The sequence below is a fragment of the Bacillus sp. SRI_025 genome (assembly GCF_057592095.1).
Genome location: NZ_JBYEGB010000001.1, coordinates 632,834 through 690,504, shown reverse-complemented (window position 1 = coordinate 690,504; position 57,671 = coordinate 632,834). Strand labels below are relative to the sequence as shown.

The 57,671-nt window shown below is 41.9% G+C and carries 59 protein-coding genes and 1 riboswitch (2 of these 60 running past the window's edge); of the genes, 41 read left to right on the top strand and 18 right to left on the bottom strand.

Annotated features, from left to right (window positions below):
- The 6 genes from AC20OE_RS03560 to AC20OE_RS03535 form a co-directional block, all read left to right on the top strand.
- Window positions 1-1,011: the 3' portion of a BglG family transcription antiterminator gene (locus tag AC20OE_RS03560; RefSeq protein WP_144489838.1), read on the top strand. 933 nt of this gene lie to the left of the window's left edge; only the last 1,011 of its 1,944 coding nucleotides appear in the window; the start codon falls outside the window, past its left edge; its stop codon occupies window positions 1,009-1,011.
- Window positions 1,012-1,133: 122 nt separating this feature from the next.
- Window positions 1,134-1,439: a PTS sugar transporter subunit IIB gene (locus tag AC20OE_RS03555; RefSeq protein WP_003214824.1), complete on the top strand. Its 306-nt coding sequence runs from the start codon at window positions 1,134-1,136 to the stop codon at window positions 1,437-1,439.
- Window positions 1,440-1,453: 14 nt separating this feature from the next.
- On the top strand, window positions 1,454-2,803 hold the full coding sequence (gene celB, locus AC20OE_RS03550) for a PTS cellobiose transporter subunit IIC (RefSeq protein WP_024423868.1): 1,350 nt from the start codon (window positions 1,454-1,456) through the stop codon (window positions 2,801-2,803).
- 27 nt (window positions 2,804-2,830) lie between these two features.
- Window positions 2,831-3,157 carry a PTS lactose/cellobiose transporter subunit IIA gene (locus tag AC20OE_RS03545; RefSeq protein WP_487268401.1) on the top strand — a complete coding sequence of 109 codons (327 nt, stop codon included), beginning with the start codon at window positions 2,831-2,833 and terminating at the stop codon, window positions 3,155-3,157.
- On the top strand, window positions 3,154-4,482 hold the full coding sequence (locus AC20OE_RS03540) for a 6-phospho-beta-glucosidase (RefSeq protein WP_487268399.1): 1,329 nt from the start codon (window positions 3,154-3,156) through the stop codon (window positions 4,480-4,482). Before AC20OE_RS03545 ends, AC20OE_RS03540 begins: the two co-directional genes overlap by 4 nt.
- A 122-nt stretch (window positions 4,483-4,604) precedes the next feature.
- The gene (locus AC20OE_RS03535) at window positions 4,605-5,003 is read left to right on the top strand and encodes a hypothetical protein (protein WP_338593453.1); all 399 of its coding nucleotides are present in this window, start codon (window positions 4,605-4,607) and stop codon (window positions 5,001-5,003) included.
- 19 nt (window positions 5,004-5,022) lie between these two features.
- On the opposite strand, the gene AC20OE_RS03530 is transcribed toward AC20OE_RS03535, so the two are convergent.
- Together AC20OE_RS03530 and AC20OE_RS03525 are read right to left on the bottom strand one after the other, a co-directional pair.
- The gene (locus tag AC20OE_RS03530; protein ID WP_487268397.1) at window positions 5,023-5,217 is read right to left on the bottom strand and encodes a hypothetical protein; all 195 of its coding nucleotides are present in this window, start codon (window positions 5,215-5,217) and stop codon (window positions 5,023-5,025) included.
- Window positions 5,218-5,312: 95 nt separating this feature from the next.
- Window positions 5,313-6,404, bottom strand: coding sequence for a branched-chain amino acid aminotransferase (locus tag AC20OE_RS03525; RefSeq protein WP_039182437.1), 1,092 nt, complete (start codon window positions 6,402-6,404; stop codon window positions 5,313-5,315).
- A 368-nt stretch (window positions 6,405-6,772) separates the two neighbouring features.
- Between AC20OE_RS03525 and AC20OE_RS03520 the strand changes: the two genes are divergently transcribed.
- The 5 genes from AC20OE_RS03520 (at window position 6,773) to ywaC (ending at window position 12,999) form a co-directional block, all read left to right on the top strand.
- A complete protein-coding gene (locus AC20OE_RS03520; RefSeq protein WP_487268395.1) occupies window positions 6,773-8,200 on the top strand; it encodes a right-handed parallel beta-helix repeat-containing protein in 1,428 nt (475 codons plus the stop codon).
- Between the two features lie 97 nt (window positions 8,201-8,297).
- A riboswitch (SAM riboswitch) is annotated at window positions 8,298-8,407 on the top strand.
- Between the two features lie 171 nt (window positions 8,408-8,578).
- Complete coding sequence (locus tag AC20OE_RS03515; protein ID WP_041087658.1) at window positions 8,579-9,697, top strand: sugar ABC transporter substrate-binding protein; 1,119 nt, start codon at window positions 8,579-8,581, stop codon at window positions 9,695-9,697.
- Between the two features lie 69 nt (window positions 9,698-9,766).
- Window positions 9,767-11,263, top strand: coding sequence for a sugar ABC transporter ATP-binding protein (locus AC20OE_RS03510; RefSeq protein ID WP_099663797.1), 1,497 nt, complete (start codon window positions 9,767-9,769; stop codon window positions 11,261-11,263).
- Window positions 11,260-12,273, top strand: a complete 1,014-nt coding sequence (locus AC20OE_RS03505; protein WP_487268392.1) for an ABC transporter permease — start codon at window positions 11,260-11,262, stop codon at window positions 12,271-12,273. Before AC20OE_RS03510 ends, AC20OE_RS03505 begins: the two co-directional genes overlap by 4 nt.
- A gap of 93 nt (window positions 12,274-12,366) precedes the next feature.
- Entirely contained in the window at window positions 12,367-12,999 is a 633-nt protein-coding gene (gene ywaC / locus AC20OE_RS03500; protein WP_039182427.1) for a GTP pyrophosphokinase YwaC, read from the top strand.
- Between the two features lie 44 nt (window positions 13,000-13,043).
- Here the strand turns inward: ywaC and AC20OE_RS03495 are convergent, their stop codons facing one another.
- Window positions 13,044-13,184, bottom strand: a complete 141-nt coding sequence (locus tag AC20OE_RS03495; RefSeq protein WP_180272453.1) for a hypothetical protein — start codon at window positions 13,182-13,184, stop codon at window positions 13,044-13,046.
- A gap of 19 nt (window positions 13,185-13,203) precedes the next feature.
- A complete protein-coding gene (locus AC20OE_RS03490) occupies window positions 13,204-14,289 on the bottom strand; it encodes a Rap family tetratricopeptide repeat protein (protein WP_039182425.1) in 1,086 nt (361 codons plus the stop codon).
- Between the two features lie 519 nt (window positions 14,290-14,808).
- On the opposite strand from AC20OE_RS03490, the gene AC20OE_RS03485 reads away from it, so the two are divergent.
- The 3 genes from AC20OE_RS03485 to AC20OE_RS03475 all read left to right on the top strand — a co-directional run bounded on the left by AC20OE_RS03485 (window position 14,809) and on the right by AC20OE_RS03475 (window position 17,013).
- Window positions 14,809-15,573: a transporter substrate-binding domain-containing protein gene (locus AC20OE_RS03485; protein ID WP_024423857.1), complete on the top strand. Its 765-nt coding sequence runs from the start codon at window positions 14,809-14,811 to the stop codon at window positions 15,571-15,573.
- A 70-nt stretch (window positions 15,574-15,643) separates the two neighbouring features.
- Window positions 15,644-16,288, top strand: a complete 645-nt coding sequence (locus tag AC20OE_RS03480; RefSeq protein ID WP_059377231.1) for an amino acid ABC transporter permease — start codon at window positions 15,644-15,646, stop codon at window positions 16,286-16,288.
- Window positions 16,285-17,013: an amino acid ABC transporter ATP-binding protein gene (locus AC20OE_RS03475; RefSeq protein ID WP_039182423.1), complete on the top strand. Its 729-nt coding sequence runs from the start codon at window positions 16,285-16,287 to the stop codon at window positions 17,011-17,013. Before AC20OE_RS03480 ends, AC20OE_RS03475 begins: the two co-directional genes overlap by 4 nt.
- An 87-nt stretch (window positions 17,014-17,100) precedes the next feature.
- Here AC20OE_RS03475 and glxA read toward each other — a convergent pair whose 3' ends face one another.
- On the bottom strand, window positions 17,101-17,484 hold the full coding sequence (gene glxA / locus AC20OE_RS03470; RefSeq protein ID WP_039182421.1) for a glyoxalase GlxA: 384 nt from the start codon (window positions 17,482-17,484) through the stop codon (window positions 17,101-17,103).
- 118 nt (window positions 17,485-17,602) lie between these two features.
- Here glxA and AC20OE_RS03465 point away from each other — a divergent pair, with 118 nt between their 5' ends.
- Window positions 17,603-18,784 carry a class I SAM-dependent rRNA methyltransferase gene (locus AC20OE_RS03465; RefSeq protein ID WP_059377228.1) on the top strand — a complete coding sequence of 394 codons (1,182 nt, stop codon included), beginning with the start codon at window positions 17,603-17,605 and terminating at the stop codon, window positions 18,782-18,784.
- Between the two features lie 237 nt (window positions 18,785-19,021).
- Here AC20OE_RS03465 and AC20OE_RS03460 read toward each other — a convergent pair whose 3' ends face one another.
- Window positions 19,022-19,702 (bottom strand): CidB/LrgB family autolysis modulator, encoded by a 681-nt coding sequence (locus tag AC20OE_RS03460; RefSeq protein ID WP_212043584.1) that lies wholly within the window; start codon window positions 19,700-19,702, stop codon window positions 19,022-19,024.
- Window positions 19,696-20,079: a CidA/LrgA family holin-like protein gene (locus AC20OE_RS03455; protein WP_080967207.1), complete on the bottom strand. Its 384-nt coding sequence runs from the start codon at window positions 20,077-20,079 to the stop codon at window positions 19,696-19,698. Before AC20OE_RS03455 ends, AC20OE_RS03460 begins: the two co-directional genes overlap by 7 nt.
- A 165-nt stretch (window positions 20,080-20,244) precedes the next feature.
- Here AC20OE_RS03455 and cidR point away from each other — a divergent pair, with 165 nt between their 5' ends.
- The 4 genes from cidR (at window position 20,245) to AC20OE_RS03435 (ending at window position 23,136) form a co-directional block, all read left to right on the top strand.
- Window positions 20,245-21,132 (top strand): cidABC operon transcriptional activator CidR, encoded by an 888-nt coding sequence (cidR, locus tag AC20OE_RS03450; RefSeq protein WP_039182411.1) that lies wholly within the window; start codon window positions 20,245-20,247, stop codon window positions 21,130-21,132.
- 16 nt (window positions 21,133-21,148) lie between these two features.
- Complete coding sequence (gene thiM, locus AC20OE_RS03445) at window positions 21,149-21,973, top strand: hydroxyethylthiazole kinase (RefSeq protein WP_487268386.1); 825 nt, start codon at window positions 21,149-21,151, stop codon at window positions 21,971-21,973.
- Window positions 21,960-22,628: a thiamine phosphate synthase gene (gene thiE / locus AC20OE_RS03440; RefSeq protein ID WP_487268384.1), complete on the top strand. Its 669-nt coding sequence runs from the start codon at window positions 21,960-21,962 to the stop codon at window positions 22,626-22,628. Before thiM ends, thiE begins: the two co-directional genes overlap by 14 nt.
- 133 nt (window positions 22,629-22,761) lie before the next feature.
- On the top strand, window positions 22,762-23,136 hold the full coding sequence (locus AC20OE_RS03435) for a nuclear transport factor 2 family protein (protein ID WP_487268382.1): 375 nt from the start codon (window positions 22,762-22,764) through the stop codon (window positions 23,134-23,136).
- 25 nt (window positions 23,137-23,161) lie between these two features.
- On the opposite strand, the gene AC20OE_RS03430 is transcribed toward AC20OE_RS03435, so the two are convergent.
- The 6 genes from AC20OE_RS03430 to AC20OE_RS03405 all read right to left on the bottom strand — a co-directional run bounded on the left by AC20OE_RS03430 (window position 23,162) and on the right by AC20OE_RS03405 (window position 27,572).
- On the bottom strand, window positions 23,162-23,500 hold the full coding sequence (locus AC20OE_RS03430) for a DUF4288 domain-containing protein (protein ID WP_327842035.1): 339 nt from the start codon (window positions 23,498-23,500) through the stop codon (window positions 23,162-23,164).
- Window positions 23,501-23,820: 320 nt separating this feature from the next.
- Window positions 23,821-25,362 (bottom strand): solute symporter family protein, encoded by a 1,542-nt coding sequence (locus tag AC20OE_RS03425; protein WP_024423846.1) that lies wholly within the window; start codon window positions 25,360-25,362, stop codon window positions 23,821-23,823.
- Window positions 25,359-25,673, bottom strand: a complete 315-nt coding sequence (locus tag AC20OE_RS03420) for a DUF485 domain-containing protein (protein ID WP_024423845.1) — start codon at window positions 25,671-25,673, stop codon at window positions 25,359-25,361. The genes AC20OE_RS03425 and AC20OE_RS03420 overlap by 4 nt, the downstream gene beginning before the upstream one ends.
- A gap of 107 nt (window positions 25,674-25,780) precedes the next feature.
- The gene (locus AC20OE_RS03415) at window positions 25,781-26,449 is read right to left on the bottom strand and encodes a glycosyltransferase family protein (RefSeq protein ID WP_059377220.1); all 669 of its coding nucleotides are present in this window, start codon (window positions 26,447-26,449) and stop codon (window positions 25,781-25,783) included.
- Entirely contained in the window at window positions 26,442-27,131 is a 690-nt protein-coding gene (locus AC20OE_RS03410) for a class I SAM-dependent methyltransferase (RefSeq protein ID WP_099663795.1), read from the bottom strand. Before AC20OE_RS03410 ends, AC20OE_RS03415 begins: the two co-directional genes overlap by 8 nt.
- A 300-nt stretch (window positions 27,132-27,431) precedes the next feature.
- Window positions 27,432-27,572, bottom strand: a complete 141-nt coding sequence (locus tag AC20OE_RS03405; RefSeq protein ID WP_008345506.1) for an anti-repressor SinI family protein — start codon at window positions 27,570-27,572, stop codon at window positions 27,432-27,434.
- A gap of 407 nt (window positions 27,573-27,979) precedes the next feature.
- Here AC20OE_RS03405 and AC20OE_RS03400 point away from each other — a divergent pair, with 407 nt between their 5' ends.
- Together AC20OE_RS03400 and AC20OE_RS03395 are read left to right on the top strand one after the other, a co-directional pair.
- Window positions 27,980-28,411, top strand: a complete 432-nt coding sequence (locus tag AC20OE_RS03400) for a GtrA family protein (RefSeq protein ID WP_039182392.1) — start codon at window positions 27,980-27,982, stop codon at window positions 28,409-28,411.
- Window positions 28,412-28,438: 27 nt separating this feature from the next.
- Window positions 28,439-28,696: a hypothetical protein gene (locus tag AC20OE_RS03395; protein ID WP_039182389.1), complete on the top strand. Its 258-nt coding sequence runs from the start codon at window positions 28,439-28,441 to the stop codon at window positions 28,694-28,696.
- 34 nt (window positions 28,697-28,730) lie between these two features.
- On the opposite strand, the gene AC20OE_RS03390 is transcribed toward AC20OE_RS03395, so the two are convergent.
- A complete protein-coding gene (locus AC20OE_RS03390) occupies window positions 28,731-29,576 on the bottom strand; it encodes an AraC family transcriptional regulator (protein WP_059377217.1) in 846 nt (281 codons plus the stop codon).
- A gap of 181 nt (window positions 29,577-29,757) precedes the next feature.
- Here AC20OE_RS03390 and AC20OE_RS03385 point away from each other — a divergent pair, with 181 nt between their 5' ends.
- The 8 genes from AC20OE_RS03385 (at window position 29,758) to qoxD (ending at window position 39,032) form a co-directional block, all read left to right on the top strand.
- Complete coding sequence (locus AC20OE_RS03385) at window positions 29,758-30,939, top strand: galactokinase (protein ID WP_059377294.1); 1,182 nt, start codon at window positions 29,758-29,760, stop codon at window positions 30,937-30,939.
- A complete protein-coding gene (gene galE, locus AC20OE_RS03380; RefSeq protein ID WP_058838477.1) occupies window positions 30,939-31,931 on the top strand; it encodes a UDP-glucose 4-epimerase GalE in 993 nt (330 codons plus the stop codon). Before AC20OE_RS03385 ends, galE begins: the two co-directional genes overlap by 1 nt.
- 35 nt (window positions 31,932-31,966) lie before the next feature.
- Window positions 31,967-33,478: a UDP-glucose--hexose-1-phosphate uridylyltransferase gene (gene galT / locus AC20OE_RS03375; RefSeq protein ID WP_487268376.1), complete on the top strand. Its 1,512-nt coding sequence runs from the start codon at window positions 31,967-31,969 to the stop codon at window positions 33,476-33,478.
- A gap of 12 nt (window positions 33,479-33,490) precedes the next feature.
- Window positions 33,491-34,573: a M24 family metallopeptidase gene (locus tag AC20OE_RS03370; RefSeq protein WP_487268374.1), complete on the top strand. Its 1,083-nt coding sequence runs from the start codon at window positions 33,491-33,493 to the stop codon at window positions 34,571-34,573.
- A gap of 517 nt (window positions 34,574-35,090) precedes the next feature.
- Complete coding sequence (qoxA, locus tag AC20OE_RS03365) at window positions 35,091-36,047, top strand: cytochrome aa3 quinol oxidase subunit II (protein ID WP_099663814.1); 957 nt, start codon at window positions 35,091-35,093, stop codon at window positions 36,045-36,047.
- 27 nt (window positions 36,048-36,074) lie between these two features.
- Window positions 36,075-38,033 (top strand): cytochrome aa3 quinol oxidase subunit I, encoded by a 1,959-nt coding sequence (gene qoxB, locus AC20OE_RS03360; protein WP_007497822.1) that lies wholly within the window; start codon window positions 36,075-36,077, stop codon window positions 38,031-38,033.
- Window positions 38,033-38,650 carry a cytochrome aa3 quinol oxidase subunit III gene (qoxC, locus tag AC20OE_RS03355; protein WP_039182371.1) on the top strand — a complete coding sequence of 206 codons (618 nt, stop codon included), beginning with the start codon at window positions 38,033-38,035 and terminating at the stop codon, window positions 38,648-38,650. The genes qoxB and qoxC overlap by 1 nt, the downstream gene beginning before the upstream one ends.
- Window position 38,651: 1 nt before the next feature.
- Complete coding sequence (gene qoxD / locus AC20OE_RS03350) at window positions 38,652-39,032, top strand: cytochrome aa3 quinol oxidase subunit IV (RefSeq protein ID WP_007497818.1); 381 nt, start codon at window positions 38,652-38,654, stop codon at window positions 39,030-39,032.
- 77 nt (window positions 39,033-39,109) lie between these two features.
- Here the strand turns inward: qoxD and AC20OE_RS03345 are convergent, their stop codons facing one another.
- Window positions 39,110-39,373, bottom strand: a complete 264-nt coding sequence (locus AC20OE_RS03345) for a spore morphogenesis/germination protein YwcE (protein WP_008345491.1) — start codon at window positions 39,371-39,373, stop codon at window positions 39,110-39,112.
- A gap of 475 nt (window positions 39,374-39,848) precedes the next feature.
- On the opposite strand from AC20OE_RS03345, the gene AC20OE_RS03340 reads away from it, so the two are divergent.
- The 3 genes from AC20OE_RS03340 to AC20OE_RS03330 all read left to right on the top strand — a co-directional run bounded on the left by AC20OE_RS03340 (window position 39,849) and on the right by AC20OE_RS03330 (window position 42,982).
- Complete coding sequence (locus AC20OE_RS03340; RefSeq protein ID WP_059377207.1) at window positions 39,849-41,063, top strand: FtsW/RodA/SpoVE family cell cycle protein; 1,215 nt, start codon at window positions 39,849-39,851, stop codon at window positions 41,061-41,063.
- A 111-nt stretch (window positions 41,064-41,174) separates the two neighbouring features.
- Window positions 41,175-41,924, top strand: coding sequence for an oxygen-insensitive NADPH nitroreductase (nfsA, locus tag AC20OE_RS03335; RefSeq protein WP_058838481.1), 750 nt, complete (start codon window positions 41,175-41,177; stop codon window positions 41,922-41,924).
- 53 nt (window positions 41,925-41,977) lie between these two features.
- Window positions 41,978-42,982 (top strand): LLM class flavin-dependent oxidoreductase, encoded by a 1,005-nt coding sequence (locus AC20OE_RS03330; RefSeq protein ID WP_487268368.1) that lies wholly within the window; start codon window positions 41,978-41,980, stop codon window positions 42,980-42,982.
- Window positions 42,983-43,302: 320 nt separating this feature from the next.
- Here AC20OE_RS03330 and AC20OE_RS03325 read toward each other — a convergent pair whose 3' ends face one another.
- Window positions 43,303-45,729, bottom strand: coding sequence for a S8 family peptidase (locus AC20OE_RS03325; protein ID WP_058838483.1), 2,427 nt, complete (start codon window positions 45,727-45,729; stop codon window positions 43,303-43,305).
- Between the two features lie 500 nt (window positions 45,730-46,229).
- Here AC20OE_RS03325 and AC20OE_RS03320 point away from each other — a divergent pair, with 500 nt between their 5' ends.
- The 8 genes from AC20OE_RS03320 (at window position 46,230) to AC20OE_RS03285 (ending at window position 55,536) form a co-directional block, all read left to right on the top strand.
- On the top strand, window positions 46,230-46,508 hold the full coding sequence (locus tag AC20OE_RS03320) for a hypothetical protein (RefSeq protein ID WP_064498918.1): 279 nt from the start codon (window positions 46,230-46,232) through the stop codon (window positions 46,506-46,508).
- A 52-nt stretch (window positions 46,509-46,560) separates the two neighbouring features.
- Window positions 46,561-47,394, top strand: coding sequence for a PRD domain-containing protein (locus tag AC20OE_RS03315; RefSeq protein ID WP_039182354.1), 834 nt, complete (start codon window positions 46,561-46,563; stop codon window positions 47,392-47,394).
- 255 nt (window positions 47,395-47,649) lie between these two features.
- On the top strand, window positions 47,650-49,038 hold the full coding sequence (locus AC20OE_RS03310; RefSeq protein WP_039182351.1) for a sucrose-specific PTS transporter subunit IIBC: 1,389 nt from the start codon (window positions 47,650-47,652) through the stop codon (window positions 49,036-49,038).
- Between the two features lie 19 nt (window positions 49,039-49,057).
- Window positions 49,058-50,515, top strand: coding sequence for a glycoside hydrolase family 32 protein (locus AC20OE_RS03305; RefSeq protein WP_039182348.1), 1,458 nt, complete (start codon window positions 49,058-49,060; stop codon window positions 50,513-50,515).
- Between the two features lie 728 nt (window positions 50,516-51,243).
- A complete protein-coding gene (locus AC20OE_RS03300) occupies window positions 51,244-52,332 on the top strand; it encodes an amidohydrolase family protein (protein ID WP_099663792.1) in 1,089 nt (362 codons plus the stop codon).
- 163 nt (window positions 52,333-52,495) lie between these two features.
- A complete protein-coding gene (locus tag AC20OE_RS03295) occupies window positions 52,496-53,836 on the top strand; it encodes an MFS transporter (RefSeq protein WP_099663791.1) in 1,341 nt (446 codons plus the stop codon).
- A 217-nt stretch (window positions 53,837-54,053) separates the two neighbouring features.
- Entirely contained in the window at window positions 54,054-54,308 is a 255-nt protein-coding gene (locus AC20OE_RS03290; RefSeq protein WP_024423823.1) for a hypothetical protein, read from the top strand.
- A 154-nt stretch (window positions 54,309-54,462) separates the two neighbouring features.
- Window positions 54,463-55,536, top strand: coding sequence for a chitobiase/beta-hexosaminidase C-terminal domain-containing protein (locus AC20OE_RS03285; protein WP_268464903.1), 1,074 nt, complete (start codon window positions 54,463-54,465; stop codon window positions 55,534-55,536).
- A gap of 49 nt (window positions 55,537-55,585) precedes the next feature.
- Here AC20OE_RS03285 and AC20OE_RS03280 read toward each other — a convergent pair whose 3' ends face one another.
- Window positions 55,586-56,395, bottom strand: coding sequence for a bifunctional hydroxymethylpyrimidine kinase/phosphomethylpyrimidine kinase (locus AC20OE_RS03280; protein WP_059377859.1), 810 nt, complete (start codon window positions 56,393-56,395; stop codon window positions 55,586-55,588).
- Window positions 56,396-56,520: 125 nt separating this feature from the next.
- Entirely contained in the window at window positions 56,521-56,835 is a 315-nt protein-coding gene (locus AC20OE_RS03275) for a YflT domain-containing protein (protein ID WP_059377862.1), read from the bottom strand.
- 128 nt (window positions 56,836-56,963) lie between these two features.
- Between AC20OE_RS03275 and AC20OE_RS03270 the strand changes: the two genes are divergently transcribed.
- A protein-coding gene (locus AC20OE_RS03270) for a glycosyltransferase family 2 protein (RefSeq protein WP_059377864.1) crosses the window boundary here: on the top strand, window positions 56,964-57,671 show its 5' portion. 120 nt of this gene lie beyond the right edge of the window; 708 of the gene's 828 nt are visible here — the first part of the coding sequence; it begins with the start codon at window positions 56,964-56,966; the stop codon falls past the right edge of the window.

The following is a 57,671-nucleotide window of genomic DNA, read 5'->3' as shown; positions in this document are numbered from 1 at the left end:
GCCATTGATCAAAAATTGCAGCTTGATTTAGCCGGCGATACGGAACTAATGATTGGATTGAGTCTGCACTTAAAGCCTGCCATCAACCGATGTAAATATGGAATGAACTTAAGAAATCCGATGCTTGATGAAATAAAAGCGGGGTATCCACTTGCCTTTGAAGCGGGGATTATCGCCAGCAGGGTCCTTGAAGAAGAGGAGGGGCTGAGTATTCATGAGAATGAAATCGGATATATGGCGCTTCATTTTGGTGCGGCTTTAGAGCGGAGGAAAATGGAGATCCCGCCGAAGCGGTGTCTCATTGTCTGTGCGTCTGGTGCAGGGAGTGCAAGGCTGCTGCAGGATCGTTTGCGTTCACAATTTGGATCAAAACTGACCATTTTAGGAACAGCAGAGCTATATTCGCTTCCACATGTCTCTTTACATGCACTGGATTTAATTATTACAACCATTCCAATTCATATGGAATTACCGGTTCCAGTCATTCAAGTGAACACCATTTTGGGAGGCGGCGATTTTTTAAAAATTGAAGAAGCCCTGACGAGTGAAACAAGGGTGACATTGGCCTCGCAATATATGAAAAAGGAATTGGTTTTTACAAAACGCGCCTTTCACACAAAAGAAGAGGTCATCACCTTTTTAACGCAAAAAGTCATCGATATGGGATTAGCGCCAGCTGAGCTCACACCATCTGTCATGGAAAGAGAAAAGGCTGCTCCTACCTCTTTTGGACATTATACGGCGATTCCGCACCCGATGACACCGCTGACAGATGAGACGTTTTGGGCGATATGTACATTAGAAAAACCAATCATTTGGGGAGAGAAAAAGGTTCAATTTGTCTGCTTGCTTTGTGTCGAAAAAGAGAATGCCAAAGATTTAAAAGGCATGTACCGCCTGCTGGGGGAGCTTGTGCATAATGTGAAATTCATTCAGCACCTGATCGCCTGTGATACATTTGAAGACATGCTTGATATCATGTATAAAAAGGCTCCTTCGTACAAGAACTAACTGTGTGATATTAACTTTTTCCGCTTCCTAAAGGAAAAAGTATGGGTGTTTATGAAAGCGGTTTCATAATATGATGAATGTGTAAAGAATAGCTTCACACTTTGAAAAGGGGGCGTTTACACATGAACATCTTATTGGTTTGCGCAGCAGGTATGTCCACAAGCTTACTTGTCACAAAAATGGAGAAAAGCGCACAAGAACAAGGAAAAGATTATCGTATTTGGGCAGTATCTGGAGATTCTGCGAAAAATCATATTGATCAAGCCGATGTGCTTTTATTAGGACCTCAGGTTCGATATTTATTACCGCAAATGAAAAAGCTCGGAGAAGAAAAAGGAATACCAGTAGACGTAATTAATACCGTGCATTATGGCGTATGTAATGGCGCCGAGGTTTTAAAATCTGCTGAACAGCTAGTGAACGGATAAAGGGGGCGGAGGGGATGAATGGATTCAACCGATTTCTAGAAGAGAAGGTCATGCCGTTTGCAGGGAAGATTGCCGCTCAAAGACATTTACAAGCATTGCGTGACGGAATTGTTTTAACGATGCCTCTCATTATTGTCGGTTCACTGTTTCTCATTTTAGCCAACCTTCCGATCCCAGGATACAGCGATTTTATGGCAAGTATCTTCGGAGCAGAATGGGCCACGAAACTATCCTATCCTGTTAATGCAACCTTTGACATTATGGCACTTGTTGCGACCTTCGGGATTGCTTACAGGCTAGCTGAAAAGTATGCCGTTGATGCACTATCATCTGGTGCGATCGCTGTTGCGGCTTTCCTGTTGGCTACTCCATATCAAGTACCTTTCACACCTGAAGGCTCAACAGAAGCTATCCTAGTGGGCGGGGGAATTCCTGTCACACTGATGGGCAGTAAAGGCTTATTCGTTGCCATGATTATTGCCATGCTTTCAACCGAAATTTACCGCTTTATTGTACAGCGGAACATCGTTATCAAAATGCCTGATGGTGTACCGCCAGCAGTCAGTAAATCGTTTATTGCACTTATTCCAGGTTTTGTGGTCATCACGCTGATCTGGGTCGCTAGACTTGTGATTGAGATGACACCTTTTGAGAGTATTCATAATATCATCACGGTCTTAATTGGTACACCGCTTTCCATTCTTGGTGGCAGCTTAGGCGGCAGTATCGTTGCGATGGGTGTGCAAATGCTCCTATGGGCATGTGGTATTCACGGAGCAACCATTGTCGGGGGCGTCATGGGGCCAATTTGGCTCGGTGCAATGGATGAGAACCGTCTTGCATTTCAAGCAGGAGAAGTGCTGCCGAATATTTTCACAGCGCAGTTCTTTGAAATCTTCATCAACGTCGGCGGAAGCGGTGCAACGCTAGCTTTGGTGCTGACCATGATCTTACGTGCTAGAAGTAAACAAATGAAACAGCTTGGCCGCCTTGCCATTGGGCCAGCCATCTTTAACATCAACGAGCCGATCATTTTTGGAATGCCGATTGTGATGAACCCAATGCTTCTCATTCCGTTTATCCTTACGCCAATCATGATGATCATCACCACATATATCGGAATGAGCACAGGCCTTGTGGCAAAACCGGCAGGGATTGCTGTCCCATGGACTATGCCGCCAATCATTTCAGGCTATCTCGCCACAGGAGGTAAAATCTCTGGTGCTGTCATGCAGCTGATTAACCTTGCGTTGTCATTTGCTCTATACTACCCATTCTTTAGAATGTGGGATAAGCAGAAATTGAAAGAAGAAAGTGAGCTAGAAACAAAAGCATCAACTGATGAAAATGTCGTCAGCATGTAATAGAGGGAACAAAGGGGGGTGCGGCCGATGGAAATGGAACAAATTGTGTTTCAACTCATCCTGCACGGCGGAAATGGCAGAAGCTCAGCGATGGAAGCCATTACGTGTGCAAAGCAAGGTAATTTTGATGAGGCGAAGCAAAAAATGCAGGAAGCACAAGACGCGTTAAATGAGGCGCATCACGCACAGACAGAGCTGATCCAAGGAGAAATCAGGGGCGAAAAGACGGATATTAGCCTCCTCATGATTCATGCGCAGGATCATCTCATGAACGCAATGACCGTTAAGGAGCTCGCAGCAGAAATCATTGAGCTCTATGAAAAAATGAAGCAACTCGGAGGTGTCAATTCATGAAAGAAGGAATCAAAATTGTCACAATAGGCGGTGGATCGAGCTATACGCCTGAGCTCGTCGAAGGGTTTATTAAACGATATCATGAATTGCCTGTAAAGGAATTATGGCTTGTGGATATTGAAGCGGGTCAGGAAAAGTTAAACATCGTGGGCGCTCTGGCGAAACGTATGGTCGAAAAAGCAGGTCTGCCGATTGAGGTACACCTGACTCTTGACCGCCGGGAAGCCTTGAAGGACGCAGATTTTGTGACGACACAATTTCGTGTAGGACTGCTGGAAGCACGGGCAAAGGATGAGAGAATACCGCTTAAATACGGCGTCATCGGTCAGGAAACGAACGGACCAGGCGGTTTATTTAAAGGCCTTCGGACCATCCCAGTCATTTTAGACATTGTAAAGGATATGGAAGAGCTTTGCCCAGACGCATGGCTTGTGAACTTTACGAATCCAGCCGGCATGGTCACAGAAGCTGTTTTACGCTACACGAATCTCAAAAAAGTCGTCGGCCTATGCAATGTGCCGATTGGGATCAAAATGGGAATCGCTAAGGCGCTTGAAGTGGATGTAGAACGCATCGAGGTACAGTTTGCCGGTCTCAATCACATGGTCTATGGATTAGACGTATATTTAGACGGGGTCAGCATTATGGATCAAGTGCTTGATGAACTAGGAAATCCAAACAGCCAGTGGTCTATGAAAAACATTGAAGCGAAAAACTGGGAGCCTTCTTTTGTGAAAGGATTAGGGGTCATCCCATGTCCGTATCACCGCTATTACTATAAAACGAAAGATATGCTGGAAGAAGAACAAAAGGCGGCTCAAGAAAAAGGAACACGAGCGGAGGTTGTACAGCAGGTCGAGCGGGAACTATTTGAGCTCTATAAAGATCCTGATTTGTCGATTAAACCACCGCAGCTCGAAAAAAGAGGCGGAGCCTATTACAGCGATGCGGCTTGTAACTTAATCAGCTCCATCTATAATGATAAGCATGACATTCAACCAGTTAATACAGTGAACAGAGGGGCGATTGCCAGCATTCCGGCTGAATCAGCGGTTGAAGTAAACTGTATCATTACGAAGGACGGACCAAAGCCAATCGCGACAGGTGATCTGCCTCTAGCTGTCAGAGGGCTCGTTCAACAAATCAAATCATTCGAGCGTGTGGCAGCCGAAGCAGCTGTGACTGGAGATTACGAGACGGCTCTTGTTGCGATGACAATCAACCCGCTCGTCCCATCTGACGAGATTGCAAAGCAAATTTTAGATGAAATGCTTGAAGCGCATCGTGAATATTTACCGCAATTCTTCAAATCAGTCAATGCTTAACACATAAAAAATGGCCCCTTTTATGGGGTCATTTTTTATGATTTCTTCATATGGAAACTGGAGAAAGAAGTGTATGATAGAAAAAACAGCATGTATGGCTTCAAAGAAAGGACTGTTGGAATATGGTTGCAATTGGTTTAATGCTTTACGGGTTTGTCGTACAGCCTGTAATAAGTTATGGCACAGTGATCTTGTTTTTGTATGGCCTTATTGCTTCATTTGTTGGCCTCATTCGGCATAAGGACTATGTGTGGATCTATGTTCTCCGTCTGCTTGTTTCTTTCACCATTCCAGTGACCAACCTATTGATGTATTTCGCAACGATTGGAGGAGATGCAAGAAAGTTTGATTTCCAGCCGATGCCGCTTGTTTACTATCTTGTCTTTATCCTAGAAATCATGATCATCTTTTTGCCAGAGATTTTTTTACTGATCGAAAGAAAGCGGAGCATCAAGGGGAAACAGTGGATATACGTCGGGGCAATTGTTGCGGTATCGGTCTTGTTTTGGTGCACGATTTGATGGGAAGCAGACGAGTCAACTAAGTCTTTTTCGCCTTTTGTTTCTGTAACTTCCTTCGTCTAACCTTTACAAAAGAGATGGAAAGAGCAAGGATAGAAATCCCAAGCGCCTTAAATAGAAATCGGGTGAGGAACGGTGAATCGTCGAAACCAGTAGCGACGATCATCGATCCGATACAGATCCCAATGAACGCTAATAGATAAGTAAAAAACATACCATCCCTCCTTAATTTATTACCATTATAAGGTATATCGGAGAGGTTAATAAACAAAAAAGAACCCTTCGTGAATGAAAGGTTCTTTTACATGCTTATGCTTGCTTGACGACCGAGTCAACTTCAACTGTCCAGCCGAAGATATCTGGCTGTGTTCCTTTTTGGATGCCAGTAATGGCTTCATACAATTTCTTGGATACTTCGCCTGTTTGACCATTTTGGATCACATATGGCTGATCATGATAAATTAATTCCCCGACAGGAGAGATCACGGCTGCCGTTCCAGTCCCAAAGATTTCTTCAAGCTCGCCAGATTGATGTGCTTCAATTAACTCATCAATTGAAATTTTGCGCTCTGTGACTGGAATTCCCCAATGCTTTAACAGCTCAAGTACAGAGTTACGTGTGATGCCTTCTAAAATGCTGCCGTTCAATTCAGGCGTCACGATTTCTCCGTTGATTTTAAAGAAGATATTCATGCTGCCGACTTCTTCAATGTATTTTTTCTCGACCCCATCAAGCCAAAGAACTTGTGAAAATCCCTTCGTTTCAGCCACTTGCTGTGCTTTAAGGCTTGAGGCATAGTTTCCAGCTGTTTTGGCATTTCCTGTTCCACCCTTAACGGCACGGACAAACTCATTTTCAACGGCAATTTTGACCGGATGAATGCCTTCTTTATAGTATGATCCCACTGGAGATAAGATTATGATCAGCTTATACGTGCTAGACGGTGCAACGCCTAAATACGGCTCAGTGGAAATAATGAATGGACGAATATACAAGGAAGTGCCCTCTGCATCAGGTACCCAATCCTTATCAATGCGAATGAGTTCATTTAAGCCCTCTAATACTGTTTCCGAATCAATTTGCGGAATACACAGGCGGTCATTGGATCTGTTTAAGCGTTCCATGTTCTTTTCCGGACGGAATAAGAGAATTTTTTGATCCTCAGAAACATAAGCCTTTAATCCTTCAAAAACAGATTGACCATAATGGTAGACCATCGAAGCTGGATCCATTGGAATAGCCTGATAAGGAATAATTCTTGGATCATACCAGCCTTTATCAATTGAATAATCCATCACAAACATGTGATCTGTGAAGATTTTTCCGAATTCAAGTTGATCAGATTGAGGTTTTGGTTTTTTTGTTGAACTAAGTTCAACGCGGATGGGTTGTTTTGGCATTGTAAATCTCCTTGCTGTTTGATTATTTGAAAATTCTAATAATATGAAATAATTATGATTCTATTCTATACCTTCACAAAATATTAGCAATAGGTTTTCTGGAATTCAGACAAGAAAAATCTGTTAAAGCGCTTTCCTTCTCTCTGCTGTCAGTTTGGCTCATCTCCCCCCTTTTTAAAAAAGAAATAAAATCCAAATACGTTATTAACTGATTAATCTGACAATTTAAAAACGAATGATTTTCCTGTAAGATATTCTTTCAACCATACACCTTTTGACTAGTACATTGCAAGGGACATTGTCATATTTTAATCCTCTTTTTTTTAACCGATAAAGGAAGAAGAGAAGGGAAAGGAGCAAACAACAAGATGAAACGAGCGATACCAAGCATTTTACTCATTGTATTCATGTCCATGATCAGTTTTGGCTGTCAGGCGATGACAGAGGAAGCTGGTGCTAAGCAAAGCACAGCTTATTACGTAGCGGTAAACGGAAACGATAAAAACCCGGGAACAAAGCAAAAACCTTTCCGCACACTGAAAAAAGCAGCAAGTATGGCGAAGGCTGGGACAACCATTTATATGAGAGGCGGTACATACAAAGAGAAATTGATTGTCCGCCATTCCGGAACAAAGAAAGCACCCGTTGTCTTTCAAGCTTACGGAAAAGAAAAACCTGTGATTAGCGGGGCATCCCTTAAAGGAAATCAAGCCGATGGCGGTCTTGTCACGGTCGATCAAAAGAGCTACATCACCCTCAAAGGCCTGACTGTAGGACATCTTAAGACGAATAAAGAAGATTTAACACCAGTTGGTATTTTCATCAAAGGAAGCGGTAAAGGCGTTAAATTGCTCAATAACCGAGTGTATGACATTCAGACGAAACATGAAAATGGAAATGCACATGGAATTGCTGTCTATGGGACAAAAGCTCCTGCAGCAATAGAAGACATTGAAATCAAAGGAAATACCGTTGAAAAATTAAAACTGGGCTTCAGTGAAGCGCTTGTGCTAAATGGAAACGTCAAAAAGTTCCGTGTGACACATAACACGGTCCGGCACACTGATAATATTGGCATTGATTTAATTGGTTTCGAGAACGTAGCACCCTCTAAAAAGTATGATCAAGTTAGAAATGGAGTCGTCTCTAGAAACATGGTATATGAGATTACGAGTGCAGGGAACCCAGCCTATGGAAGCGACATCTCCGCTGGCGGAATTTATGTTGATGGCGGAAAAGACATTGTGATCGATCATAACATCTCACATCACAATGACCTGGGGATTGAAGTCACAAGCGAACATAAAGGAAAAATGGCAGATCGCATCCGCATCGAACACAATCAAGTATATTTAAACCGTTATACAGGCATATCTATTGGCGGCTATGATACGAAGCGTGGCGGTACAACCAATACGACGATTTCACATAATATTTTGTACAAAAATGACACAGCCGGCTTAGAAGGCGGCCAATTGCTAATGCAGTATCAAGCAGTGAACAATCGAATCACGAATAATATCATGACGGCTAGCGCCTCGCATTACTTAGTCGTGAATCTTTATCAAGTGAACCAAAAGAATACCTTCCAGAAGAACGTTTATGATGATCGCAAAGGTGCGAAAGCATCACAGTGGATTTGGCGCGGGAAATGGATGGAAGGCTACAAAACCTATCTCTCTAATAGCGGTCAAGATAAAGGATCAGCCCATCTCAACCCACAATTTGTGAATGAGAAAAAATATGATTTCCGTCTGAAGAAATCATCACCTGCTAAGAAAATTATCGGAAGCTGATGATATTTTAGAAATTTTCAAAAAAGTCATTGACATTGATGTGACATCACATTAAAGTAAAGAAGACATTTCAACGAAAACAAATTTCATAACGGATCTCTTATCAAGAGAGGCAGAGGGACTGGCCCTATGACGCCCAGCAACCGTTTCTATTATAGAAATTGGTGCTAATTCCTGCAAAGCTGTTACAGCTTTGACAGATAAGAGAGGAAGACTTCCCGATACATGTTTCATGCAACGGTGATCAAGCCTCTCTTTCCAAGAGAGGCTTTTTTTCGTCTCTTTTTCGAATCAAATGCCTGTTTGACAGGCGTATTTCCACTTTTTTACCTAGTTTTCCGATGTGAAAAATTTAAAACAACTTGAGGAGGAACAGCAATGAAGCGTAAGCATTTTACATCATTTCTTGTCTTATTAACGGCATTAACCGTCCTATTATCTGGCTGCGGCACTGGATCAAGTGCAGGCTCAAAGGCAAATGCAAACGAAAAAGTCTCTTTTGACAATGTACCGAAGCGATTTGCAAAGGGACAGGGAGCAAAAATTAAAGTCATCCGCAAAATTGGAGGAGACGATCATACAGCTCAATTTTTAGCTGGAACGAAGGCAGAAGGTGAAGCACTCGGCTTTACGGTAGATGTCTACACCGCCAATGGTGATACAGCGAAATTCCATGATGCCATCTCTCAGGCGCTGGAAGAAAATTATGATGGCTTTATCATCTCTCACGGGGACGACGAGGCGACAGTCGCTGATGTGAAAAAGATCACAGCGAAAGGCATTCCGGTTGTAGCGTTTGATTCGAATCCTAAGCTAAAGGACATCAAAGGGGTTACAGTGACGTCTCAAGATGACGAACAATTAGCGAAAAAATCATTAGACGCGCTCGTGTCTGATTTTAAAGGAAAAGCAAATATTGCGTACCTGTGGGTAGATGGATTCCCGCCAATGGTGAGACGAAATAAGGTCTATCAAGAAACGCTTAAACAACATTCAGGGATCAAGGAGCTTGACCGCTTTGGTGTAGCCTCTTCTGATACGTCTGTTCAAACGCAAAATGCAGTAGCAGCCATGCTGAATAAGTATCCAAAGGGCAAACTGGACGCTATTTTTGCCACATGGGATGCCTTTGCCATTGGGGCAGCAAGAGCGTTAAAGGAAGCAGGAAGAACAGAAGTGAAGATTTATGGGATTGATGTGTCAAATGCTGATCTTCAAGAAATGACAGCGAAGGACAGTCCATGGAAGTACACAGCAGCGGTTGATCCGAAGCTCATCGGCGCAGTCGACGTGAGGATTCTTGCGAAGAAAATAGCTGGTGAGAAAACACCATCTTCCTATGACCTTGAGGCCTCTCTCATCTCGCAAAAGCAGCTTCAACAAGCAGGAAAAGCCATTAACATGGTCAATCTTGCAGACGAAGTGAAGGGATTCGGTTCATCGACTGCTTTTGAGGAAGATTGGATGAAGACTTTGAAGAAGCATTATACAAAATAAGCGACGTGCACTCTCTTTCCATAGAGGGTGTTTCGTTTTTCAGATGATATCAAGAGAAGGAGGACACCTATGACAGCGCCGCTTGTTCGTATGAAAAATATTTCAATTGAATTCCCAGGGGTCAAAGCTTTAGATCAAGTGAATTTCACATTAAAAAAAGGGACGGTCCATGCACTAATTGGAGCAAATGGTGCTGGGAAGTCCACGTTAATGAAGGTTCTTTCTGGCGCTCATTCCCACTTCGACGGAACCATCCACATCAATGGCCAGGCGGCAACTATTCAAACCCCAAAGGATGCATCCTCATATGGTGTGCAGACGGTCCATCAAGAAGTGGATACGGCTCTTGTTCCCTACTTAAGTGTTGGCGAGAATATGATGATGCATGAGATTGAGAAAAAAACATTTGTCAGCTGGAAAGAGCTGCATCGCAAGGCGGCTCAGCTATTAAAAGAAATGGACATCGACATCTCCACAAAACGACTTGTCAGCGATCTGACCCTTGCTGAAAAACAGATGGTGCTCATTGCTAAGGCCGTTTCCATTCAATGCAGCATTTTAATCTTAGATGAACCAACAGCTCCGCTTAGTCATGCAGAAACAAGCAAATTATTCTCCATGATTGATCGGCTGAAACAGCATGGGACAGGGATCGTGTTTATCTCTCATCGCATGCCTGAAATTTTCACCATCTGTGATGAACTGACAGTGATGCGAAATGGAACGGATGTCGCAGCTCACCTTGTCAAAGACACAAATCCGCAGCAAGTCATTGAAGAAATGCTAGGTGCGCCATTAGAGGAACAATTCCCGTCTCGCAAACCTTTGAAAGATGCACCTATTGTGCTTCAAGTGAAAGAGCTAAACGATCAACACAAATTAAACAACATTCACTTTTATGTCAAAAAAGGAGAAATTCTCGGGATCGCAGGACTTGTCGGTGCTGGAAAAACAGAATTGTGCAAAGCCCTTTTCGGTGCCTCAGAAAAACAGACGGGGACTGTGCAGCTGCATGGTCAAACCATTCACATCACATCGCCTCATCAAGCTGTGAGAGCTGGAATAGCCCTTGTACCTGAAGAGCGGAGAAAAGAAGGGGTTCTGACCGAAGAGAGCGTGGGGTGGAACTTAACGGCTGCAAGTCTTCATTCATTTTCACGGATATTCAGCTTCTTACATCGTTCGAAGGAAAAGCAGGGTGCAGGCGACATCGTCAAACGACTTGGCGTCAAAACGCCGTCTCTTGAAGCAAAGGTGAAGCACCTATCTGGCGGAAATCAGCAAAAGGTTGCCATCGGAAAATGGCTGCTGGCTGAGGCAGATGTGTATCTCTTTGATGAACCAACTAAAGGTGTAGACGTTGGAGCGAAAAAAGATATTTTCACTTTGATTGCAGAGCTTGCCGCCCGCGGAAAATCTGTCATTTATGCGTCGAGTGAGCTGTCAGAGATTGCAGGTATCGCTGACCGAGTATACGTGTTATATGATGGCAGCATTGCCCGGGAAATGACTGCACCGACGACTGAAGAGGAGCTTTTATATCATTCAACAGGAGGACAATCATGAGCGAACAACAAATTCCAGCCCCTGTGCAGCAAATCAAAAAACAGCGGCCATCCTTTCATCTGTTTGATTTCTTTTATCGATATGGGACGATTTTAACCATTGTTGTGTTGATTGTGGTATTTGCGGCAGCGAATCCAGCGTTTTTGCAATCGGGAAATATCATCAATATTTTACGGTCTATCTCAATAGTGACCATCATTGCGGTGGGTTTAACCATCTCATTGGCAGTAAACGGTTTTGATTTATCAGTTGGATCAGTCGCTACGCTGTCAAATGCCATTGTCATTTCTATGTTCGTATGGTTCTCGCAAAACCCACTGATTGCCATCCTTTCTGCACTAGTGGCTTCTATCATTGTTGGATTGTTAAATGCATGGATGATCGTCAAAATGAAAATTCCAGATATGCTCATGACATTAGCCATGATGTTTATCATTCAAGGGCTGGCTCAAACGTATACGAAAGGGGCGACCATTTCTGAAAATATGGTGCTGCCTGATGGTACGTTTTCAACAGGAACGATCCCTGCCTTTTTCAGCAAAATCGGACAGGTGCCATATATCATTCTCATTATGGCTGCCATTGTTCTATTTGCGCATGTTTTCATGACCTACACAAAGCACGGCCGATTCATGTACATCATCGGTGGGAATAAAGAAGCGGCTCGATTGTCTGGTATTCATGTGAACAAATACAAAATTGCGGCCTATCTGCTTTCTGCGTTATTTGCAGCGATTGGAGGTATCGTGCTGGCATCAAGGGTGATGACAGCAGAAATTAATGCTGGGGCACCATATTTAATGGATGGAGTAGCGGCTGCTTTTATTGGCTTTTCCGTCATGGGAGCAGGTAAGCCAAACGCATTTGGTACTTTTATCGGAGCTGTACTCATCGGAATCTTACAAAATGGGCTTGTGATGATGTCTGTTCCTTATTATGCAATGGATATTGTGAAAGGTTCTGTGCTGGCTCTTGCACTGGCGCTGACATATTACAAACAAAGAGGCTAACTGCGTATTTTTTAAAACCATTCGAGTCCTCTCTCCGTCTAGTAAACGGAAAGCGGTACAGCTGCCGTTTCCCAAAAGGAGATGACAAAGAAAATGAATATGTCAGCAACTCATGTTGAAGATTTGAAAAATGTCATGGAAGACTGGAAAAATGAACTATTAGTATATAAATTTGCATTAGATGAAATGGATACAAAGTTTTCGATTATCAGTCAGGAGTATAATTTAATCCATGGACATAACCCTATAGAGCATACAAAATCACGGATCAAATCCTTTGAAAGCATCGTGAATAAACTAGCAAGAAAAGGATGCGATATCACGACACAATGTGCCAAGGAGCATATCCATGATATCGCAGGTGTCCGCATCATCTGTTCTTTTATTCAAGATATCTATAACATTATGGATGTATTGAGGCAAAGAGAGGATTTAAAGATTCTTGAAGTGAAAGACTACATTCAACATCCGAAACCAAATGGCTACAGAAGCCTTCACTTAATTGTTGAGATTCCTGTCTACTTAACGAATCGTGTGGAGTATGTGAAGGTTGAGATTCAGGTACGGACCATAGCGATGGATTTTTGGGCGAGTCTAGAGCATAAAATCTATTATAAACTGCAAAACGATGTTCCTCATCAACTGACTGATGAACTGAAGGAAGCCGCAGATATTGCCCATTACTTAGATGAAAAAATGCAAAATATCAAACGAGAAATTGATTAACACATAAAAAAGCAGCTGTTTTGATCACAGCTGCTTTTTTCATATTAAGGGTTGGTTCCACGATCCCTCTTTTGAATGATATCTTGAGATTGTGCAGATTTGCTGTCTTTTTGAACGGAAGCACCAATAGAAACACCTGTTATCAAGAGGGTAAAAATCGCACTTGTGATAAGCCATTTCTTCATCATACATCACTCCATATTCTTAACAAGTTTTTAAGGACAACGCCTTGTTTCTAAAATAAGAGGATTCTTCATGAAGTCCAAGATCCATTAAGTAAGCAGCTGCATCCTGACAAATAGCTTCAAGATCAACAAGGAAATTCATCGATTCTAATTGATCACAATAAGACTTGATTTGCTCAATCATGTTGTCTGGCTGAATCATAAGTGTTTCTAAAATGGATAATTTAAGTGAAATGTTTCGTTGTTTTAAATTTTCTGCTTTTTGAAGTGAAAGCTGTACATAATAGTGGAACAAACCTGGCTTTTTCAGCTTAAATAGTGCTTTTGTGTAGGCGTACATGGCAAGTAAATAGCCGCCTGGAGAAGAAGTTTCGAATGTTTCTATCATTAAAGCCTTTTCTAGGAGTGGCACAGCTTCACTGTATTCATTTCTTAGACTTTTAATAAAGGCTGCATTGCAATAGGCGTGTCCAAGTAAATCTGGATCTTCCATCTGTTCTAGTGAATGAATCACTTCTTCGAACAACGATTCTGCCTCATCATATTTCGACTGATCCGCATAATTCAAAGCAAGCATCATTTGACAGCTGATTGATTTTTTCACATAACATGGATCTGCGTCGTAAATAGATGAAGCCTTCTTTAAGTGGTGGATGGAGAGAAGCGTGGACCTGATATTATAGTAAAGACACCCTGTTTTATAATGAAATTCGGCTTTTTCAATGTCATCATGCACGAGATCTAATTTATCCTCGGCCAATTTTAAATGGTGAAATGCCGTATCCTGATTGCCTCTGCGCATTTCATACATCCCTTTAAAGAAATAGAAATAATAGCTGAGCATATCATCCGTACGGATGGCATTTTCATCAACAAAAAGACTATGATCTAACGAAGCTGTATCTTCTATTAGATCTTTAAAACGGTACTCTAGCAGTTGATAGTAAAGTAAGACGTCTTGATTTTCTTCCATTCGATCAAACGCCTGAAGAATGTCTTCTTTTAACTGGATGGCACCTTGTATCTCTCTTTTCTTCATCATGACATACCAATCATTGAGCATATTTGCTACATCTACGGACGACAAAACACCTGCTTCTGCCAATTCATATCCTCCTTTCTTCATCTATTAAAATCCGTTCTTTTGAATCAACTTTCCATATTCCAGTATATTCTTATATTTTAAGCTCTCTCATGCAGTTTGTAAAACATGTTTTTTGATGTAAATTCAACCAGTAGTGAAAGAAATAGGGAGAAGGCGACATTATGTATACGCTTACATATTTTTAGGTAAAAAGAGGGTTTTGAAAAAAATATATTACAATATCAATAAAGCGAGGAAGCCGGTTGTTGAGTTTACTTTCGTATACTAGAAAAAAACATCATTAATCAAGGTGATGCCTCATTTTTTTGTAAGATTATCTTACATTATAATTGTGAATGACTCTTCTTTTAGAATAAAATGAGTTATTCGCAAAAAAGTAAAATTTAAAGAGACTATTGATCTAGAATTGTATGGATCTTTGGTATTGATAAAAAATATCACACACTATAGCTTTAGCGTGTTATAGTATTATTGTTATTGCGAATATTTAGACAAAACTGACAATGGGGGTCGTGTTTTATGAAGAAATCGATGTTATTGATCATGGGACTAATTGTTGTGCTTGTCATGGCAGCCTGTGGATCAAAATCAGACAGTGGTTCGGGAGAAGGCAAAGGCACATATAAAATTGGGATAGATACAACGTATCCGCCATTTGAATTTGAAAAGGGCGGTAAATATGAAGGCATAGACGTTGATTTAATTAATGCAATCGCAAAAGATCAAGGTTTCAAAGTGAAGCTGGAAGCTATGGACTTCTCAGGTATCATTCCAGCAATGCAGGCAGGACAGCTTGATGTTGGAATGGGCGGGATGAGTATTACAGATGAGCGTAAGAAGAAAGTAGATTTCTCAGATCCTTACTTTGACGCTGGGCTGACAGTTGTTGTGAAAAAGGACAGCAGCATCAAATCAATTAATGATTTAAAGGGGAAAAAGCTAGCTGTTAAAAACGGGACGACTGGTGCAAAGTTCGCATCTGATAACGCAGATAAATATGGGTATGAAGTCGTTCAATTTAATGACAGCCCATCTATGTTCCAAGAAGTATCAAACGGAAATGCAGATGCCTTAATTGAGGATTATCCTGTCATTACGTATGCGATCGCACAACAAGATTTAAAATTGAAAACAGTTGGAGACCGCTTGAATGGAGATCAGTATGGTATCTCTGTCATGAAGGGGAAAAATCAAGACCTATTGAAGAAAATCAATAAAGGTCTGGAGAACCTAAAGAAAAACGGTGAATATGACAAAATTATTGATAAATATTTGAAGTCATAACACAAGCGAGGCGCGCTTCGAGCGCGCTTTCTTTATGTGTCAGCCGTATGTGAATTAGGGAGGGAGAAACATGGATACAATTATTAATGCATTTCCGTATTTAATGGATGGTTTGCAAACCACTTTATATATCTTTGTTGTTGCCATCATTTTAGGTTTTATCATCGGGTTAATTGTGGCATTATTCCGTCTGTCACCATTTAAACTCTTAAATTTCATCGCACTCGTCTTTGTGAATGCCATTCGAGGCACACCATTTATCGTACAGCTATTCTTCATTTATTTTGGTTTGAATACACTTGAATTCATTTCGCTTGATCGAGTGCCCGCAGGGATTATTACAGTAGCGATTAATGCAGGGGCTTATTTCTCAGAAATTATTCGTGCAGGGATTCAGTCCATTGATAAAGGGCAAACAGAAGCTGCGCGCTCATTAGGCTTTACAGGGGGACAAAACATGCGCTTTATCGTCCTTCCGCAGGCCTTCCGCCGCATGCTCCCAGCGATTACAAACCAGGCCATCATCAGCTTGAAGGATACATCTCTCTTATCTATTATCGGGATTGCCGATATTATGCAGCGAGGACAAGTTCAAGCATCGGCTACATTTGATCCATTGAATGTCTGGCTCATTGTCGGTGTCATTTATTTCGTGATCATTTATTTACTTTCTCTACTGGCTAGCTACGCAGAAAGGAGATTTGATATCAAATGAGTATGATTACGGTGAAAAACTTAAAGAAATCCTTTGGCGATCACGAAGTATTAAAGGATATTAATGCAGTCATCGAGGAAAAGGAAGTAGTGTGTGTCATTGGTCCTTCTGGATCAGGGAAAAGCACGTTTCTTAGATGCCTCAATAAATTAGAAGATATCACTGCTGGAGAAGTCGTTGTCCACGGACACACGATTACAGACCCAAAGGTGAATATCAATAAAGTACGACAAGAAGTAGGCATGGTGTTTCAGCACTTTAATTTATTTCCTCATAAAACTGTTTTAGAAAACATTACGATCGCACCGATAAAGGTAAAAGGCATTGAAAAGAAGGCAGCGGCCGAAAAAGCGCTAGACTTGCTTGAAAAAGTCGGCTTAAAAGACAAAGCCCAAAGCTACCCTAACCAATTATCCGGTGGACAAAAACAGCGTGTTGCCATTGCAAGAGCCTTGGCAATGGACCCGAAAGTACTATTATTCGATGAGCCGACATCAGCTCTTGATCCTGAAGTTGTAGGGGATGTATTAGCTGTAATGAAACAATTAGCTGTCGAAGGCATGACCATGATTGTGGTGACACATGAAATGGGCTTTGCAAGAGAGGTAGGAGACCGTGTCATCTTCATGGATGGCGGATATATTGTCGAGGAAGACAAACCGGAAGCTCTCTTTGGAAACCCGCAGCATGAGCGTACAAAATCATTTCTTAGTAAAGTGTTATAAAAAAGAGTAAGGGCATATACATGCTCTTACTCTTTTCTTTATGAATAAATGGAAGATATATTTAGCGGCACGATTTCCTAGGAAATATTAGCGCTGGAAGAATTCGATCCATTCTTGATCTGGTCCTCTGAAAAAGAAGTAGCAATATCCATTTGGTAATGTTGTGATTTCTTCATCGATTAATTCAATTTGCAGCTTTTGAATTCGATTGAATTCAGCATGAATATTGTCTGTTGTGAAGGCGAGATGATGGACCTTCCCTTCAGATGGCAGGTCACTGCTGTAGCCTTGGATGAGCTCAATTTCCGTTTCTGCTTCATCTTTAAAACCGAGAAATGCAAGCTCAATCACTCCATTTGTATGAGTGATGCGGTCCTTTAATTTCATCCCCACCACTTTTTCATAAAAATCAATCGATTGATCAATATTCGAAACCATAATACCTGTATGATCTAAGCGTAATGTCGTCAAACGAAGTGCCTCCTCTATGTCATGTTGATATTTTTCTCCTCATCTTATCATAATAGAAGTAACGTATACATTCATATGGTAGGATAGAGAGAGTCAATTTAGGATAAGGATGACACAAATGAAAAAAATCTCATTAAAACAAACATTTGCGGAACAAGTGAAAAAGGGATATCCGCTCATTTCCAAAGATGCAGTATCGAATGTGAACGGTGTACGGGAAGGCGAGCTCATTGAATGGGTAGATGAGCGAGGCGCTTTTTTAGGAAAAGGGTATTATGGTGTGCAAAATAAAGGAATCGGCTGGGTACTAACCTTTGATGCGAACGAAAAAATAGATCAAGCTTTTTTTGTCTCTAGGCTTGAGCAGGCAGCAAAAAGCAGAACGCATTTATTTCGTGATGCACAGACGACTGCTTTTCGTGTGTTCAACGGAGAAGGGGATGGAATTGGCGGCGTCACGATTGATCATTATGACGGATTCTACCTCATCCAATGGTATAGCGAAGGAGTCTATACATTGAAGGCAGAAGTATTGGCTGCACTTGAGCACGTCTATCCAGATTATAAAGGTATTTATGAGAAGAAACGATTTGATACGTCTGGACAGTATATAGAAGATGATGATTTTGTGAAGGGAGAGAAAGGTGAATTTCCTCTCATCGTGAAAGAAAACGGCATGAACGTAGCAGTTTACTTAAATGATGGTGCGATGACGGGCATTTTCCTTGATCAGCGTCATGTGAGAAAAGCGATTCGAGATCGTTATGCAAAGGGAAAGACTGTGCTCAATACGTTTTCTTACACAGGTGCTTTTTCAGTAGCAGCTGCGCTTGGTGGAGCGAGCCGTACGACAAGTGTGGATGTTGCAAATCGCAGCTTGAAAAAAACATCTGAGCAGTTTGAAGTCAATGATATTGATGTGGACGGGCAGGATATCAAAGTCATGGATGTCTTTAAATATTTTCCGTTTGCAGCGAAAAAAGGCTGGACCTATGATCTCGTCATCTTAGATCCGCCTTCCTTTGCACGAACGAAAAAGCACACATTCAGTGCGGCGAAGGATTATAAGAAGCTATTAAAAGAAGCCATCCAAATCACAGCTGAGAACGGAGTCATTGTGGCATCAACGAATAGCAGTGCATTTGGCATGAAAAAGTTCAAAGGATTTATTGCGCAGGCCTTTAAAGAATCAGGGAAAACCTATCGGATTCTTGAAGAATATACACTTCCTGAGGATTTTCGTACAACGAAGAATTATCCTGAAGGGAACTATTTAAAGGTTGTCTTCATACAAGCATAAGAAAAAGCCATTTCCGATAAGGAATGGCTTTCAGCGTGTAGACAAACCCTCGCATTCGCCCGCAGGTCTGCGCTCCGGTGCTCACGAATGTCAAATTTGCTCCGCTCCGGTACTCGTCCTTCCTAGACTGCAAAGGTTTTCTATCACGCTGAAAAGAAGACAAGTGCTAAAATAAAGAACATTTTAGCACTTTGTCAACAATCTAAAAGCTATTTCCTATAAGGGAAATAGCTTTTTTTATAAGGTAAACGACATGAGGATCGGCGCTGCACATAATGTAATAATAGCTGAAATAATCATCGATACACTTGAGATCGTCCCTGAGACGGAGCTCATTTCAAAGGCTTTCGATGTTCCTGCACCGTGTGCACCTGTTCCAAGCAGGACGCCCATGGCAATGTCATTATCGATGCGGAAGTAACGGATCACCATTGGACCGATAATCGATCCAAACAGTGCGGTTAAAATGACAAAGACAGCCGTAACGGACGGCATGCCGCCGATCATTTCTGACACACTCATTGCTACAGGTGTTGTGACCGATCTTGGGACAAGGCTCTCAATAAGGCCTGTGTCCAGATGAAATAACTTGGCGATAAATGCCGTTGATAAAATCGCAATGATAGAGCCGCAAGCCACATTCAAAAGAATTTCCACTGCATGCTTCTTCAGGATATGAAAATACTTATATAAAGGAATGGCAAAAGCAACAGTCGCAGGCTGCAGCATATTCGTGAGCCATTTCCCGCCTTGATTGTAAGCATCGTAAGGAATGTTGACGATTAACAGCAAGACGACAAGAACAAGCGGAGTGACAAGTAATGGTGAGACATAAACCTTTGGATGCCGTTTGTACACCGCTTTTGATCCGAGATATAAAAGAACTGTTAAGATCAGAAATAGTCCGCCAACTAACATAGCTTTTTTCGCTCCTTTCGTTTCGCAATCATTTGCGTCATGATACCAGTTGAGAGCATGACCACAAACGTACTAATTAAGACGACAAGGACAATACTTGTGCCAGATTGAGAAAGCAGTTTTCCATAATCAATGACACCAACTGCTGATGGAATAAAGAAAAGCAGCAGTTCTCCGAGCAGCCATACGGCGCCAAGTTCTATCCATTTTAATTGAATGATCTTAAAATGAAGTAATAAGAAAATGACAAGAATGCCTAAGATCGTGCCCGGGATTCTTAAATGCAAAAAGGCCGCCAGCACATTCATGAATTTCGCAAAAATAAACAAGACCATAATCTGAAGGGCAGCAATCAGCGGCTTTTTGAGCAATTTCACTTTCTGTTCACTCCTTTTTCTATATAAATTGTTCACTATTTCACAAAAACATGACAACGTTCCAATTGATGAGCTTACTTTAAAGTGTACAGCACGTTTAGTTATAGGTAAAATACATATATCGAATAGTAATTATTCCTTTTGTCTATAGGAAGGATGAAGCATGTGGACATTAGACATTTAACATATTTCTTAGAAGTGGCAAGGTTAAAGAGCTTCACGAAAGCATCGCAGTCCCTTTACGTATCACAGCCGACCATTTCCAAGATGGTCAAAAACCTGGAGGATGAGCTGGGGGTGCAGTTGTTTTACCGAAATGGACGGCAGGTTGAAATGACAGATGCCGGCCAAACCATGTATACACAGGCGAGTGAAATCACGCAGTCATTTCAGAATTTAACGAGCGAATTAAATGATTTAATGAATGTGAAAAAAGGGCATATCCGAATCGGACTGCCCCCGATGATTGGGTCAAGTTTCTTCCCGAATGTCATGGGAGAATTCCGCCAGCAATATCCAGATGTCACATTTCAATTGGTCGAGCACGGCTCCATTAAAGTAGAGGAAGGGGTCGAGGATGGGTCATTAGATATTGGTGTCATTGTTCTGCCTGCAAATGATAAAATTTTTCATACGTACACCATTATTAAAGAGAACATGAAGCTCGTGACGCATCCATCCCATCCGATGGCCGGTCGTGAGGAGGTACATTTAGCTGATTTAAGGGAAGAGTCGTTTATTTTCTTTAGAGAAGATTTTGTTCTGCACAGCCGGATTTTAAATGAATGTATGAATGCGGGATTCCGGCCAAATGTCATTTATGAAACGTCTCAGTGGGATTTCATTAGTGAAATGGTAGCTGAAAACTTAGGGATTGGACTTCTGCCAGAACGAATCTGCCGTGATCTTGATCCTGAAAAGGTAAAGGTCATTTCCCTAAACCCATCAATCCCGTGGCATTTAGGTGTCATTTGGCGAAAAGACCGCTATTTGTCGTTTGCGGCAAGAGAATGGTTAAAGCATACGAAATCTTACGTGTGGGATGCAGAGTAAAAGGAGGACGATACAGATGAAAACAAGCCGCGCGTCTCATTTATTGGAGAAGGTTCGAGAGGAAAATCCACTCGTCCATAATATCACGAATCAAGTCGTGACGAATTTCACAGCGAATGGACTGCTTGCTTTAGGTGCTTCGCCAGTCATGGCAAACGCCAAAGAAGAAGTGGCTGAAATGGCACAATTAGCGGATGCACTTGTGCTTAATATTGGCACACTGACCAATGAGACGGTGGAAGCCATGATTCTCGCTGGACAAGCCGCCAATGAAAAAGGTGTACCTGTTTTGTTAGATCCTGTCGGCGTCGGTGCGACAACGTTTCGAGCGAATGCGGCTAAACAGCTGTTAGAGAAAGTAAAAATGACCGTTGTCCGGGGGAATGCTGCTGAGGTGGCTCATTTACTTGGAGTGGATGGCTGGGAGTCAAAAGGCGTTGATGCGAAAGCGGCGAATGGAGATGTATCGGCATTAGCCAAACAAGCGTCCATTGTACTTCAGACAATAGTGGTGATCACAGGAAAAGTCGATGTGGTGTCAGATGGAAATGAGGTGCTGTCCATTCATAATGGACATGAATGGCTCACCAAGGTGACAGGAACCGGCTGTTTGCTGACATCTATCATTGGAGCATTTTGTGCAGCAGGTGAAAGGCCGCTTCATGCGTCGGCCGCTGCATTGCTGTTTTATGGTGTGGCAGCTGAAAAGGCAGCTCTGCAAACAAAGGATAAAGGACCGGGGACCTTTCAAATGGAATTGTTAAACGCACTAGAACACACAACCGGCGATGATGTTCTGACATTAGGGAAATTAGGGGGAGTTTCACATGACAAAGGCTGATCAAGAGCAAATCAAACAGCAATTATCGGTTTATTTTATTATGGGAACAGCAAATTCAACGAGACAGCCGCTTGATGTTGTGAAAGAGGCCATTCAAGGCGGAATCACCATGTTTCAATTTCGTGAAAAGGGTGAAAAAGCCTTGCATGGTGAAGAGAAGAAACAATTGGCTCGTCAAATTCAAGCGCTTTGCCAAGAAGCAAATGTTCCTTTTATTGTGAATGATGATGTACAGCTAGCGATTGATCTTGATGCAGATGGCGTTCATGTTGGACAGGAAGACACAAACGCAAAAGACGTCAGACAAAGGATCGGGAATAAAATATTAGGCGTGTCGACGCATAACTTAGATGAAGTGAAACAGGCTATGAAAGACGGAGCAGATTATGTCGGGATGGGCCCAGTCTATCCAACGGAAACGAAAAAGGATACACGCAGTGTCCAGGGAGTGTCTTTGATCACTGAAGTCCGCCGGCATGGCCTTCAAATTCCGATTGTGGGTATCGGAGGGATCACATACGACAATGCGGCTCCAGTCATACAAGCGGGGGCAGATGGCATTAGCATCATTAGCGCCATTAGCCAGAGCACCGATCCAAAAAAAGCAGCAGAAAAGCTGAAATCACTTGTTGAAGCAGAAAAAGCATCTCTTTGATCTGAGGGAGACATGGATTGAATCAATTCATGTCTTTTCTTATGTCGGGGAAAATAGACAGGCGAGAAACAATTGTGTACAATTATATAGTTCGATTTTTTTCGAAATGACAGGTAAATAAAGGAGAATGAACATGGAATTGCTCGATACATATTTTCGCCGATACGATGAAGCAGGAAAAGGGCAGGAGCAGCTGGATGAATTGCTGGCATTGTTTTCTGACGATGTCATGATTGTCTTAAATGGCGCCCAGAAGCCTGGAATCCAAGCATTCACACAATTTTTGAACACATTTTTTCACGTACATGATGACATTAAGCATATGTGGGAAGGATGGATTAAAAGAGAAGATGGAAAGTATGAAACAAACTGGGCCGTGTGCGGAAAGCTTTCGGATGGCCGTGTCTATACAGCAGAAGGAATTGATATCGCAGAGCTGGACGACCAAGGGAAGATCGTTTATTTAGAAAACGTTCCGAAAAACCCAGAGTTATTCCAGCGCTATTAAAAAGCCGGCTGAGCAGCCGGCTTTTTTATTTGTCTAAAGAATAGGCCTCGATGGCTTCTTGAACAGAAGTTTCTTCATCAAAAATAAGGTGGCGGCTGTACACTTCACTCAAGTGTAGTGATTTTTGCTCTAAGTGATCGACAAGCTCAAAAATATCTAGAATGGCTGCTAATTTTATGTTAGTTTGGCCACCTTCTGCATTATCATAGATTTCCTCTGGGAAGCCTTGTTTGACTATTTCCTTCACTTGACGTTGGTTCTTAGCTTTTACCAAGATGATTCGTTCTTCAAAGATTTTATCGGGAATATTGCTTGGTGATGAGATGGATTCGAATAATAATTTTGCAGAATAAATCCTTTGCATACGTCATCCCACTTCTTTCGTGTCGATTTAAATAATTTCCAGTATGTGTATAACATGATAACATAGGAATGACATCTTGCAGGGAATTCATAACGATAAATAGATTCATTACGGGGAGGGATAGAGATGAAGAATGTGGTTGATAACATAGGGGAAGTTCATGAAATTCTGTTAATCCTCATTACATGCTGCTCTCTCATCACGTTTAGAAGGGTTGCCAGATTAGAGAAGTATAAAAATAAGTTGAAAAGCCAATTTATACCTTACTGAGATTTGAACAGAAGAACACAAAAAAAGCCGGCTGAGCAGCCGGCTTTTCCTTATGAATCAGTATCCATATGCATGCCTGTATGTGCCTTTACTTGAATTTCCGTAAAGGTGTCTTCATCTGCTTTTTCAGACGAGAATATCGTGCCTAAGTATGCGGCAAGGAATCCGAGTGGAATCGAGATAATCCCAGGGTTCGACAGCGGGATGAGCGGCTCTCCTGTGAAGATGGCTGCTCCTGATGGGTCCCAGACGCTTGGGCTGAGCGAGACGATAATCAGTGCGCTTAGAAGGCCTGTTAAGCTTCCGGCGATAGCACCCGTAGAGTTAAATCGTTTCCAAAAAACAGTGAAGATAATCAAAGGTAAATTCGCACTCGCTGCGACTGCGAAGGCAAGAGACACAAGAAAAGCGACGTTTAAGGACTGGGCAAATAATGCAAGAATGATAGAGAGGATCGCCACGCCGATTGAAGCAAAGCGTGCCGCCTTCACCTGCTCCCGCTCACTCGCTTTTCCTTTGCGGATAATCTGACTATAAAAGTCATGGGCAAAAGCTGACGCGGCGGATAAAACAAGACCAGTCACCACTGCCAATATGGTCGCAAAGGCGATAGCGGAAACAAAGGCAAATAATAAATCTCCTCCAAGAGCTTGTGCCAGAAGAGGTGCGGCCATATTTCCGGCTGCATCTGCTGCTGTGATCGCTTCTGTTCCAACAAAGGCAGCAGCACCAAAGCCGAGGAAAACCGTCATTAAATAAAAAATCCCGATGATCCAAGTAGCAGAAAGAACCGATTTTCGCGCAGAAATCGCATCCTTTACTGTATAAAAACGAATCAAAATGTGCGGCAGACCTGCTGTCCCAAGCACTAAGGCGAGGTTAAGAGACAAGGTTTCTAAAGGCACATCATATTTATTTCCCGGATGAAGAAACGATTCACCGAGCGGGGTTGCAGTTTTCATCTGTTCAAACATCTTCAGCAGACTAAAATCAAACTTTGCAAACACAAGCAGAGAAATAATGAGCGTCCCAAGCATGAGAAGCACAGCCTTTGTGATCTGTACCCAGCTGGTCGCAATCATGCCGCCAAACACGACATAAATGGTCATCAGGACACCCACGATCAGCACTGCGATCCAGTAATCAATGCCAAGAAGCAGCTTGATTAATGCACCTGCTCCAACAAGCTGTGCAATCATATAAAAAGTAGAGACTGTAATGGTATTAAAGGCGGCAACCCCTCGAATGGCAGGGCGCTTAAATCGTGCAGCGATCATATCGGCCATCGTATATTTCCCTAAATTACGAAGCGGTTCAGCTACAACGTAAAGAACGACAAGATACGCTACTAGAAAACCAATGCTATAGAAAAAGCCGTCAAATCCGTTTAACGCGATCATTCCAGCAATCCCTAAAAAGGATGCAGCAGACATATAGTCGCCAGCAATGGCAAGGCCGTTTTGAAACCCAGTCAGGCCCCCTCCTGCAGTGTAAAAATCACTCGCATTGCTTGTTTTTTTCGCAGCAAAATATGTGATGACCAATGTGAGACCTACGATCGCTACGAACAAAATAAAAGCGGTCATGCTCATTCGTCATCACCTCTTGATTCAGTTTTTAAAGCGCTTACATAATTGTCGAACTTAGCTGCTTTTTTTGCGTAAAGTCCACATAAAACCCAGGTCATGACAAATTGTGTGAGGGCGAATAACCAAGCCCATGAGATCGCGCCAATTGCCGGCGTGTTCAAAAAGGTAAAGTAGGATGTAGCGACCGGAAGTGAAAAGTAAAAGAGAAAAAAGAAAATCGTCATCGGTACGATAAATCTGCGTTTTTCCTCAAGAAGTTTTCGAAAATCCTCTGAAGCGGCAACCTTCTTATAATGAACTTTTTTGTCTGCCATTGTTTCCTCCTTTGTACGAATTAGGGACAAGGTACTCCAATGCATATGAGACGATCTGGCTGTTTATGACAGTATATCATAAAAAAGGCACCCGAAAAGGGTGCTTTCTATCGATAATTTGCAAGAAATTGTTCTCTCGCTTTTTCATATGCTTCTGCGTCAAAATGATCTCCGCATTTATGAATACACCAAGGCTCTTCTTGTTTTGCAATCCCAACTTCATAGCCCTGCTGAGTGAATTCAAAGGACTGCGAGACATCATAAAAATGAAAGCCATCAAAGAGGTCCTCACGCCACCTCACATCGTATTGTGTTGCCATGAATAGACCATCAATAGCCGAAGCTTTAATATAATCTTGTACTTCGGGCTGCTGACGGCCTCTTTCAAAGGAAAGCAGCTGATAGGTGTCGTGGCGATATTCAATGACTTTTCCCCTACAATCAGCACTCTCCCACCAAATTCCATTGTCAGGCACGTTTTCTGCTCCAATCACGCCAATCATGCCAAGTGATGGATTTTGTAAAAAAAGGGGGATGAGCTCAAGCAGCATATGCTGTTTGACAATCAAGGTATCCTGATGAAGATAAATTTTAAACTGAGCTGGATGAGTGATGGCTTCATTGTAGGCAGAGGTCATACTTGATGCCTGTCTGATTGGTAAGACCTCCACATGGTATCCATGAGGAGCCGGAAGCGAAGCGAGCTGCCGGAAACAAGCCTGAAACATCGATTCATCATTTACACATAAAACAAACAGGATGGTCGGATTACTCATGAAATGGAACCGCCTCGACTACATATTGATAGGCTGTAGCAGCCTCGTGAAAATCAGAACGAATGCCGTGTTTCATGAGTAATTCATGTAGGTCATTCAACACGCCTGCATAGGAAGGATGCTGTACGCGAATAGCCTCGAATTCGCGAATGCGAAAACCCGCTGAATGAAAGAGTGCATGTATTTCGTGAAGCGTGAAGAAGCGTAAATGGGTTTGATCCATTAACCCTGCATCTGTATAAGTAAATCTGCCGGCTAGTAATTCTAAAACCGTTGAAATGTGGCCGATATTTGGAATAGATGACAAGATGGCACCCTCTTTTTTAAGGAAGGGTTTCATCCTTTTTAAAACGGCCCAAGGGTCCAATAAATGCTCGAGGACATCTCCGAAAATAATGCAGTCAAATTGTTCATGGTCATAAGGGAGAGCCATCTGTTCAATATTTCCGCAGAGAACATGATCCAGCTCTTGCTCAGCCTCTTTTGCTGCATCCTCAAATGACTCAATGCCATAGATGGTTCGGCCCTTTTGTTTCAGGACTTTTCCAAGCTTGCCTGTGCCGCATCCGATATCCAATAAAGACGTCCATTCCGCGCGAATACGACTGACGATGACCGGGTTTACCCCATGATAATACTGATCCTTTTTTTGGTGATAATACGAAAGGGAATCTGAACTCACGCTCTACCCACCTTTCTGCTTTCTCATTGTTTTCATGGTTAATATATGGGTGGGCAGCTTGGTTTTATAACGAGAGAAGGACAATTTTCATGAATGCAACTAAAAAGGGATCATATAGAGAACGGGAAGTGGACTGTCCTCCTAATATAGAAAGACAGAACCCCATTGAGTGAAGGGATTGGTATGGAGAGGTGTTCAATTATTGTAGCGTATCGTCATGAAAGGATTTTCAAAAGGTCAATTGACAGGTCAGAACTTTTAGCCAAAGCAGTCTGAAAGACAAAGGATAACGGCGTTGATTTACGGTTTGTTTATCATCTTCTGATCACCGTTGGATGTTAAAAAAGCTTGTATTTCTTCGATGCCTAGTCCAATTTTTTTCGCTTCCTGAATCAAATAAACCCACTCTTCGTCAACTCTTCTTTTCACTTGCGTATCCATAATATCCTCCAGTTCAATAAGACATATTCACTGCAACCAATGACTTGAACAAACCGTCTAGTAACTGTACGTGTGGTTGAAAACAGCACAAAATAAATTTTGTCGAAAAATGATGACATTTAACCTATTTTGTAAAATCTATCACCTACCACGTCCCTAAAAAAATGACTAAAAAACCCATAAATATTGAAATCTTACTTCTAATAATAAACAATTGTTATGTCAGTTGAAAGATTATAAATTAAAATAATGAAAAAGACCTAAAACATTTGACTCATATAAACCAATTGTGTTGACATTTGCCATCGAGTAGAACAAATTTCATCTTTGCAGGACGTACATATTGTTCGTTTGGGAAGTTCTTCTTAAGATGGTATTCTAAAAGAAACAGAAACCAGCAAAAAGGAATGAAGAAAGACATGTATAGCCTTTTTCAAAAGTATCGAGAAGTTGTCATGTATCTTGTGATGGGTGTGTGTACAACCATTGTCAATATCGTCAGCTTCTATTTATTCGTTGAGATGTTTTCCATGGATTACAAAACAGCTACGGTTGTTTCATGGGTATTTGCTGTTCTCTTTGCTTATATCACCAATAAGAAGTATGTCTTCAAGCAAAAGGCTCGTGACACAAAAAGCCTCATGCGTGAGCTTTCTTCATTTTTTAGTGTCCGTCTCATGTCTCTAGGTGTAGATCTGGGGCTGATGATTTTATTTGTGAGCCAAATGGCGCTCAATGAAACCGTCGCAAAAATTCTCGTCAACTTTGTGATTGTGGTGGTCAATTATGTCGCCAGTAAATGGTTCGTCTTCAAGAAAACAAAAGAAGATGCGATTTAACACATAAAAAAAGATAGGTGATGTGAAATGAGCAGCAGGTCAGACGACTTATATGATGCCATATATCAACAAACAGAAAAGCAGCATGAACAAGTGCTGAGGCTAGTCAAAGAAATGACCGCACATCCAGAAGCGTTTTCGGAACAAGAAAAGGAAAAGATCAACCGAATGGACATTGCGCTTCAAACGGCAACGGACATTTTAGAAAACTTAATGACCCCTGATACGCAAATGACCATTGTTTTAAGACAAGGGAGAATTCATGTTGACCTGTCAAAAGCGTAAAAGAAGCAGCCAATGATAAAGCGGCTGCTTTTTATTATGCATCGCTTGTTTCCCGCAGTTGCTTTGGAGACATGCCGATTTTCTTTCGAAAGACTTTATTCAAGTAATTCGCATTTCGGTAGCCGCACTGTATGGCAATTTCTTCAATCGAGTATTTCGTTGTTTTTAGTAATGTTTCCGCCTTCTCTAACCGGATATTGGTTAAGTAGTGAATTGGTGTGAAGCCAGTGGCCTTTTTGAATTCCCTCGTAAAATGACTTTTGGATAAACGTGCCGCAGCTGCCATATCGTCTGGGCCAATTTCCTCGTGAAAATGATGGCTGGCAAACAAGGCCGCTTGAACGATGGGCTCAGGCCATTTCTCCATTTGTCCCTCAAGCTTTGGCAAATATGAATACAGTTCCATGACAAATTGATAAGCAAGGCTAGACCCCTCAAATGGATTGGTAATCCGTCTTTCACTGGCTTCATCATAAATTTTCTTCAGCAGGCGGATCGGTTTGGAATTAGGATGAAAACGCATGACCTGCTTTCCTTGGTCTATAAATTGGTCAAAGCAAAGATCGCAGGCGTCCCCATAAAGCGTCAAATAGAGAAATTCCCAATGCTCACTGTCTTCTGGAAAATAATATTGATAGGCACTTGGGCTTTTCACAAGAAAGGCCTGCCCTGGCAAGACTTTGAACCGCTTCTGTCCGATTTCAATCATGCCGTGTCCAGACAGTGTGAGCTGAAAGATGCACTTGCCCTGATCCTTCCGCTCCACGCCATTCCAGCTGTATAACGAAGATGATTGAACCTCCCAGCCAACAGACCATATTTGTGCCGGCAATGTAACATCAGAATGGTGAAAACGAAATGCAAATGCTTCCTTCTTCAAATTGGAAAACCTCCTTCACAGCAAAAAACAACCTTTTTCTATTTTGAATCATAGTACACCTCATATCACATCGTACCATTCACAGCAAAAAAAGGGTATTTTTTAACGATTTTTTTACCATTGAACTTACGCAGTTCAGGCAACTAAAATAAGAGTATCAGAAGAGAAAAGGGGAATGGATATGATCGATATGTTACGCACAGCATTTCACCAGCAATTTGGGGATAGAGAAGAAGAACTTCGCTATTTTTTTGCCCCAGGAAGAGTGAACCTGATTGGTGAACATACAGATTACAATGGAGGTCATGTATTCCCTTGTGCGCTCACTCTCGGTACATATGCAGCATGTGCCAAGCGGTCAGATGGCCGCGTGAGAATGTATTCCTTGAACTTTGATGGCGATGGTGTGAAAGAATTCGACCTTTTTGAAATCGCTTACTTGGAGTCAGACGGCTGGGCGAATTATCCGAAGGGCGTGTTCCATCAGTTTATCGAAGCAGGGATGAAGATAGAAGAAGGCTTTGACATTGTATACGGCGGCAATATTCCCAATGGCGCAGGGCTGTCTTCCTCTGCCTCCATCGAGCTTGTCACCGCTGTCTTTATCAATGAATGGCATTCATTCGGCGTTTCAAGTGCCCGTCTTGCCCTCCTTTCGCAGCGTGCAGAAAATGAATTTATTGGCGTCAATTGCGGCATTATGGATCAGTTTTCAATCGCTCTTGGAAAAGAAGATCACGCCATCTTGCTTAATTGCGATACCCTTGATTTTGAATACAGTCCGTTTCGGCAAGAGGGGCTGGCGCTTGTCATTGCCAATACAAACAAAAAGCGGACACTGGCAGACTCCAAATACAATGAACGCCGGTCAGAGTGTCAATCAGCCTTAAACGATTTGCGAAAAGAAATCGATCTAGTCCACTTATGTGAGCTCACGGCTGATGAATTTGCCGAGCATGCCCACTTGATTCAGGATGAAACATGCCGCAAACGTGCAAGGCACGTGGTGACAGAAAACGACCGAACCATAAAAGCAGTCAAATTTCTGAAAGATGATAAAATGGAAGAAATAGGTGCGCTTATGAAGGCATCTCATCTCTCTTTAAAGAATGATTATGAAGTGACTGGATTTGAACTGGATACTCTGGCAGAAGCCGCTTGGCTCCATCCTGGAACGATTGGCTCCCGTATGACGGGCGCGGGTTTTGGCGGCTGCACGATCAGTATTGTGAAAGAAAAGCAGCTGGCATCATTTATAGAAGAAACGGGTGCGATTTATCAAGAGAAGACAGGTATTGAAGCCTCTTTTTACACAGCTGGAATTGGAGGCGGCGCAAGAGAACTCACGAAGGAGGAAGTGTAATGACGATTTTAGTGTGCGGGGGAGCAGGGTACATTGGCAGTCATGCTGTAGCGGCTCTATTAGCGAAAGGTGAACAAGTAGTAGTAGTGGATAATTTGCAGACAGGCCACAAAGAAGCTGTTTTGGAGGGAGCTGTTTTAGAAGAGGGAGATTTACGAGATCAAGATTTTTTGAGACAGGTTTTCAAAACGCATCAAATAGAAGCGGTTATGCACTTTGCCGCAGATTCACTTGTAGGTGAGAGTGTAACAAACCCGCTAAAGTACTATGACAACAACGTTGGGGGAGCAACAGCTTTACTTCAGGTGATGAATGAATTTGATGTGAAACACATCGTTTTCTCTTCAACCGCAGCTGCGTATGGTGAACCAAAGCGTGTGCCGATCGTTGAAACGGATGAGACGAACCCAACCAATCCTTATGGAGAAACAAAACTTGCGATTGAAAAAATGCTGAAGTGGTCTGAGCAGGCATATGGAATGAAATACGTCGTGCTTCGCTACTTTAATGTAGCTGGTGCTCATACAGAAGGACTTGTCGGAGAGGATCATCAGCCTGAGACACACCTCATTCCGATCATTCTGCAAGTGGCTTTAGGAAAACGAGATCAGATCATGATTTACGGTGATGATTATGAGACAGAGGACGGCACGTGTATTAGAGATTACATTCATGTCATGGATTTAGTAGAGGCGCACATCTTAGCAGTTGATCGTCTGCGTGCTGGAAAAGGAAGTGCAACATATAACTTAGGGAATGGCACAGGTTTCTCCGTGAAGCAGGTAGTAGATGCTGTAAGAAACGTCACGGGGCATGCGATTCCAGCACAGGTGGCTAACAGACGCGCGGGAGATCCAGCAAAGCTGATTGCTTCTTCTGAAAAAGCGCTGCAAGAATTAGGGTGGACACCTCAATATGCTGACCTTCACACCATTATTCAAAGTGCGTGGGATTGGTTCCAGAAGCATCCAGACGGTTACCAGAGTAAATAACGCGTAACAGGCAGGCAAGAGAGGGGACAAAGAGAATGGCGGTAGATATTTTTGAAAAACTGGAACAGCTGATTCAATACGGAGTTAATCAAGAGCTGATTACACCACTAGATATCGATTATACGAGAAATCGGCTGCTTGAGGTGCTTGGGCTGGATGAAGCTGAGGCAAGAACAGTCTCAGGGGATGCGGAACTTGAAGACATCTTAATGCCAATACTGGATTGGGCAGTAGAGACTGGCAATATCCCTGAGGGGACGGATACGTATCGCGATTTACTAGATGCGAAAATCATGGGATGCTTGGTGGCGCCTCCAAGTGTCATCTACGCGAAGTTTGAAGAGAAACGCCAGCATGAAGGGCCAGAGGCGGCTACAAGCTGGTTCTATGAAATGCAGCAGCACGCACACTATATTCATACTGGCAGAATCGCCAAAAATGTGCAGTGGTTTACACCAACAGATGATGGCGAGCTGGAGATCACAATTAATCTATCGAAGCCGGAAAAGGACCCAAAAGCAATCGCTGAAGCCAAAAAACTTAGTCAAAAGCAATATCCTCTTTGTCTGCTTTGTAAAGAAAACGTTGGGTTTGGGGGACGGATCAACCATCCAGCGAGACAGAATCACCGGATTATTCCTGTGACACTCACAGATGAATCTTGGTTTCTACAATTTTCACCTTATGTGTACTACAACGAGCACTGCATTGTGTTCAAAGGCGAACATGAGCCGATGAGTATCACCAAAAAGACCTTTGAACGATTGCTTTCTTTCATATATATATACCCGCATTATTTCATCGGATCGAACGCCGACCTTCCGATTGTCGGGGGCAGTATATTAAGTCATGACCATTTTCAGGGCGGTGCGCATGAATTTCCGATGGCGAAGGCGAAGCTTGAAGATGCTTTTTCTCTGAGTGCCTTTCCGAATGTGAGGGCCGGGATTGTGAAATGGCCGATGTCTGTGATCCGCCTTCGAAGCAGCGATAGGCAGATGCTTGCAGACGCCGCTGACTTTATCTTAAACGAGTGGAAAATGTATTCAGATGAAGAAGTGGAGCTGCTAGCTCATACAGGAGAGACGCCGCATAATACCATTACACCAATTGCACGCCGACATGGAGATGACTATGAATTAGATCTAGTGCTGCGTAATAATCGTACAAACAAGCAGCACCCGGACGGAATTTTCCATCCGCATGAAGAAGTCCATCATATTAAAAAAGAGAATATCGGATTAATTGAAGTGATGGGTCTTGCAGTTCTTCCTAGTAGATTAGCAGAGGAATTAAACCAATTAAAAGAAGCGCTGTTATCCCAAAACCCCCTTGAAGAAATCAAAGCCCGTTCTGCTATCACGAAACACGAAGCATGGGCAAAGCGTCTGCTTGAAGAGAACACCTTTACAGAGGAGAATACAGAAGCCATTTTACAAAAAGAAGTCGGCATGATTTTTTCTCGAATTCTCTCACAGGCGGGTGTGTTTAAAAGAACCGAGCAAGGGAAAACAGCTTTTAAACGTTTCATTCATACACTCATATAGGCAGGTGATTAGATGATTGAACAAGTAAGATCAATAATGGAAGAAAAACAGCTCGACGGTGTCTTAATTCACAAGCGAAATAACTTCTCCTGGCTGACAGGAGGAAGAAGAAATCATATCGTGTTAAATACACCAGAGGGCGTGTGCAAGCTGCTTGTGTTAAAAGACGACATCGTCCTCATTGTGAATCAAATGGAAGAAAAGCGGATCATTGAAGAAGAGATGGCGTATATCGATCACCCATTTCAAGTGGTGACGATGGATTGGTTTGAGGATGATACGGCACACATTCAAACACTCACAAAAGACAAACGAATCGGGTCAGACATTCAAATGGCTGGATTCGAATGGGTTGAGCCGGATTTGTCGCAAGTTCGATCCATTCTTTCTGCATCACAGCTCCGCCAATATGAAACACTTTGTCATGAAACAGCGGTCATTGTAGAGAGTGTCTGTAAAGAAATCGTTCCAGGACAGACGGAGCACGAAATCGCTTCTTTAGCGGCTCAAAAAGCGATCGCGCAGGGAATGACGATTGAAGTGCTGCTTGTAGCAACAGATGACCGGATTCATCAATACCGTCATCCAATTCCAACAGACAAAAAACTTCAAAAGCATGCGCTTGTTGTCCTTTGTGCTGAACGGCATGGACTCGTGGCGAATGTCACAAGGTCTGTTTACTTCGGTCAGCTTCCACAGGAGCTTGAAGAGAACAAAGAGCGGCTTGCACGAATTGACACGGTCATGAATGCCGCTACGCGCCCCGGTAAGACTTTGGGAGACGTGTTGAAAGCAGGTATCGCTCAGTATGAAAAAGAAGGCTTTCCCGATAGCTGGAAAAAGCTTCATCAAGGAGGGAAAACGGGCTTTGTATCTAGAGAAATAATTGCAGTGCCTTCATCGAAGGAAGAAATTCAGCTGCAGCAAGTGTTTACATGGAACCCTTCATTGCCTGGTTTGAAATCAGAGGATACGATGGTCGTAGAGAAAGAGGGGAACCGCTTTTTAACCTATACAGGCAAGTGGACATACATTGACGTTGAACATGAAGGGGACATCTATAGGCGCCCTGATATTTTAGTAAGAGATGAATAATTGCAGAATGCCGGCGCTAAGCCGGTTTTTTGCTGGAAGTCATTAAGTGGGATTCCACATATTCAACATGATTACCAATTCTTACAGCGTATAGTCAGAGGATCGATACTTTCTTTTCTTATCAACTTGCGTTAAAATAAGTAAGGTTTTTGTTAAATGTGGGGATACCTATTTTGAAATTGTTTACCTAGATAAAATTTCATTAAGTTAAATTGAAATTTGACCAAACTTTTTTATTGTGGTAAACCTAAATTTGACAAAGTTCTTGATTGTTTGTCCTTTGCCTTCAACTCTCAACTTTTCAAAATCCTAGAAATTTATTGTGTGTGCAATAATATAAATTTATGTCGAATTTATGACATTTTAAAAGAAATCTGTTGAAAAATAAATGAACTTTTGAAAAAAGGGAAGCTAACTCTAACAGATTTTGATAGCATTACAAAGGGAAGAAAAGTTTTCGAAGGCAGATGGCTTTTCACAATTATTCAGCAATTTATACATTATCTAAGGAAGGATGGTGATCTTCTTGTTCAGAGCCATTAAACCTATGCTTTTATTAGCGATGCTCGTGAGTGTTTTTGTATTAGGAGGTTGCAGCAATATCGCTGTTTTAGATCCTAAAGGACCAGTCGCAGCACAACAAAAAGACTTAATCCTTTTATCGATCGGATTTATGCTCTTTATCGTTGGTGCGGTATTTGTAATGTTTACCATCATTTTGGTTAAATACCGTGAGCGTAAGGACGTTGGAAACGCCTCTTATAACCCAGAACTACACGGGAACACGCTTCTAGAAGTTGTCTGGACAGTGATCCCAATATTAATCGTTGCTGCCCTTTCAGTTCCAACTGTAAAAACAATTTACTCTTTGGAAGAGGCACCTCAAGCAACAAGCCATAAAGATCCTCTTGTCGTTTATGCGACAGCTGTTGATTGGAAATGGATCTTTAGCTATCCAGAGGAAAATATTGAGACAGTGAACTACTTAAACATTCCAAAAGATCAGCCGGTTTTATTCAAAATCACTTCCGCTGATACAATGGCATCACTATGGATTCCTCAGCTAGGCGGGGAGAAGTATGCGATGGCTGGAATGGAGATGGAACAATACCTTCAAGCTGATCAAGTTGGCACATATCAAGGAAGAAACGCCAATTTCACAGGCGAGGGCTTTGCTCAGCAAAAATTCAAAGTCAATGCGATGACGCAGTCTGACTATGATAAATGGGTAAATAAAACAAAGAAAGAAGCACCGAAGTTAACGAAGAAAACGTATGACTACTTGATGCTTCCTGATGCTGCAGATGTGCAGACATTCTCATCAACACATTTATCCTTTGCGAAGCACGGAGAGGATTCTGAATATGCACTCCAAGCACGCAAACGTTTAGGTTACCAAGCAGTTTCTCCGCATTCCAAGACAGATCCTTTCGAGAATGTGAAGAACTATAAAAGAAAATTAGAAACAGAATAAACTGACTAAGGAAAGGAGGAGGCCGTTATGCATTTAAAATGGGATGAGTTTTTTGTAACTGGAGACCCATTAATTCTTGGTGCGCAAATTTCTATCGCTCTTACCTCCATTGCCATCGTGTTTGTTTTAACCTACTTTAAAAAGTGGAAATGGCTCTGGAAAGAATGGCTGACATCAGTTGATCATAAAAAGCTTGGTATCATGTATATCCTTGCTGCTGTGATTATGTTCTTCCGCGGTGGGGTAGACGGACTGATGATGCGCGCGCAGCTGGCGCTTCCTAATAATACGTTTTTAGATTCAAACCACTATAATGAAATCTTTACAACGCATGGTACGATCATGATTCTATTCATGGCGATGCCATTTTTAATTGGTTTAATCAACGTCGTTGTTCCTCTTCAAATTGGTGCACGTGACGTTGCATTCCCTTATTTGAACAACCTTAGCTTCTGGACATTCATGGTCGGAGCAATGCTGTTCAACATTTCCTTCGTTATTGGAGGATCACCAAGTGCAGGCTGGACGAGTTACATGCCGCTCGCCGGAAATGATTTCTCACCAGGACCTGGACAGAACTACTACTTGCTCGGGCTCCAAATTGCAGGTATTGGTACACTTATGACAGGTATTAACTTCATGGTGACCATCTTAAAAATGCGTACAAAAGGTATGACACTTATGCGTATGCCAATGTTTACATGGACAACATTGATTACGTCTGTCATCATCGTTTTTGCATTCCCTGTACTAACAGTTGCTTTAGCACTTATGACATTTGATCGTTTATTCGGTTCTGCATTCTTTACACTCGAAGCAGGCGGTATGCCGATGCTTTGGGCGAACCTATTCTGGATTTGGGGACATCCTGAGGTATATATTGTTATCCTGCCGGCTTTCGGTATTTTCTCAGAAATTTTTGCGACGTTCTCAAGAAAGCAGTTGTTTGGTTACAAAGCGATGGTTGTCTCGATTGTGGCAATCTCTGTTCTTAGTTTCCTTGTGTGGGTTCACCACTTCTTTACAATGGGGAACAGTGCAGCGGTTAACTCATTCTTCTCGATTACAACAATGGCGATTTCTGTACCAACAGGTGTGAAAATCTTTAACTGGCTCTTTACGATGTATCGAGGCCGTATCAGCTTTACATCACCAATGCTTTGGGCACTTGGTTTCATCCCGAACTTCGTAATCGGTGGTGTAACTGGGGTTATGCTTGCGATGGCAGCTGCGGATTATCAGTACCATAACACGTACTTCCTTGTATCCCACTTCCACTATGTATTAATCGCAGGTACTGTATTTGCTTGTTTTGCTGGTCTTGTTTTCTGGTATCCAAAAATGTTTGGTTACAAGTTAAACGAAAGAATCGGCAAATGGTTCTTCTGGGTATTCATGATCGGATTTAACATCTGTTTCTTCCCGCAGTACTTCTTAGGACTGCAAGGAATGCCAAGACGTATTTATACGTATGGACCAGAAGATGGCTGGACTGCACTAAACTTTATTTCAACAATTGGTGCATTTATGATGGGTATCGGATTCATCATCCTTTGCTACAACATTTACTACAGCTGGAGACACGCAAAACGTGAAGTGTCTGGAGACAGCTGGGGAGAAGGACGTACACTTGACTGGGCGACATCTTCTGCAATTCCGCCGCATTATAACTTTGCAGCACTTCCAGAAGTGACAACACCAGATGCATTCCATCATTGGAAGCAAAACAATGTAGACGTTCATCCTGAAAAAGAATTCAAGAAAATTCACATGCCGCACAATTCAGGCAGACCGTTGATCATGTCTGCATTCTTTGGACTTGGTGCATTCGGTCTTGTATTTGAATGGTACTGGATTGGCGTTATTGGCTTAATCGGTGTATTCGCAACGATGATTTTACGTTCATTCGAATATGACGATGGCTACTATATTCCTGTTGAAGAAGTAATCGAAACAGAGAAAAAGAATAAGGAGGCGCAGAAGTAATGGGACATAATGATAGCAGCTATGCAAATGCACCGCTTGAATATCGCTCTGAAACCGGACGTTTAAACATCCTTGGTTTCTGGATATTCCTTGGCGCGGAAATCGTGTTATTCTCAACACTTTTTGCGACCTACTTTGTTCTACATGGCAGAACAGCTGGTGGCGTTTTACCAGCTGAGCTGTTTGATATGAAGCTTGTATTGATCATGACATTCCTGCTATTGGTTAGTTCATTTACATGTGGGATTGCCGTTCATGAAATGCGCCGTGGAAGTACAAAAGGGGTTGTCATCTGGACGATTCTCACACTGCTTCTAGGTGCAGGCTTCGTTGGATTTGAGATTTTTGAGTTCTTCCATTATGTACATGAGGGTGCGAGCATCCATACAAGTGCGTACTGGTCTGCATTCTTTGTACTCTTAGGAACTCACGGACTACACGTATCGATCGGTATCTTCTGGATTACCGGAATCTTGTTCCAAATTAAAAAACGTGGATTAACTCCACAAACAGCAGCGAAGATTTTCATCTCAAGTCTATACTGGCATTTCCTTGATGTTGTATGGATTTTCATCTTCACAGCTGTTTACTTGATCGGATTAGGGGGGCTTTTGTGATATGGCTGGAAAAACACATTCCTCAGCAGAGCACGAACACTTCCCTTGGAAACACGTAGTTGGCTTCATTCTATCCATTGTGCTGACAATCTTAGCATTCTGGATTGCCATTGGAGCTGAAATTGGCAGTTCCGCAAAACTATGGATTATCTTTGGTTTTGCGTTCATTCAAGCATTCTTGCAGCTGTTTATGTTTATGCACATGACAGAGAGCGAGAACGGAACTGTTCAAGTCGGAAATACTTTGTTTGGTCTGTTCTGTGCGATTATCTTCGTCATCGGATCTGTTTGGATCTTTGCGGCTCACTACAGCCACGGAGAGAACAGTAAAGACGGTTATTCACCGTCTGCACCAAAGCAGTCTGAGCATTCAGAGAAATAATAAAAAAACCACTCATCTCTTAAAGGTGAGTGGTTTTTATCATAATGGTGATAACGCTTCCAATAGTTGGGCGATATCTATCTGCTGCTGAATCTTTTGCGAATGAATGGAAGTCCGTAGATGAGGAACGCTGCAATGTGAGCCAAAATCACGTTAATGGCAAAGAATGCGATCATGAAGGTATGTCCTGCTGGAGATAAACTGCTTGTCATGTAAAGACCGAAGAAAATCCACATAATCATAATGGGTGGAATAGATGCTAATGCAATCTTTCTGTTTTCCAGCCATAAAAACAGGGGTGTAGCCGTTGCAATACATAGGTACGCAAAGAACATATCCATCGTATCCAACTCCTTTGTAAGTTGATGTTCAAATCAAATGAGAGGTCAGGATGCAATTGTGTCTGTTTTTAGGAGATATTGTGAACATTTTGTTACAGGTATTATACCACAATTGACTTTGAAGTAAACGTAATAATTGGAAAATGGGCCTTATTCCATACAAAATGGTTTTATTCCTCATTCCTCAGTGCAGCTATCTCATCTGATGTTTACTTGTCATATCGCCACATAGGTCATTGAATTTTCCCCTTAAAATCTGTAAAATAAACTTTTTAAAGGACTTGAGATCGGTTGAATGAAAAGTGTATAGAGGAATTTTTTCCTATTGTTAGGATGAAAAGTATTTCATTTTTTGAAAATTGAATGGAACCTTTCGGATGTATCTTCCGTCATATTTAAAGTGAGTTGATTTTGTGAAAATTTCAATCTAATATAAATAAGGGCTTTTATGTTTTGTAATAAGGGTGGTTAGTTCATGAACAAGCAGAATACATCTCCTTACTATCAAGGAGATTTGATTTTTATATTTTTAGCCTTCTTTGCCATCAGTGTCATTGCGATTTATGCTGCGGGTCAATTTGGGCAGTATGGATCTAATGCATGGACAAGGCAGATCATATACTATATGGTCGGAGTTATATGTATTGTTGCTATTAATTATTTTGACTTAGAGCAATTAGAGAAACTGAGCTTATATATATTTATAGGCGGCATTATGCTGTTAATTCTTCTTAAAGTCGCTCCTGCACAAATTGGGGGTCATGATTTTGCTCCTACTATAAATGGTGCAAAAAGTTGGTTTGTTCTTCCAGGTGTTGGAACATTTCAGCCTTCAGAGTTTATGAAAATAGGTCTGATCATGATGTTGGCTTCTGTGATTGGTAAAGCAACACCTAAAGAAAGACGGCGATTAGAAGACGACATTCATCTATTATTAAAAATTGCTGGAGTTTCAATAGTCCCAGTAGGCTTAATTTTCTTGCAGGATGCAGGTACTGCTGCTGTTTGTATGTTTATTGTAATGGTAATGATTTTTTTGTCTGGAGTTAATTGGAAGATAATCTCGTTGATTGGTTCTGTTGTTGTACTCTTAATAATCACGGTTCTTTCTGTAGTTTTATTATTTCCGGATTTCGCTAAAGAAAGTCTTGGGGTTAAGCCATATCAAATTAATAGGATAACTGCTTGGATTCCAGATGGCTCTGCGAATTCTGAAGAAACTAAAATACAAGATGCTACAAGTAGTGACAAATTTCAGGTTGATAGAGCTATTATGGCCATTGGTGCAGGGCAGATTTTTGGAAATGGTATTAAAAACTTAAAGGTCTATGTCCCAGAAGCACAAACGGATATGATTTTCTCCATTATAGGTGAAGCCTTTGGCTTTATCGGCTGTGCGTTTGTCGTGATCATGTACTTCTTCTTGATCTACCGGCTTGTCGTACTGATTGACCGAATACATCCTTATAGCCGATTTGCGTCATTCTTCTGCGTCGGATATACAGCCTTGATTGTGATCCATACGTTCCAGAACATTGGAATGAATATAGGCGTGATGCCTGTAACAGGGATTCCGCTCTTATTTATCAGCTTTGGAGGAAGCTCTGTCTTGTCCGTTCTCATTGGATTCGGGATCGCCTATAACGCAAGCGTTCAATTGACGAAATATCAAAGTTATTTATTTAAATAAAACGGGTAAGGGCAGTCTAAGTATAGGCTGTCTTTTTTTATTGCGAGTTTTAATTTTTGAAAAGCCCTATGTCTTTGTTTTATGATAGAAGAAGTCAAGGAGGTCTTCGAGTTGAACAAAACGATAGAAACCATATTAAATCATCGATCCATTCGTTCGTTTACAGACGAGCGTTTGACAGAAGAAGAGGTGCTGACACTGATCAAAAGTGCACAGGCTGCTTCAACATCAAGCTACGTACAGGCGTATAGTATTATTGGTGTAACAGATCAGGAGAAGAAGGCCAAGCTTGCTGAACTGGCTGGGAGTCAGCCTTACGTTGAGAAGAATGGGCATTTCTTTGTCTTCTGTGCAGACTTGAAACGCCATGATCATATTGCAAAAAAAGCAGGGAAGAATCATCAGGAGGCGCTTGAGAATACAGAAGCCTTTCTCATTAGCGTCATTGATGCGGCATTGGCTGCACAAAATGTCAGTGTTGCTGCAGAATCAATGGGACTTGGAATCTGCTATATTGGGGGACTGCGTAACCAGCTGAGAGAAGTCTCTGAAGTGCTTGAAACACCATCTTATGTGCTGCCGTTATTCGGTCTGGCTGTTGGCCATCCAGCTAATCAGTCGTCTCAAAAGGAACGGCTGCCAGTTGAACTCATATATCATGAAAATTCATATCAGCAAGATGAAGCGCATGTGGATCGTTATTTAAAAGAATACGACGATCGTATTTCCGCATATTATGAAGCAAGAACAAACGGCGAGAGAAAAGATACTTGGTCTGAGCAGATGCTGCGAGGCTTTAGCCAGCCAAAGCGTGCCTTCCTTGGAGAATTTGTGAAAGAGAAGGGCTTTAATCGAAAATAAATAAGACATCCCCCTTTCGCTTGAGAGAGGGGGATTTCTGTAAGAGGTGCAGCATGATGAAATTAAGTATACTGGATCAATCTCCTTTGATAGGAGGTGCTACGCCTGCTGAGGCTTTGAAGCAGACGGTTGAACTGGCGAAGCAGGCGGAAAAGTGGGGTTATCACCGTTTTTGGGTATCAGAGCATCATTTTTCAAATCGGCTTGCAGGATCAAGTCCAGAGGTGCTTCTCGGCCATTTATCAGCCGTTACGTCGCATATACGCATTGGCTCGGGCGGCGTCATGCTTCCCCACTATAGCGCCTATAAAGTAGCAGAGAACTTCAGGGTTCTCGAAGCGCTGGCTCCTGGCAGAATTGATCTTGGGATTGGACGTGCCCCTGGTGGTATGCCCATTTCATCTATTGCCCTTCATCATGGGGAGCGAAAGCGTTTAGGTGATCAATATCCTGAGCAAGTAGAAGAGTTGAAGGTGTATTTACACGATCTAGCGGATGAATTTTACCCGCTGCCTCATTTGACTGCTTCTCCGAAGGTCGAGACCGCGCCAGAAGTTTGGATGCTCGGTTCCTCTGGAGGGAGTGCAAGGCTTGCGGCGAAAGCAGGTGCAGGCTACACGTTTGCTCTTTTTATTAATGGTGAAGGCGGAGAAGATTCTGTAGAGCAATATATCAATCGGTTTGAACCTTCAGTATTCGGTGATAAGCCGCGTGTCAGTCTGGCAGTCTTTGTTTTATGTGCTGAAACAGAGGAGCAGGCAGAAAAACTGGCTGTCAGCTTAGATTTATCTTTACTTGCCAATGAACAGGGGCTGAAGCTTGAGGGTTTTCCTTCATTTGAAGAGGCACAGGCGTATTCTTACAGTCCATATGAACAAAAACGAGTGGCTGCCAATCGTCAAAGGATGGTTGGTGGAACACCAGCATCTGTGAAAAAGCAGCTGACCACTCTCGCCAAGGCTTATCGGACAGATGAATTGATTGCTGTGACCATCACACATCACATGCAAGACCGGCTCACATCGTATCGTTTATTAAAAGAAGCCTTTGATGCATAACGTATGTATATTTATCGTCCACGCAGCCAGTAAAAGGGGAAAAGCAGCATCAGAGTGAGGAAGAAGGCGGCTGACACCAGCAGGCTGAGCGGGTAGATACAGGAAGCATAAACAGTCAGCTCGCATGCTTGATGAAAAGGACGAGGCTGCTTCGTATGTAAAAAAGTTAGTAAATAAACCAAGGTGATCGTCAGAAAAAAAGCAGTAAAAAAAGAAAAGATCCATAGCCATATCAACATGAGTTTCTCTTTCCTCCATATATGATCGAAAAGCCTTGATGAGCTTATCCGCTCATACAAGGCTTTTCTTGTGATTCACATTTATTCAGGGTAAATTTCGAAAGGTTCCTTCGTTTGTACGGTATCTGATTTTCCTTTCAAACTTGCATACGCAAGCATTGTATACTCACCAGCTTCAAGCTTCTGGCCTTGATTGATCGTACCATTCCATTTTACGCGATGCTCTCCTTTATCAACATGTTGATAAACACCAGCTTCACCTAAATACTCTCCATCTGTCGAGTAGACAAGGAATGCAAGGTTCTCAGCACCGCCAGGCAGGTAGCTGCTGATGACATAGCTTCCAGCACGGTTGTCAGGCTCTACGGAAACAGAAGTGACGCGCGGATAATCTGGCTCTTTCACAATCAATAAAGTAGGGATTTCCGTGACCTTTCTGCCATTTTCGCGAATGGTTATGCTGCCTTGGTACGTCCCTTTTTTGGTTTTTCCGTAATTCACCTGCACTGCGGAAGTAAAGGATCCAGTGGAATTCCCTTTGACGGTGATTTTTTTCGTTCCGTTTGTACTAATGCCGCTGCCATTGAATTTGTAATCAATGGTATACGTTTTCGGTGCTTTTGAAAGGTTTTCTACCTTGAATTTCTTCGTTTTGATTTGAACGCCTTTTTCCTTTAAGAAAGTGCCGTAAGAATAGCTCGCATCAGAAACGATAGAAGACGCTTGAAGTGATTCCATGATTCGAACGCTGCCTGTTCCTTGTGTGTTATGAGGGAATGGGCTGCCATTTGCGTCAAACAGTTTTTCTGCTGTATTCATCAGTAATGCTTTGATTTGTCCAGTTGAGTACGATGGTTTTGCTTGTTTGATGATCGCTGCAACTCCTGCCACATGTGGAGATGCCATACTTGTTCCTTGCTTAGAACCGTATCCGTAAGGCTGAGAAGGATCATGCGTTGGGATCGTACTCACAATGCTGACGCCGGGTGCTGATAGATCAGGCTTAATCATCCACGTATCCACAACAGGTCCGCGGGACGAGAAGTCAGCGACTTGCTCACTAAGTTCTTTGACAAATTGAATGGAGAAAGCCGTTGTATTGTTTCCAGCCTCAATGGCTTTCACAAGCGCTGTTCCTTCAGCTTTTGACAGCTTAATTGTAGGAAGTGCGAGACCTGGTACATCGACTGGGATTTCTCCATCGGTATTGTTATACATCACAACGCCGATTGCACCAGCTGCTTTTGCATTGTCGACTTTATCCACAAAAGCAATGGCACCACGTTCAATCACGGCCACCTTTCCTTTAACATCGATGTCTTCAAAGGCCTTTTCGTCACCGATTCCAGCTTGGACGAGTGTGACTTGTTTTTGGTCAAGCGCTTTTAAATCACTCTCTTGGTAGTAGCCCATGACTTTTGCAGTGGAATAGTTCGGGAATTTCACATTGTAAAGGCTGTACGGAAGCTGAGTTGCTCCGACAGAAATGGCATCTCTTGATGTGCCAGGTGAACCGACTGTCCAGTTGTTCGGACCGCTGTTTCCATTGGATGTAACAGCGACAACGTCTTCAGACATGGCCCAATCGAGAGCGATGCTCGTTGCATAATCAGGGTTATTGACACTGTTTCCAAGAGAGAGGTTCATGACATCTGCTCCGTCAGTAACCGCCCGGTCGATGCCTGCAAGAACGTTCTCAGTTGTTCCAGATCCACCTGGTCCAAGTACACGGTATGCAAGAAGTGTGGCATCCTTTGCGACACCTTTAATTTGTCCATTTGCCGCGATCGTTCCTGCGACGTGTGTGCCGTGATCTGTGGATTCACCTCTAGGATCTCCTTTAGGTGTCTCTTGCGGAGAATAATCATTATCAACAAAATCATAGCCTTTGTATAAACCGAAGTTTCCTTTTAAATCAGGGTGGGTATAGTCTACTCCAGTATCAATGACTGCGACTTTGACCCCTTTTCCAGAATAGCCGGCATCCCATGCTTTTGGTGCACCGATAAATGGAGCGCTCTTATCCATAAGCGGGGAGACATCTTCGTTTGGAAGCTGGATGCTTTCCTTTTTCACTTCATCGGTTTTATATGTAACATCCGGATAAACAGCTTTTACTCCATCAACTGCGAGCAGCTTCGGGATTTCGTTTGCAGGAAGTTTCATAGAGAAACCAGAGAAGACTTTTTCATATTCTTGACGAACACTCGCTTTATCTACCTCTTTGAGTGCTGCGTTCTTTACTTTTGTTCGAGATTTTTTGAGGGAGGCTTTTGTTTGTGCTTCGCCGTCTTGCTTAGCTTCAACTAAGGATTTTTCCTTTAATTCAACAATGACAGTGGTTTGTTTTTTCGAGTTGACATTGATTTCACCGAAGATTTCTGCTTTTTCTAGTTCCACCTTTTTGTTAGATGGAGCAGCAGCAGCCTGTTGACCGGTAAAGAATGTGGATAAAATAAAAATAGTGGAGAACAATAGAACAGAAGAACGAGATATGACCTTTTTCATTAATTTTCCCCTTTCTAGCTGTGTTTTTAGGGAGATAGCCTTTCTTTTTGTGGATAAATAGGAAAGATTCACTGCCCGTTATTAAGTATTCAATATGTTGAAAACAATTCCTTTACTAAAATGGTCTTATTTTACATAGTTACAAAGAACTATTTTGTTTATAAAGTCGCACTTATTCACAAATGTCTGTTGATAACTCGATTATTAAGATACATATATGGAAAATAAAAAATTTACATACACAAAATCTAGTGAGAGGGTGTTGATATGTGGATAAACCCTGTTGATAAGGTGTGCTTATCTTTGGGATAGCGTGTGCATAAAATTTTCAATGAAACATCTAGGCACATGATGATCTTCTGCACTTTTCAACAAAACTTCTGAAAACTAGTTTGTTTTTTCACCCAGATTGTGACAAACCTCTCTTTTTTCTCGGGATATGATAGGAGCAGTTGTTTTGATAGAGTTGCTAGATTCTAAGAAAAGCGGAGGGATGTTCAGTGAAGAAATTAAAAAGCTGGTTGAGCGTATGGTTTGGTTTCATGATGAATGTGCTTGTGAACCCTGGTGTGATGATGAAGCAGCAAGGGTTTCAGGCGGCCGCGGCGGATGCCGGATTTTTTCAAGTAGTGAAAGAGAGAGAGCTGGAAAAGCTGGCAGAAGAACATAAGAAGAAACGCAGGACAGAGAAGCGGATGACTCAAAGTCTGATGATGCTTGAAGAGAAGACGATGCGAGAGGCGCGTGCTGGTCCGCTCTTACCTTTACAGAAAAAGTGAAACAGGGTAAAATCCCACATAAGAAATGTTATCTGCTGGGAGAGGATACCCCTTGAAGATATATAAAATATTGAATAACAACGCAGTGGTTGTAAAGGAGGGCGATCAGGAGAAAATTGTGATGGGTCCCGGAATTGCTTTTCAGAAGGGGAAAAATGACGTCGTTCCTCTTCAAAAAATAGAGAAAATCTTTGTTGTGCGTGAAGAAAATGAGAAATTCAAACAAATTCTTGCCACATTGCCAGAAGCGCATATTGAAGTGGCAGAGCATATCATCAGTTATGCAGAAGGTAAACTCATGATGCCGCTCAGTGATCACATCCACATATCACTGACTGATCATTTGTCCTTCGCCATTGAACGCCTTCAAAAAGGCATTGTGTTATATAATAAATTGCTTGGTGAGATCAAAGTCTTATATAAGCAGGAATATGAGATTGGAAAGTATGCCATTCGTTATGTAAAGGAGCGGCTTGGGGTCGAACTGCCGGACGATGAGGCAGGATATGTGGCACTTCATATTCATACGGCCAAAATGAATACGGAGTCCATGAAAAAGACCGTAAAATATACAACGATGATCAAAGAAATGATCGAGCATATTGAAAGCTATTTTCAGCATTCAATTGATGAGGATAGTATTTCCTATCAGCGGCTTGTGACACATTTGAGGTATGCATTAGGCAGGTTGGAATCGAATGAGGCATTTCAAATCATGGACGATGACATGCTGATTTTTATCCAAACAAAGTATGATACGGCTTACCGATGTGCACTTGGACTCGCTGATTTGTTAAAAGATGAATATGGACTTCATCTCCCTGAATCGGAGATCGGCTACATCACGCTGCATGTCCAGCGTCTGCAGGAAGCCGAATTGGTTTAAAATGATCGTGCCTGCATGCAGGCTTTTTTTTATGCACACTACTCTTATTAGTGTATATGGGTCATTGGATTTGAAAAAGAGGTTGACGCATGTCACAGTCTTATACTATGATGAAAGCGTCATCAAAATTTGATATCGTGGGATTGTGACTGTCAGGCAGGCAAGACCTAAAATTTGCGTAACGAGGGGACGTGTATGTCCTTTGCTCGTTGGTGAATTTTAGGTCTTTTTTGTTTTAAAAAAGGAGGAGACATCATGGATTATCAAAAAACAGCCAAAGAATTAACAAGTCTGTTAGGCGGCAAGGAAAATGTCATCAGTGCCACACATTGTGCAACAAGACTCAGATTGGTGGTGAAAAACGAGGATTTGATTGACAAAGAGGCTATTGAAGAACTTGAAGGAGTGAAGGGGGCTTTCTCGAGTTCAGGGCAATTTCAGGTGATTTTTGGAACTGGATCTGTCAACAAAGTGTATGAACCATTTGCTCGTGAGACTGGTCTCGAGACTGGCGACGAGAAACAAAAGCCTGTCAGCCATGATGAAGCAGTGAAACAAAAAATGAATCCACTTGCGCGTTTTGCAAAGACGTTATCGAATATTTTTGTACCGATCATTCCAGCAATTGTGGCAAGCGGTTTATTAATGGGTCTCTTAGGAATGATGAAAGCCTTCAAATGGGCTGACCCAAGCTCTGCGGTCTTCCAAATGCTTGATATGTTCTCAAGTGCAGCCTTTATCATTTTGCCGATTTTAATTGGGGTCAGTGCAGCGAAAGAGTTTGGCGGAAATCCGTATTTAGGAGCCGTCATTGGGGGAATTATGATTCACCCGAATCTGCTTAATCCGTGGGGTTTGACGGAAGCAAAACCAGAATATATGCATTTATTCAATGTTGATATTGCTCTTCTTGGTTACCAAGGGACGGTTATTCCAGTGTTATTGACCGTATATATCATGTGTCTTGTTGAGAAGAATTTAAGAAAGGTCGTTCCGAACAGTATTGATTTACTTGTGACCCCATTTGTGACGGTGATTGTAACTGGATTTGTGACGTTTATTGCAGTTGGCCCGCTTGGAAGAATGCTTGGTACAGGAATTTCGAATGCGCTGACGTTTATTTATGACCATGCAGGGTTCTTAGCAGGACTCATTTTCGGCGGTGCATACTCTTTAATTGTGCTCACAGGGGTTCACCATAGCTTCCATGCGATTGAGGCAGGATTGCTGAATGATATTGGACGTAACTATTTGCTGCCAATTTGGGCAATGTCCAATGTCGCGCAAGGCGGGGCAGGATTGGCTGTCTTTTTCTTAGCCAAGCGTGCAAAAACAAAAGAAATTGCCCTTCCTGCTGCCTTCTCTGCTTTTTTAGGAATTACCGAGCCTGTTATATTCGGTGTAAACCTTCGCTACCGTAAACCATTTATTGCGGCGATGATCGGGGGCGCATTGGGCGGGGCATTTGTCGTTTTCACGAAGGTAGCCGCCAATGCTTATGGTTTAACAGGCATTCCGATGATTGCGATTGCAGCACCATTCGGTGTTCAAAATGTGGTCAATTATGTGATTGGTATGTTAATCGCTGTTGCTGTTTCATTTATTCTCACCATCATTTTTAAAGTAAAAGAAGTCGAAAAATAATCAAGGGGTGGTCACAGTCATGACAACAACTGACGCAGCACTTCGTCAAAAGATAGCAGAACGTATTCGAAACTATGAGCATTTGGTTAAAAAGGATGTGTACCGGCAGCAATTTCATTTAATGCCGCCAGTCGGTCTTTTAAATGATCCGAATGGACTGATTCAGTGGAAAGGAATTTATCATGTTTTTTATCAGTGGCAGCCATTCAAAACGGGACATGGTGCAAAATTCTGGGGTCATTACACATCGACAGATCTAGTGAATTGGCATCACGAAGAAGCCGCTCTTGCCCCAAGTGATTGGTTTGATCAAAACGGCTGTTATTCTGGCAGTGCATTTATAGACGATGGGCAGATGCATGTGATGTACACTGGAAACGTTCGGGATGAACAAGGGAACCGTGAGACGTATCAATGTTTAGCTGTTTCAGAGGATGGCATTCACTTTCAGAAAAAAGGTGTCGTGGCAACGCTGCCGGAAGGTTTCACTGCCCATTTTAGAGATCCAAAGGTATGGAAGAGGAATGGACAGTGGTACATGGTTCTTGGTGCACAAAGTTTAGACCTGAAAGGACACCTTGTTTTGTTTACCTCTGATACGTTAGAGAAGTGGACGTTTCAAGGCACGATTGCAGGCAGTGGAAAGAATGGTTTAGACAATTTCGGCTTTATGTGGGAATGTCCAGACCTGTTTGAGTTAGACGGCCGAGATGTATTGATTGTATCACCGCAAGGGCTCAAGCCGGATGGTTTAAAATATCACAATACCCATCAATCAGGTTATTTTGTTGGGAGATTGGATGATCATACTTATCAATATACGCATGGAGCGTTTGAGGAGCTGGATCGCGGCTTTGACTTCTACGCGCAGCAAACCTTTTTAGACGAATCAGGCAGACGTCTTTTAATCGGGTGGATGGGGGTGCCTGATCAAGGAGAAGAGCATCATCCGACGATTTCTTATCAATGGATACACTGCCTCACGATCCCGAGAGAGCTCCGTTTAGATGATGACGGACATCTCATTCAAAAACCAGTAAGTGAACTTCAATCCATGCGGACCAATGAACAAGAGCATGTTTTTCATATTAAACGTTCTGTTCATTCTATCCCTGTAGATGATATTACGAGCGCAGAGGTATTCATTGATCAAATTGACACACAGAAAGGGTTTGAATGCTGTATCCGTGCAGCTGCACGGATCATCTATGATAAAGAGGAAGGGAAGCTGACATTAGAACGGGATCGATTTGAAGATCGATCAAAAGAAGTTCGTGAAGCGGTCATAGAGGAATTACACGACCTGCATATCTTTATTGATGCATCGTCGATTGAGATTTTTGTAAACGGAGGCCGAGAAGTTTTTACTGCACGTTACTTTCCTTCCCCGGGAAATAAATCAATCTCCATCAGTGGAAGAAATGAAACAAAGCTGACATTGAAGACATGGCATTTACAAAAAGAAGCAGGTCGTTGATCCGAACCCTACAAGTGATGATCAATATGTTTTGAAATTAAAAGTAACCAAAAACAGCACGTCATATAAAAAAAGGAGATTCAGAGCCGTCTGCACGATTGATAGAAAGGTTTGATGAATACATTTCTCTATCAGATAAGCGAGGTGCGGGAAATTGGGTACCCCAATACCGCATCCTCATTTTATTCCACTGTCATAAGTGGAATTTTTATTTTCATTGTTTTTTTGCTTTTGGACCAATGGTAATCACAACGTCTATATATCCCTCGCCATCAATTCCATTATATTTTCCGGAAAACGATCGTTTCCCATTTGCTTCACTGTTCGTTTTACTTTATCTGCTGTTCTTTATAAAAAAGATTTACTTTATTAAGTATGAGTGATAACATACATTTAAATTGTTGGTAATAAACATTACTTTTATATAAAAAATAGTAATTTTTATTACATAGGATAAATCATAAAAATTTTTTTGAGGTGCGTGATAATCCTTTGGGGATTGGGGTTGCGTCATTCATTTTATTTTTGAAAGCGCTGTCTTATTGGTTTGTGTATGGAAATGAACCACTTAGTTGATTGTTCCACTTCCCAAAAAGAAGAGAAGTGTATATTGGTCAGTGATTTAGCACAGTGGTTGGATGTTATCAAGGCATGTAAAGAAGATGCTATTGTTAACAAATAAATAAACGAATCTATTATATCAATATGAAGTTAAGGGGTGTATTTGCATGGGAGTATGGAATTTTAAAGGCGGTTCTATTTGGTCAGAAAAGGGATTCATTCCAAATAAGTCTACAAGAATAACAGTTACTCATGAGGATGATAGGGAGATTCATTTATCTGAATCTAGCGTAATTGTACCAGGACTAGTCGATTTTCATTGTCATTTATGGGCACCTGGAGCGGAAATTGGTGTGAAAGATAAACAATATCTCTCCTCAGGAGTAACGACAGTTGGGGACGCAGGTACTTTTGGCTATGACGGATGGGAGGAAGCAAATCGTTATTGGGAAAAGAGCCCATTAACAGTTCGTTCTTGGTTATCAGCCTTACCAGAAGGGCTAACCAATCATCCCAACCCTAACCCAACCAAGCCAGAAAGTATTTCGTTGGATCGAATTGTTGAAGTTGCATCTTTAGCTGATGATCGTTTATTAGGAATTAAGATTCGCTTAGGTCAGGTGGATATAACGACTGACCGGTCTTTATTACGCTTAGCAAGAGAAGCAGCCGATCGAACTGATTTACGAATGATGGTTCATTTAACTGAAACTAAACTAGATATTGAAGAGGTAACACAATATTTTAATAAAGGGGACATTCTCACTCATCCATTTCAAGGAAGGGATGGAAACGTGTTAAATACTGCCGGGAAGGTAAAAAAAGAATTTCTAGATGCAGTAGAAAGAGGGATAGTATTAGATATCGGTCACGGTAGAAAACACTTTAATTGGAATGTTTTTTATAAATGCTTAGCTGAGGGAATTAAACCAGATACGATCAGTTCAGATTTAACAAGCGCGTCATGGAGAAAATACCCTGTTTATAACATGAGCTACATCATTTCTAAAATGATTGTAGGTGGACTGTCTCTAGATGAAGCTTTTAGAACCGTTCTGGTAACAGCTCCTAAATTGTTAGGAATTGACGATTTTACTTTTACTCCAAATAACCTTGTGGTTCTGGATTCTACTTCTACTGAGACTGCTTTTCCTGATGTAGATGGAGAAACCGTGTTAGGTAACATTAATTATCAACCGAAACACTTAATATTTAACGGTATACCAGATATTGAGAGCGTTTCTAGTTGGAAATAAACATTTTTGACAGATATATTTCATTTTGTTCGCTGTCTTGAGGAAACAACAGAAGGGTAAATGGAGATACTCTTAGACATCTTACAGAAGCGTAAGAGTATCTCTTTATTTTTTAGATAAATGTAAGCGTTGTCAAAATTTCTTTTTAAAAGGAGGAATTTGATTGGAAAATTCTCAATTGAATTTCGAAAAGAAGACGATTCGAAAGGTGACACGAAGAATTATCCCGTTACTATTTTTACTCTATATTATTTCTTATCTAGACAGGGCAAATGTGGGATATGCTGCATTGGAAATGAATGAAGCACTAGGACTAACAAGTAAAATGTTTGGTCTTGTGACAGGTATTTTTTTTATAGGTTATTTTCTGTTTGAAGTACCAAGTAATATTTTAATGCAAAAATTTGGGGCAAGAGTTTGGATTACTAGGATACTCTTTACTTGGGGAATTATTTCTATGGCAACTGGGTTTGCTCAGAATGCTACCCAGCTCTATATCATTAGATTCCTTCTTGGAATAGCAGAGGCAGGTCTATTTCCAGGTATTATTCTATACCTTACTTATTGGTTCCGAGCTAAAGAAAGAGCAAGTACAATTGCGATGTTTATGACAGCAATCGCCGTTTCTTATATTATAGGAGCTCCCGTTTCTACTTTAATTATTGATCATATTCATTGGATGAATGTGCCTGGATGGCGTTGGATGTTTATTATCGAAGGCGCCCCTGCTGTTATTTTAGGGTTTGTTACATATTTCTACTTAACAGACCGGCCAGAACAAGCAAAGTGGCTAACAGCTGAAGAAAAAAATTGGTTGATTTCAGAATTAAGAAAGGACGAGGAGCTAAGAGAAAAGAAAGGCCAACAAACCTCTAGTCATAAGACGGCCTTGACTGATCCTAAACTGTGGTACCTCGCCTTAATTTACTTTGTATATACTGCAGGTACACTGGGCGTTGGATATTGGATGCCCCAAATTATTAAAGGATTATCTGGCTATTTATCAAACACCCAGATCGGCTTCATTGCTACAATCCCTTACATTATTGCTTCAATCGTCATGAATTACTGGTCAAGACGCTCAGATCGCACTGGTGAAAGACGTATGCACACAGCTTTACCGTTACTCGTAGCTGGTTTAACGTTACTCAGTGTAGGAATGGTATCCAATCCATTTATTGCAATGATTTTCATCACCATATCATTGGCAGCCATGTATTGTTTTAAAGGTCCTTTTTGGTCATTACCCACTATGATATTGAGTCCAGCCACAGTAGCTGTTGGAATTGCAGTCATTAATTCAATTGGAAGTCTAGGAGGTTTTGTTGGCCCTTATGCAGTTGGATGGTTAAAAGATGCTACAGGAAAAATGCAAGCCGGTTTGATTTTCTTAAGTATTATTTTAATAATAGCTTTCATATTAGTATTAGCTATGAAATTTGAGCAAAAAAGAACTGCCTTCAAGAGTCAGAAGGAAATAGGGGAAATCCGGCTTGAAAAATAATTTGTCTACAATCTGAGCAGATCAATGATCTGTTTTTTTCTAGTGAAATCAGCCTGTATCTTAAGGTCTATATCGTGTATATACAAGGTTGGCCTAAAGCGGTTTGATGACGTTTTACATATATGATAACAGGTGGAATTATGGTATCATTTTAAAATATATACAGCTGAGGCTGACGTTTATCCAAATGCGGTAGGACAAAAAAGGGGTTGTTTACTTGAATTCAAAACAGCAGCCGACGACTAGAAAACGCTTGGAGACAATGGCAGATCATGTTGAAGATAAACGTGAAGAATATAAAGAATTGCTCATTCAAGTTCAATCTATTCTCGGTGAACCTTCTTTAGAGCAGGAAGAAGTGAAAGAGAAGCTGTCAGATACGTATAAACAAATGAAAGAATATGCTTTATTTGTTGAATCCATCGAGGCCTTTATTCGAAAAATGGCGAAAGAGTCCGATCAGCAAAAATAGGCATTCAAGTATGGATAAAAGAGTGTACTCGGCTGCGGGTATGCTTTTTTGTTTCGGTCAGATTATTCAGAAATTTAAATGAAAGCGTTGACATTTTTATTGTCATGATAAATAATAAATAAAAATTCATCTGAGCATGTACAGGAGGAACGATATGAACCATACAACCAAGAAATGCCTGATCACCTTTATGATTATCCTATTTTCTATGAGTTTTCTTTTTCCTTCCATTTCTTCTGCCCGAAATCATACGTCGTATGCTGCATCAACTGCTTCAGTCCCGTCTGGTCAATATTATCGTTCACAAGAGGTAGCTCTGCATTCTCACGTTCAAAAAGCTTCTCTTTATTACACAACAGATGGCAGCCAGCCGACAACTCAAAGTCAGTTGTACAAAAAGCCCATACATATCGAAAAAGATACGACTTTAAAAGTAAGCGTTTACAAGAAAAACCACCGCCTTTCCACGTCTACATACAATTATCGGTTTGTCACACGAGAGGACATTGCATCATCTTTTTTATCTTTCGAATACAAAGGAATGCCTTATCGGCTGTATATTCCAAAAAATCGTAAGAGGGGTAAAGCCTATCCTCTCGTCCTGTTCTTACATGGAGGCGGTGAGAGGGGAACAGACAATCAAAAGCAGTTACTTGCGAATGATGGTGCAGTTTTATGGGCTTCCCCTGAAGTCCAAAAGAAACATCCTTCGTACGTATTAGCCCCTCAGGCGCGAAATGCTGTGGATGGAGGCTTTGCATTAACAAGAAATTTGCAAAATGAAATCGATCTGACAAACGTGTTTCAATTTTCACCGGATTTACACAAAGCTTATGATGTCCTTCAGCATGTGTTAACTTCTTATCAGATTGATCAGAAAAGGATTTATGCGACGGGTTTATCACAAGGTGGATTTGGCACGTACCAGTTGAACATCACATATCCTCGTTTGTTTGCAGCGATGATTCCTATTGCGGGGGGTGCAGATCCAAGCAAGGCAGGAATTTTAGCACACAAGCCGATATGGGCATTTCATGCAGAAGATGATTCCATTATCCCTATCAGCTATGCGAGAAATACAATTCAAGCTATTCAAAAAGCAGGCGGAAATCCGCTTTATACGGAGTACGCAAGCAAGTATGGATATGACCATGCATCATGGACGCCTGCTTATGAGACGCCAGGCTTAACCGATTGGCTGTTTGCACAGAGACGCAGCTTTCGATAAACAAAAAACCGATTCACCTACTAACAAGGCGAATCGGTTTTTTTCTGTTTTATTTGTCAAAACGATGAGCAGAATGCTTTGTTGGTCCGATGTATTCGTTTAGCTGGAAAGAGCCTTTGATGGCAGCAGTGATGAATTCTTTTGCTGCATAAATGGCTTCTTTCACGTCTGATCCATTCGCTAGTTCAGCTGTGACTGCTGCTGAGAATGTGCAGCCTGCGCCGTGTGTGTATTCTGTGTCGATTTTATCTGTTTCAAGGCGTTCGAAGGTTTGTCCATCATAAAGCAAATCGATGGCTTTGTCCTCGCTTAGCTTACCGCCTCCAGTGATGACCACATATTTAGCACCAAGTTCGTGAATGCGTTTTGCTGCTTCTTCCATTTGTTCAATCGTTTTGATCTCGCCGATTCCGCTTAATTGACCTGCTTCGAAAAGGTTAGGTGTAATAACGGTTGCCAGTGGCGTGAGCTTTTCGCGCAATGCTTCCGCGTGCTCTGGGTATAGGACTTCGTTCGCACCCTTACAAACCATAACAGGATCAATGACGACATTTTTTAGGTCGTATGTTTTGATGGTGTCAGCTGCAAGCTCGATCACGTCGACGGTTGGGAGCATACCTGTTTTCAGGGCATCTACACCAATGCCTTCTACAATGGTAGAGAGTTGCGAGCGAATCGTCGCCGTATCAATTGGAAACACCTGATGATCCCAATGATTATGAGGGTCCATTGCAACGACAACGGTTAAAGCTGTCATCCCGTAGACGTTTTTTTCTTGAAACGTTTTTAAATCTGCTTGGATACCTGCACCGCCGCTTGAATCCGAACCTGCGATGGTGAGTGCTTTATTCATAGACATAGTTGCTGAACCTCCAATGTGATGTGTAACAGTTATTGTTCTATCCCTTATTATAATCAGCTTTTCCATTTATCACAATGAAACGGCATAAAAAAGCGTTCCTCTCTTCGGAACGCCTTTCTTTCTTACCTTTTACAAATCACCAATTTCCCTTTTTTCAGTTCGTCTAAAAGGGTTAAAGCTAACTTTTGATCGGCGCCAGCTGACATCATTTTGGCCATCAGTTCATCATCCCGGGTGCGAATGACATTGGCGACTTGATCCAAAATCCCTTGATCGACCGCAGTCATGCTTTTGGCGTCTGTATACTCCGTTACGGTATCAGAGCGTTCTGGGTCGTACGCAAAAACAAATACAGCGTCCTTTGTTGAACCCGATGAATGAAAGTGGTCGATGGCCTGTTTCGCTTCTTTACTATTCTCAGCCGTGATATATTCCATGATCATCACTCCTTTTCATCAAAAATTCCCATTTTCCCGTCAAATCAAACCGCCTTTTATATCATGAGAAGAAACCCAATTTATGTTTTAATGGAAAAAGACGAATCTATTAAAGGAGTAAGCTGCATATGAAGATTTCCTTATTAATTGTGACACATAACCGGCTCAGCGCATTGTGTGAGCTGCTTGAATCCATTTCAAGACAAACCGTACAGCCTTTTGAAATTGTCGTCGTCAATGATGCAGGAGAGCGAGTCGACATCATTCAGGAACTTTACCCTGAGCTTCCGATCCGCTTGATTCATTTAGATGAGAATGTTCAGCATGTGAATGCCAGAAATGTGGGGGTGCGGGAGCTGACAGGCGACGTCATCATGCTGAGTGACGACGATGATTACTTCACACCTTGTCATATCGAACGCATGAGCAAGGAGTTGGAAGATGCCGATTTTGTCTTTTCTGATGCGGAAATTGTGTCGTTTGAAGAAAAAGGCGCGACCCGTTTTCCACTGTCGAGACGTTTGTTTGCTTATACAGCGGACATTGAGGATATGCGTGTCTTTTCTACATATGTTCCTTCCGGCAGTATGTACAAACGCTCTATACACGATGAGATTGGCTATTTTGATCCAGCGATGCATCATTATTGGGACTGGGACTTCTTTTTGCGTGTATCACAGCATGCCCGAGTTAAACGAGTACCAGCTGCCAGCGTGATCTATGCGTTTTTTGACGGCGGTGGAAATCAGTCTAGTGATCTTGGTGAAACAAGGAAGAACTACCTAGATGATTTAAGTGAAAAGCATGATTTAGGCGACCTGCCAACAGCGAACTTT

Coding starts and splice junctions, on each gene's coding strand:
- AC20OE_RS03395 (WP_039182389.1), top strand. CDS start 28,439: ATGAGCAGCAGGTCAGACGACTTATATGATGCCATATATCAACAAACA.
- AC20OE_RS03465 (WP_059377228.1), top strand. CDS start 17,603: ATGAAAAAAATCTCATTAAAACAAACATTTGCGGAACAAGTGAAAAAG.
- galE (WP_058838477.1), top strand. CDS start 30,939: ATGACGATTTTAGTGTGCGGGGGAGCAGGGTACATTGGCAGTCATGCT.
- AC20OE_RS03540 (WP_487268399.1), top strand. CDS start 3,154: ATGAAAGAAGGAATCAAAATTGTCACAATAGGCGGTGGATCGAGCTAT.
- AC20OE_RS03545 (WP_487268401.1), top strand. CDS start 2,831: ATGGAAATGGAACAAATTGTGTTTCAACTCATCCTGCACGGCGGAAAT.
- AC20OE_RS03340 (WP_059377207.1), top strand. CDS start 39,849: ATGAACAAGCAGAATACATCTCCTTACTATCAAGGAGATTTGATTTTT.
- AC20OE_RS03530 (WP_487268397.1), bottom strand. CDS start 5,217: ATGTTTTTTACTTATCTATTAGCGTTCATTGGGATCTGTATCGGATCG.
- AC20OE_RS03425 (WP_024423846.1), bottom strand. CDS start 25,362: ATGAGCATGACCGCTTTTATTTTGTTCGTAGCGATCGTAGGTCTCACA.
- AC20OE_RS03385 (WP_059377294.1), top strand. CDS start 29,758: ATGATCGATATGTTACGCACAGCATTTCACCAGCAATTTGGGGATAGA.
- AC20OE_RS03480 (WP_059377231.1), top strand. CDS start 15,644: ATGGATACAATTATTAATGCATTTCCGTATTTAATGGATGGTTTGCAA.
- AC20OE_RS03495 (WP_180272453.1), bottom strand. CDS start 13,184: ATGAAGAAATGGCTTATCACAAGTGCGATTTTTACCCTCTTGATAACA.
- AC20OE_RS03430 (WP_327842035.1), bottom strand. CDS start 23,500: ATGCAAAGGATTTATTCTGCAAAATTATTATTCGAATCCATCTCATCA.
- AC20OE_RS03370 (WP_487268374.1), top strand. CDS start 33,491: ATGATTGAACAAGTAAGATCAATAATGGAAGAAAAACAGCTCGACGGT.
- AC20OE_RS03330 (WP_487268368.1), top strand. CDS start 41,978: ATGATGAAATTAAGTATACTGGATCAATCTCCTTTGATAGGAGGTGCT.
- AC20OE_RS03555 (WP_003214824.1), top strand. CDS start 1,134: ATGAACATCTTATTGGTTTGCGCAGCAGGTATGTCCACAAGCTTACTT.
- AC20OE_RS03460 (WP_212043584.1), bottom strand. CDS start 19,702: ATGTTAGTTGGCGGACTATTTCTGATCTTAACAGTTCTTTTATATCTC.
- AC20OE_RS03285 (WP_268464903.1), top strand. CDS start 54,463: ATGAACCATACAACCAAGAAATGCCTGATCACCTTTATGATTATCCTA.
- thiM (WP_487268386.1), top strand. CDS start 21,149: ATGAAAACAAGCCGCGCGTCTCATTTATTGGAGAAGGTTCGAGAGGAA.
- qoxC (WP_039182371.1), top strand. CDS start 38,033: ATGGGACATAATGATAGCAGCTATGCAAATGCACCGCTTGAATATCGC.
- qoxD (WP_007497818.1), top strand. CDS start 38,652: ATGGCTGGAAAAACACATTCCTCAGCAGAGCACGAACACTTCCCTTGG.
- AC20OE_RS03305 (WP_039182348.1), top strand. CDS start 49,058: ATGACAACAACTGACGCAGCACTTCGTCAAAAGATAGCAGAACGTATT.
- AC20OE_RS03510 (WP_099663797.1), top strand. CDS start 9,767: ATGACAGCGCCGCTTGTTCGTATGAAAAATATTTCAATTGAATTCCCA.
- galT (WP_487268376.1), top strand. CDS start 31,967: ATGGCGGTAGATATTTTTGAAAAACTGGAACAGCTGATTCAATACGGA.
- AC20OE_RS03345 (WP_008345491.1), bottom strand. CDS start 39,373: ATGGATATGTTCTTTGCGTACCTATGTATTGCAACGGCTACACCCCTG.
- AC20OE_RS03310 (WP_039182351.1), top strand. CDS start 47,650: ATGGATTATCAAAAAACAGCCAAAGAATTAACAAGTCTGTTAGGCGGC.
- AC20OE_RS03520 (WP_487268395.1), top strand. CDS start 6,773: ATGAAACGAGCGATACCAAGCATTTTACTCATTGTATTCATGTCCATG.
- AC20OE_RS03435 (WP_487268382.1), top strand. CDS start 22,762: ATGGAATTGCTCGATACATATTTTCGCCGATACGATGAAGCAGGAAAA.
- AC20OE_RS03515 (WP_041087658.1), top strand. CDS start 8,579: ATGAAGCGTAAGCATTTTACATCATTTCTTGTCTTATTAACGGCATTA.
- AC20OE_RS03485 (WP_024423857.1), top strand. CDS start 14,809: ATGAAGAAATCGATGTTATTGATCATGGGACTAATTGTTGTGCTTGTC.
- AC20OE_RS03280 (WP_059377859.1), bottom strand. CDS start 56,395: ATGTCTATGAATAAAGCACTCACCATCGCAGGTTCGGATTCAAGCGGC.
- ywaC (WP_039182427.1), top strand. CDS start 12,367: ATGAATATGTCAGCAACTCATGTTGAAGATTTGAAAAATGTCATGGAA.
- AC20OE_RS03535 (WP_338593453.1), top strand. CDS start 4,605: ATGGTTGCAATTGGTTTAATGCTTTACGGGTTTGTCGTACAGCCTGTA.
- AC20OE_RS03405 (WP_008345506.1), bottom strand. CDS start 27,572: ATGGATACGCAAGTGAAAAGAAGAGTTGACGAAGAGTGGGTTTATTTG.
- AC20OE_RS03415 (WP_059377220.1), bottom strand. CDS start 26,449: ATGAGTAATCCGACCATCCTGTTTGTTTTATGTGTAAATGATGAATCG.
- AC20OE_RS03275 (WP_059377862.1), bottom strand. CDS start 56,835: ATGGAATATATCACGGCTGAGAATAGTAAAGAAGCGAAACAGGCCATC.
- AC20OE_RS03475 (WP_039182423.1), top strand. CDS start 16,285: ATGAGTATGATTACGGTGAAAAACTTAAAGAAATCCTTTGGCGATCAC.
- qoxB (WP_007497822.1), top strand. CDS start 36,075: ATGCATTTAAAATGGGATGAGTTTTTTGTAACTGGAGACCCATTAATT.
- AC20OE_RS03325 (WP_058838483.1), bottom strand. CDS start 45,729: ATGAAAAAGGTCATATCTCGTTCTTCTGTTCTATTGTTCTCCACTATT.
- AC20OE_RS03400 (WP_039182392.1), top strand. CDS start 27,980: ATGAAGAAAGACATGTATAGCCTTTTTCAAAAGTATCGAGAAGTTGTC.
- AC20OE_RS03505 (WP_487268392.1), top strand. CDS start 11,260: ATGAGCGAACAACAAATTCCAGCCCCTGTGCAGCAAATCAAAAAACAG.
- AC20OE_RS03420 (WP_024423845.1), bottom strand. CDS start 25,673: ATGGCAGACAAAAAAGTTCATTATAAGAAGGTTGCCGCTTCAGAGGAT.
- celB (WP_024423868.1), top strand. CDS start 1,454: ATGAATGGATTCAACCGATTTCTAGAAGAGAAGGTCATGCCGTTTGCA.
- AC20OE_RS03300 (WP_099663792.1), top strand. CDS start 51,244: ATGGGAGTATGGAATTTTAAAGGCGGTTCTATTTGGTCAGAAAAGGGA.
- AC20OE_RS03525 (WP_039182437.1), bottom strand. CDS start 6,404: ATGCCAAAACAACCCATCCGCGTTGAACTTAGTTCAACAAAAAAACCA.
- thiE (WP_487268384.1), top strand. CDS start 21,960: ATGACAAAGGCTGATCAAGAGCAAATCAAACAGCAATTATCGGTTTAT.